52 protein-coding genes and 2 pseudogenes (2 of these 54 cut by a window edge) are annotated in these 57671 nt (G+C 69.9%); 28 read left to right on the top strand and 26 right to left on the bottom strand.

From position 1 onward, the window contains the following. A protein-coding gene (gene lanKC, locus SK571_RS34370) for a class III lanthionine synthetase LanKC (protein ID WP_319988274.1) crosses the window boundary here: on the bottom strand, window positions 1–324 show its beginning. It extends 2235 nt beyond the left edge of the window; only the first 324 of its 2559 coding nucleotides appear in the window; the start codon lies at window positions 322–324; its stop codon lies beyond the left edge, outside the window. A 167-nt stretch (window positions 325–491) separates the two neighbouring features. Between lanKC and SK571_RS34365 the strand changes: the two genes are divergently transcribed. Further along, window positions 492–3272, top strand: a complete 2781-nt coding sequence (locus SK571_RS34365) for an AfsR/SARP family transcriptional regulator (protein WP_319988273.1) — start codon at window positions 492–494, stop codon at window positions 3270–3272. Window positions 3273–3502: 230 nt separating this feature from the next. Here SK571_RS34365 and SK571_RS34360 read toward each other — a convergent pair whose 3' ends face one another. Further along, window positions 3503–5794 (bottom strand): helix-turn-helix transcriptional regulator, encoded by a 2292-nt coding sequence (locus tag SK571_RS34360; protein ID WP_319988272.1) that lies wholly within the window; start codon window positions 5792–5794, stop codon window positions 3503–3505. A gap of 241 nt (window positions 5795–6035) precedes the next feature. On the opposite strand from SK571_RS34360, the gene SK571_RS34355 reads away from it, so the two are divergent. Next, window positions 6036–6797, top strand: a complete 762-nt coding sequence (locus SK571_RS34355; RefSeq protein WP_319988271.1) for an IniB N-terminal domain-containing protein — start codon at window positions 6036–6038, stop codon at window positions 6795–6797. A gap of 56 nt (window positions 6798–6853) precedes the next feature. Here SK571_RS34355 and SK571_RS34350 read toward each other — a convergent pair whose 3' ends face one another. Continuing rightward, window positions 6854–7702, bottom strand: a complete 849-nt coding sequence (locus SK571_RS34350) for a DUF4394 domain-containing protein (RefSeq protein WP_319988270.1) — start codon at window positions 7700–7702, stop codon at window positions 6854–6856. Between the two features lie 136 nt (window positions 7703–7838). Here SK571_RS34350 and SK571_RS34345 point away from each other — a divergent pair, with 136 nt between their 5' ends. The 3 genes from SK571_RS34345 to SK571_RS34335 all read left to right on the top strand — a co-directional run bounded on the left by SK571_RS34345 (window position 7839) and on the right by SK571_RS34335 (window position 9597). Further along, complete coding sequence (locus tag SK571_RS34345) at window positions 7839–8393, top strand: sigma-70 family RNA polymerase sigma factor (RefSeq protein ID WP_319988269.1); 555 nt, start codon at window positions 7839–7841, stop codon at window positions 8391–8393. A gap of 36 nt (window positions 8394–8429) precedes the next feature. Then, window positions 8430–9161 carry an anti-sigma factor gene (locus SK571_RS34340; protein WP_319988268.1) on the top strand — a complete coding sequence of 244 codons (732 nt, stop codon included), beginning with the start codon at window positions 8430–8432 and terminating at the stop codon, window positions 9159–9161. 163 nt (window positions 9162–9324) lie between these two features. Further along, window positions 9325–9597, top strand: a complete 273-nt coding sequence (locus tag SK571_RS34335) for an NAD-binding protein (RefSeq protein ID WP_319988267.1) — start codon at window positions 9325–9327, stop codon at window positions 9595–9597. 63 nt (window positions 9598–9660) lie between these two features. Here the strand turns inward: SK571_RS34335 and SK571_RS34330 are convergent, their stop codons facing one another. Together SK571_RS34330 and SK571_RS34325 are read right to left on the bottom strand one after the other, a co-directional pair. Further along, entirely contained in the window at window positions 9661–10314 is a 654-nt protein-coding gene (locus SK571_RS34330) for a fasciclin domain-containing protein (protein ID WP_319988266.1), read from the bottom strand. Window positions 10315–10556: 242 nt separating this feature from the next. Then, entirely contained in the window at window positions 10557–10817 is a 261-nt protein-coding gene (locus tag SK571_RS34325; RefSeq protein ID WP_319988265.1) for a sigma factor, read from the bottom strand. Window positions 10818–10901: 84 nt separating this feature from the next. On the opposite strand from SK571_RS34325, the gene SK571_RS34320 reads away from it, so the two are divergent. Further along, on the top strand, window positions 10902–11054 hold the full coding sequence (locus tag SK571_RS34320; protein ID WP_319988264.1) for a hypothetical protein: 153 nt from the start codon (window positions 10902–10904) through the stop codon (window positions 11052–11054). A 298-nt stretch (window positions 11055–11352) separates the two neighbouring features. Here the strand turns inward: SK571_RS34320 and SK571_RS34315 are convergent, their stop codons facing one another. Next, window positions 11353–11517, bottom strand: coding sequence for a hypothetical protein (locus SK571_RS34315; RefSeq protein ID WP_266035211.1), 165 nt, complete (start codon window positions 11515–11517; stop codon window positions 11353–11355). Window positions 11518–11536: 19 nt separating this feature from the next. Here SK571_RS34315 and SK571_RS34310 point away from each other — a divergent pair, with 19 nt between their 5' ends. Beyond that, on the top strand, window positions 11537–12148 hold the full coding sequence (locus SK571_RS34310; RefSeq protein ID WP_319988263.1) for a hypothetical protein: 612 nt from the start codon (window positions 11537–11539) through the stop codon (window positions 12146–12148). On the opposite strand, the gene SK571_RS34305 is transcribed toward SK571_RS34310, so the two are convergent. From SK571_RS34305 to SK571_RS34285, 5 genes are all read right to left on the bottom strand, one after another. Then, window positions 12138–13274, bottom strand: coding sequence for a glycerate kinase family protein (locus SK571_RS34305; RefSeq protein ID WP_319988262.1), 1137 nt, complete (start codon window positions 13272–13274; stop codon window positions 12138–12140). The two genes, SK571_RS34310 and SK571_RS34305, sit on opposite strands and share 11 nt — an antisense overlap. Before the next feature lie 8 nt (window positions 13275–13282). Then, complete coding sequence (locus SK571_RS34300) at window positions 13283–14626, bottom strand: SLC13 family permease (protein ID WP_319988261.1); 1344 nt, start codon at window positions 14624–14626, stop codon at window positions 13283–13285. Window positions 14627–14687: 61 nt separating this feature from the next. After that, window positions 14688–15341, bottom strand: coding sequence for a response regulator transcription factor (locus SK571_RS34295; protein WP_319988260.1), 654 nt, complete (start codon window positions 15339–15341; stop codon window positions 14688–14690). Continuing rightward, window positions 15338–16633 (bottom strand): sensor histidine kinase, encoded by a 1296-nt coding sequence (locus SK571_RS34290; protein ID WP_319988259.1) that lies wholly within the window; start codon window positions 16631–16633, stop codon window positions 15338–15340. Before SK571_RS34290 ends, SK571_RS34295 begins: the two co-directional genes overlap by 4 nt. 1 nt (window position 16634) lies before the next feature. Beyond that, on the bottom strand, window positions 16635–16928 hold the full coding sequence (locus tag SK571_RS34285) for a hypothetical protein (RefSeq protein WP_319988258.1): 294 nt from the start codon (window positions 16926–16928) through the stop codon (window positions 16635–16637). Between the two features lie 119 nt (window positions 16929–17047). On the opposite strand from SK571_RS34285, the gene SK571_RS34280 reads away from it, so the two are divergent. The 3 genes from SK571_RS34280 (at window position 17048) to SK571_RS34270 (ending at window position 23247) form a co-directional block, all read left to right on the top strand. Beyond that, window positions 17048–19600, top strand: coding sequence for a glycoside hydrolase family 97 catalytic domain-containing protein (locus SK571_RS34280; RefSeq protein ID WP_319988257.1), 2553 nt, complete (start codon window positions 17048–17050; stop codon window positions 19598–19600). Next, window positions 19594–22461: a discoidin domain-containing protein gene (locus SK571_RS34275; RefSeq protein WP_319988256.1), complete on the top strand. Its 2868-nt coding sequence runs from the start codon at window positions 19594–19596 to the stop codon at window positions 22459–22461. Before SK571_RS34280 ends, SK571_RS34275 begins: the two co-directional genes overlap by 7 nt. Before the next feature lie 72 nt (window positions 22462–22533). Beyond that, a complete protein-coding gene (locus tag SK571_RS34270) occupies window positions 22534–23247 on the top strand; it encodes an alpha/beta hydrolase (RefSeq protein WP_319988255.1) in 714 nt (237 codons plus the stop codon). On the opposite strand, the gene SK571_RS34265 is transcribed toward SK571_RS34270, so the two are convergent. Next, the gene (locus tag SK571_RS34265) at window positions 23237–23731 is read right to left on the bottom strand and encodes a metallophosphoesterase family protein (RefSeq protein WP_319988254.1); all 495 of its coding nucleotides are present in this window, start codon (window positions 23729–23731) and stop codon (window positions 23237–23239) included. The genes SK571_RS34270 and SK571_RS34265 overlap by 11 nt on opposite strands. A gap of 77 nt (window positions 23732–23808) precedes the next feature. On the opposite strand from SK571_RS34265, the pseudogene ku reads away from it, so the two are divergent. Further along, window positions 23809–24594, top strand: a pseudogene (gene ku / locus SK571_RS34260) (non-homologous end joining protein Ku); the annotation flags it as partial. A 10-nt stretch (window positions 24595–24604) separates the two neighbouring features. Here the strand turns inward: ku and SK571_RS34255 are convergent. Both SK571_RS34255 and SK571_RS34250 read right to left on the bottom strand, forming a co-directional pair. Next, window positions 24605–25264 (bottom strand): PP2C family protein-serine/threonine phosphatase, encoded by a 660-nt coding sequence (locus SK571_RS34255; protein WP_319988253.1) that lies wholly within the window; start codon window positions 25262–25264, stop codon window positions 24605–24607. 70 nt (window positions 25265–25334) lie between these two features. Next, complete coding sequence (locus SK571_RS34250) at window positions 25335–26273, bottom strand: helix-turn-helix transcriptional regulator (RefSeq protein WP_319988252.1); 939 nt, start codon at window positions 26271–26273, stop codon at window positions 25335–25337. A 43-nt stretch (window positions 26274–26316) separates the two neighbouring features. Here SK571_RS34250 and SK571_RS34245 point away from each other — a divergent pair, with 43 nt between their 5' ends. Together SK571_RS34245 and SK571_RS34240 are read left to right on the top strand one after the other, a co-directional pair. Further along, window positions 26317–27393 carry an epoxide hydrolase family protein gene (locus tag SK571_RS34245; RefSeq protein ID WP_319988251.1) on the top strand — a complete coding sequence of 359 codons (1077 nt, stop codon included), beginning with the start codon at window positions 26317–26319 and terminating at the stop codon, window positions 27391–27393. Window positions 27394–27451: 58 nt separating this feature from the next. Then, window positions 27452–30031 (top strand): AfsR/SARP family transcriptional regulator, encoded by a 2580-nt coding sequence (locus tag SK571_RS34240; protein ID WP_319988250.1) that lies wholly within the window; start codon window positions 27452–27454, stop codon window positions 30029–30031. Here SK571_RS34240 and SK571_RS34235 read toward each other — a convergent pair. The 3 genes from SK571_RS34235 to SK571_RS34225 all read right to left on the bottom strand — a co-directional run bounded on the left by SK571_RS34235 (window position 30011) and on the right by SK571_RS34225 (window position 32836). Next, entirely contained in the window at window positions 30011–31558 is a 1548-nt protein-coding gene (locus SK571_RS34235; protein WP_319988249.1) for an outer membrane protein assembly factor BamB family protein, read from the bottom strand. The genes SK571_RS34240 and SK571_RS34235 overlap by 21 nt on opposite strands. A 95-nt stretch (window positions 31559–31653) precedes the next feature. Beyond that, on the bottom strand, window positions 31654–32016 hold the full coding sequence (locus SK571_RS34230; protein WP_319988248.1) for a hypothetical protein: 363 nt from the start codon (window positions 32014–32016) through the stop codon (window positions 31654–31656). A 46-nt stretch (window positions 32017–32062) separates the two neighbouring features. After that, window positions 32063–32836, bottom strand: a complete 774-nt coding sequence (locus SK571_RS34225) for a TetR/AcrR family transcriptional regulator (protein ID WP_319988247.1) — start codon at window positions 32834–32836, stop codon at window positions 32063–32065. Window positions 32837–32913: 77 nt separating this feature from the next. Between SK571_RS34225 and SK571_RS34220 the strand changes: the two genes are divergently transcribed. Beyond that, entirely contained in the window at window positions 32914–35172 is a 2259-nt protein-coding gene (locus SK571_RS34220) for an excinuclease ABC subunit UvrA (RefSeq protein ID WP_319988246.1), read from the top strand. Further along, a complete protein-coding gene (locus SK571_RS34215) occupies window positions 35169–35951 on the top strand; it encodes a siderophore-interacting protein (RefSeq protein WP_319988245.1) in 783 nt (260 codons plus the stop codon). Before SK571_RS34220 ends, SK571_RS34215 begins: the two co-directional genes overlap by 4 nt. 294 nt (window positions 35952–36245) lie before the next feature. Here the strand turns inward: SK571_RS34215 and SK571_RS34210 are convergent, their stop codons facing one another. Next, window positions 36246–36866, bottom strand: coding sequence for a methyltransferase family protein (locus SK571_RS34210; protein ID WP_319988244.1), 621 nt, complete (start codon window positions 36864–36866; stop codon window positions 36246–36248). 128 nt (window positions 36867–36994) lie between these two features. Between SK571_RS34210 and SK571_RS34205 the strand changes: the two genes are divergently transcribed. Next, window positions 36995–38206: an FAD-binding protein gene (locus tag SK571_RS34205; protein WP_319988243.1), complete on the top strand. Its 1212-nt coding sequence runs from the start codon at window positions 36995–36997 to the stop codon at window positions 38204–38206. Here SK571_RS34205 and SK571_RS34200 read toward each other — a convergent pair. Both SK571_RS34200 and SK571_RS34195 read right to left on the bottom strand, forming a co-directional pair. Further along, window positions 38170–38748, bottom strand: coding sequence for an SRPBCC family protein (locus tag SK571_RS34200; protein WP_319988242.1), 579 nt, complete (start codon window positions 38746–38748; stop codon window positions 38170–38172). The two genes, SK571_RS34205 and SK571_RS34200, sit on opposite strands and share 37 nt — an antisense overlap. After that, window positions 38741–39247 (bottom strand): winged helix-turn-helix domain-containing protein, encoded by a 507-nt coding sequence (locus SK571_RS34195; RefSeq protein WP_319988241.1) that lies wholly within the window; start codon window positions 39245–39247, stop codon window positions 38741–38743. The genes SK571_RS34200 and SK571_RS34195 overlap by 8 nt, the downstream gene beginning before the upstream one ends. A gap of 96 nt (window positions 39248–39343) precedes the next feature. On the opposite strand from SK571_RS34195, the gene SK571_RS34190 reads away from it, so the two are divergent. Then, window positions 39344–41473, top strand: coding sequence for an RICIN domain-containing protein (locus SK571_RS34190; protein ID WP_406602074.1), 2130 nt, complete (start codon window positions 39344–39346; stop codon window positions 41471–41473). Here SK571_RS34190 and SK571_RS34185 read toward each other — a convergent pair. After that, window positions 41464–41808: a DUF6204 family protein gene (locus tag SK571_RS34185; RefSeq protein WP_319988240.1), complete on the bottom strand. Its 345-nt coding sequence runs from the start codon at window positions 41806–41808 to the stop codon at window positions 41464–41466. The genes SK571_RS34190 and SK571_RS34185 overlap by 10 nt on opposite strands. Before the next feature lie 69 nt (window positions 41809–41877). Here SK571_RS34185 and SK571_RS34180 point away from each other — a divergent pair, with 69 nt between their 5' ends. Then, window positions 41878–42519, top strand: a complete 642-nt coding sequence (locus SK571_RS34180) for a thiaminase II/PqqC family protein (RefSeq protein ID WP_319988239.1) — start codon at window positions 41878–41880, stop codon at window positions 42517–42519. A gap of 32 nt (window positions 42520–42551) precedes the next feature. On the opposite strand, the gene SK571_RS34175 is transcribed toward SK571_RS34180, so the two are convergent. Continuing rightward, window positions 42552–44048 carry a chitinase gene (locus SK571_RS34175; protein WP_319988238.1) on the bottom strand — a complete coding sequence of 499 codons (1497 nt, stop codon included), beginning with the start codon at window positions 44046–44048 and terminating at the stop codon, window positions 42552–42554. 95 nt (window positions 44049–44143) lie between these two features. On the opposite strand from SK571_RS34175, the pseudogene SK571_RS34170 reads away from it, so the two are divergent. Both SK571_RS34170 and SK571_RS34165 read left to right on the top strand, forming a co-directional pair. Next, a pseudogene (locus tag SK571_RS34170) lies at window positions 44144–44443 on the top strand (alpha/beta fold hydrolase); the annotation flags it as partial. A 484-nt stretch (window positions 44444–44927) separates the two neighbouring features. Then, window positions 44928–45974: a hypothetical protein gene (locus SK571_RS34165; protein ID WP_319988237.1), complete on the top strand. Its 1047-nt coding sequence runs from the start codon at window positions 44928–44930 to the stop codon at window positions 45972–45974. Window positions 45975–45977: 3 nt separating this feature from the next. Here SK571_RS34165 and SK571_RS34160 read toward each other — a convergent pair whose 3' ends face one another. The 3 genes from SK571_RS34160 to SK571_RS34150 form a co-directional block, all read right to left on the bottom strand. After that, a complete protein-coding gene (locus SK571_RS34160) occupies window positions 45978–46808 on the bottom strand; it encodes an oxygenase MpaB family protein (protein ID WP_319988236.1) in 831 nt (276 codons plus the stop codon). A gap of 69 nt (window positions 46809–46877) precedes the next feature. Next, the gene (locus SK571_RS34155) at window positions 46878–47693 is read right to left on the bottom strand and encodes a hypothetical protein (protein WP_319988235.1); all 816 of its coding nucleotides are present in this window, start codon (window positions 47691–47693) and stop codon (window positions 46878–46880) included. Window positions 47694–47751: 58 nt separating this feature from the next. Then, a complete protein-coding gene (locus SK571_RS34150; RefSeq protein WP_406602073.1) occupies window positions 47752–50631 on the bottom strand; it encodes an alpha-L-fucosidase in 2880 nt (959 codons plus the stop codon). A gap of 200 nt (window positions 50632–50831) precedes the next feature. Here SK571_RS34150 and SK571_RS34145 point away from each other — a divergent pair, with 200 nt between their 5' ends. Beyond that, on the top strand, window positions 50832–51701 hold the full coding sequence (locus SK571_RS34145) for a DUF4231 domain-containing protein (RefSeq protein ID WP_319988233.1): 870 nt from the start codon (window positions 50832–50834) through the stop codon (window positions 51699–51701). 13 nt (window positions 51702–51714) lie between these two features. Here the strand turns inward: SK571_RS34145 and SK571_RS34140 are convergent, their stop codons facing one another. Then, a complete protein-coding gene (locus SK571_RS34140) occupies window positions 51715–52101 on the bottom strand; it encodes a hypothetical protein (protein ID WP_319988232.1) in 387 nt (128 codons plus the stop codon). A gap of 30 nt (window positions 52102–52131) precedes the next feature. On the opposite strand from SK571_RS34140, the gene SK571_RS34135 reads away from it, so the two are divergent. The 7 genes in view from SK571_RS34135 to SK571_RS34105 are tightly spaced (at most 35 nt apart) and all read left to right on the top strand, a layout consistent with a single transcriptional unit that may run on beyond the window. After that, window positions 52132–52677, top strand: a complete 546-nt coding sequence (locus tag SK571_RS34135; RefSeq protein WP_319988231.1) for a helix-turn-helix domain-containing protein — start codon at window positions 52132–52134, stop codon at window positions 52675–52677. A gap of 27 nt (window positions 52678–52704) precedes the next feature. After that, window positions 52705–53784, top strand: a complete 1080-nt coding sequence (locus SK571_RS34130; protein WP_319988230.1) for an NAD(P)/FAD-dependent oxidoreductase — start codon at window positions 52705–52707, stop codon at window positions 53782–53784. After that, entirely contained in the window at window positions 53781–53963 is a 183-nt protein-coding gene (locus SK571_RS34125; protein WP_319988229.1) for a 2Fe-2S iron-sulfur cluster-binding protein, read from the top strand. The genes SK571_RS34130 and SK571_RS34125 overlap by 4 nt, the downstream gene beginning before the upstream one ends. Continuing rightward, entirely contained in the window at window positions 53960–55192 is a 1233-nt protein-coding gene (locus tag SK571_RS34120) for an FAD/NAD(P)-binding oxidoreductase (protein WP_319988228.1), read from the top strand. The genes SK571_RS34125 and SK571_RS34120 overlap by 4 nt, the downstream gene beginning before the upstream one ends. Next, entirely contained in the window at window positions 55189–56082 is an 894-nt protein-coding gene (locus SK571_RS34115) for a dihydrodipicolinate synthase family protein (RefSeq protein WP_319988227.1), read from the top strand. Before SK571_RS34120 ends, SK571_RS34115 begins: the two co-directional genes overlap by 4 nt. Beyond that, complete coding sequence (locus SK571_RS34110; RefSeq protein ID WP_319988226.1) at window positions 56079–57071, top strand: proline racemase family protein; 993 nt, start codon at window positions 56079–56081, stop codon at window positions 57069–57071. The genes SK571_RS34115 and SK571_RS34110 overlap by 4 nt, the downstream gene beginning before the upstream one ends. A 35-nt stretch (window positions 57072–57106) precedes the next feature. Then, window positions 57107–57671: the 5' portion of a hypothetical protein gene (locus tag SK571_RS34105; protein ID WP_319988225.1), read on the top strand. 302 nt of this gene lie beyond the right edge of the window; the window shows 565 of its 867 coding nt (coding positions 1–565); the start codon lies at window positions 57107–57109; its stop codon lies beyond the right edge, outside the window.

Genomic DNA, 57671 nt, shown 5'->3' with positions numbered 1-57671 from the left:
CTTCGCGTTGGCCAGCAGCACCGCGTTGCGGCTGCGCAGGAACTTGAAGCTCAGGCCGTTCGTCAAGCAGTAGTCCCACACGACATCAAGGCCGCGCTCGGCCTCCGCCGGCGTCAGCGAGACGTGGACCTTCCATCCCTGCGCCGGCAGATCGGCGCGAACCGGGTGCAGCCCGACCCACATGTCCCACTCGTCGCGCCGCCACCCTTCGGGCGCCGCCCGGTTCGCCACGGCGAACCGGTTGCCCTCGTCGGCGATCCGGTCCGGCGTCTCGAAGAAGGAGTCGTCCGCCAGGCAATAGGCCCAATATCCCTGCTCGTCCAATTTCGGTCCTCTCCCGGCCGGTCAGACAGCTCCGTGGCGATTCGGCGGACGCAGTGACCACCTGGATGAGAGGATGCCCGCGGGGATTTCGGTGATTTTGCAACGCGATCACAACGTTCTGCCGAACGCCTGGTCGCTGCGACATTGGGATTTGCGGGGGTTGAGCCGTGACTGTCCGATTCCGATTACTCGGCCCGGTCGAGGCAGATGTCGACGGCGCACAGCTCGAGCTCGGTCACGCCCGGCAGCGATGCGTGCTCACCGCGTTGCTCGTCGACGCCGACCGGACCGTGCCGGTGGACGTCCTGCTCGAACGGGTGTGGGCCGGCCGGTTGCCCGGCAACGCGCGCGTCACGTTGTCCGGCTACGTGTCCCGGCTGCGCCAACTGCTCGCCGTTGCCGGCGTCGGCCTGATCCGCCAGGCAGACGGCTACCGCCTCACCGTCGACCCCATGGCCGTCGATCTGCACCGCTTTCGCGCCCTCGTCACCCAAGCCGCCGCAAGCCGCGACAACGGCCCGGCGTTGCTCACCGAGGCCTTGGAGCTGTGGCGCGGCCCCGCCTTCGCCACCCTGGACACCCCATGGCTCGACGACGTTCGCGACGGCCTGGCCTCCGAACGGCTGGCAGCCGAGCTCGACCGCAACGACCTGGCGCTCACCCTCGACCAGGGCCAGCCGACGACGATGGTCTCCGAGCTGTCGGCCAGTGCCGCTGACAACCCGTGGAACGAACGCCTGGCAGGCCAGCTCATGCTCGCCCTCTACCGTTGCGGCCGCCAAGCCGAAGCCCTGCACCGCTACGAACTGCTGCGCTCCCGGCTGGCCCACGAGTTCGGAGTCGACCCGAGCCCGCCCCTCCAGCACCTGCACCTGCGAATCCTTCGCGCCGACCCCGCTCTCGCCGGGACCATCACCACAGCGCCACGTCAGCTGCCTGCCCCGCCCGCGTCGTTCATCGGCCGAACCCGTGAACTGGCGAACCTGGCGACGATCCGCAGGGCCTCACCATCCACAATGGTCACCGTGGCGGTGACCGGTACCGCCGGTGTGGGCAAAACCGCCCTCGCCCTGCACTGGGCACACCAGATCGCCGACGAGTTCCCGGACGGCCAGCTCTACGCGAACCTGCGTGGTTTCGACCCCGGCAACGCGATCCCACCGGAGACGGCGATCCTCGGCTTCCTGGAAGCGCTGGGCGTGGCACCCCAACGCGTTCCCAGCAGCCTCGACGAGCAGGCGGCCCTCTACCGCAGCATCGTCGCCGGACGCCGGATGCTCGTGGTGCTGGACAACGCTCGCGACGCGGACCAGGTCCAACCGCTCCTGCCCGGCTCCCCCGACTGTCTCGTCCTGGTCACCAGCCGCAGCCAACTGACCAGTCTCATCGCCACCCAGGACGCGCGCCCGGTCACCCTCGACCTCCTCACCACCGAGGAAGCGACAGACCTGCTGGCTCGCCGCATCGGCTCGGAACGAGTGGTCACCGACCCCGTCGCAGTCACAGAGATCCTCACCCGCTGCGCCCGGCTCCCCCTGGCCCTGACCATCGTCGCCGCCCGAGCCGCGGCCCACCCGAACTTCCCGCTTCAAGCCCTGGCGACTGAACTGCACGACACCCACAACACCCTGGACGCTCTGACCGACACGACCCCGCGAACAGACGTACGTGCCGTGTTCTCCTGGTCCTGCAACACTCTCAGCCCGGCCGGCGCCAGCCTCTTCCGCTTGCTGGGCCTGCATCCCGGCCCTGACTTCTCCGCCCCCGCCGCCGCCAGCATCATCGCGACACCGTTACCTCGCGTCAAACCCCTGCTGGCAGAACTGACCCGGGCCCACCTGCTCACCGAACACGTCCCCGGCCGCTACACCTGCCACGACCTGCTCCGCGTCTACGCGACCGAACAGGCCCACCTCCACCAGACCGGCCCCGAACGCCACGGCGCGGCCCACCGGATGCACGAACACTACGTGCACACAGCCCACGCCGCGACCAACATGATCGACCCTTACCAGGACAACCCGCCGACACTGTCCCTTGTGGAGGATGGCGTGGTCGTGAACTCCTTCACCGACAAGGACCACGCCATTGCCTGGTTCACCGCCGAACATGCGGTGCTCCACGCCGCCATCGACCACGCGGCCCGCAACGGTTTCGAGCACCACACCTGGTCACTGGCCTGGGCGTTGAGCGAGTACAGCTTCCGCCAGGCGCACTGGCTGGAGTTGGGCAATGCGTTCGTCACCGCCCTGCGCTGCGCCGAACGGCTGGCGGACCAACGCGGCCAGGCCCACGCCCACTTCGGCCTGGCCATCACCCAGCACATGCAGGACCAGCACGAACACGCCCTCAACAGCCTGCGCCACGCCGCCAAGCTCTACGACGAACTGGGCGACGGCTTCTCCCAGTCAGGCGTGTACCGCACCATGTCGATGGTGGCCGACAAACTCGGCTGGTTCCGAGACGCCCTCGACCACGCACAGCGCGCCCTGGACCTGCAAGGCGCGCAGGGCACCCGGATCTCGAAAGGCAGAGCCCTCAACTGCGTGGGCTGGAGCCACTCGGCGCTCGGAGACCACCACCTCGCGTTGCCCCACCTGGAGCAGTCCCTGGCCCTGCTCCAGAGCACCGACGACTGGCCGGGCCTCGCGGCCGTCTGGGACAGCCTCGGCTACACCCACCAGCACCTGGGCCACTACGCGCGGGCAGTCGAGGCCTACCAGCACGCCCTGCGAGCGGACGCGGAAGTAGGCCACCGCTACTGCCAGGCCGAGACCCTCCACCACCTCGGCGACACCCACCACATCGCCGGCGACCAGAACCAGGCGGCCGTCGCCTGGCAACAGGCCCTGACGATCTACGACGACCTGGGCCACCCGGCGGCAGCCTCCGAAGTCCGCGCCAAACTGGCCTCAAGCCAAACCTCCGCACGCTCGACGCGGACCTGAGGATGAGGCCGCGCGCAGCAGTCAGGACGTGGAAACCGGAGAGGACAGCCCGCCGACACAACAACTGACAGCTCACGTCCCTGTGCATTCGCTTTTCGACGAGTGCACAGGGACCCGCGTGGCGCCGTCCCGAGCCGGCTGAACCGCATCTGGCGGATCCGCGCGCACTACGTCCGCACGCCGGGTCCAGGTCGGATCGGCGCGGTGGCCGAACACACCTGATGGAGTGACTACCTGGTGGTCGTCAGGTCGATGTCTTCCAGCGCGCGTTCCAGTTCACGCCGGTTCTTGGCACCGAGTTTGTTGCGGATGCGGGTGACGTGGTGCTCGACGGTCTTGGCCGAGATGAACAGCGCGTCGCCGACCTCGCGGTAGGTGAGCCCGTTCCGCACCAACGCGGCCACCTCCTGTTCGCGCTCACTCAGGACTTCAGCGCCGCCGTGGCCCTGCCCGCCATTCGTGCCGTGGAACTGCCGGGCGATGTCGAGCAGTTGGGTCATCGCCTTGCGGTCGGTGGTGTGCATGGCCGCGTGCCCGGCGAGCCTTGCCGCGTCCGCACGCATGCCGTGGGCGTGCAGTTCCTGCGCTGCCGACTCGACGCGCGTGTGGTCCACGTCGCCGCGGCCGGCCTGGCTCCAGCAGTGCGCTGCGATCGAGAGCGCGCGTGCGAACGGCAACGCGTCCGCTGCGTCGTCCAGCGCGGTCAGGTGTTCCTTCGTCGCCAGGTCGTCACCGAGGAGGAGCGTGGCGTGAAAGGCGTTCCACCGCGGCAACACCGACCACAGTGGAGGGTTGCCCAGGTTGCCGAGCAACGTCCACGCCTCGTCCAGGTGCGTCTCGACCCGGTGGAACTGGCCGATTCTGGCTGCCCCGACAGCGATCTCGGTCAACGGGATCAGCGTGTAGAGGTCGACGGGGTGCACGACGAGGGCCTGCTGGGCCGGTTCCCACGCGGACCGCAGAGCACGGAGGTCTCCGGCGCGGCGGGTGATGCCCAGTTCCAGTGCCGCGGCGAGCAAAGCCTCTCGCGGTTCTCTGATGAGGTCCGGGCGTGTGAGTTGTTGTGCTGTTCCGGCATCGCCGCCGAGGAGCTCCACGCAGGCGAGCAACAGCTGGTGTCTGTCCGCGTGCAGTCCCTTGCCGTCGTCGCCCTGGACTGCTCTGCCGAGCAACGACTTCGCGGCCGTCAGCTCACCCGCGTGGACGCAGATCAGCGCGGCGAGCGCGGTAGGACTGTCCGGCTGCACCGAGGCCCGGGACCCGGCCTGGTTCACTCCCGCCGTGGCCACGGCGGCGGCGACGGCGGCCATCGGTGGTCCGGTGACCGTCTCGAGCACCACGTCGGCCAGCCGGTGCCCGAGGGTGTCGGTGAGAGACCTGGCGGGCTGCGACCGCGCACCGAGCTGGACGGTGCGGGCTTCTCCCAGGCGACCGGCACCGAGGAGGCCGGTGACGGCGAAGCCCAGCGCGAGACCGTTGTCCGAGCGCTGGAGCAGCTCTCCCCCGCGGCCGACCTGCCCCCGCAAGGTCAGCACGGTCGCGGCGACCAGCAACGCGTCCGCGTCGGCGTGTTCGAGGTCCACAACATCCACCGCGCCGTCGAGGTCACCGCTGAGAGCGCGAGCCCGCGCCAGCAGTGCGGAAGAACCGGTACCAGCTGCCGTGAACAGCCTCGCCGCCAGCGCCGGATCGTCGTCGATCACTTCGTGGCCCGCGGCGGTGAACACGTCCGCAAGACCGGGATCCACCACACCGAGCTCCAGCAGCAGCCGCGCGTAACCGCACACCGGCTGTGCACGTTCGGCCTGGGTGAGAGCGAGCTTGCGCAGCAGATCCGCCCGCTGCTCGGCCGGCGCCAGCACCTCGATCGCGTCGGCTGCGGCGGGAAGCGGCGCTCCGTCGATCTGGAGCAGGCCGGCCGACCTGAGGGCCTCGACGGCGTGCGACACCGGGGGCAGGTCCAGGGCGAGCACCGTCGCGAGCAGTTCCACGTCGAAGGGGGCGCCGAGAGCACGGGCCAGCAGCAGGTCGCTCGCCGCGATGGACAGCCCGTCGAAGTGGCGGGCGAATGCGATGCGCGGCTCCGGTGCCAGTTCGTCCAGCACGAACCCGGGTGTGCCACCGGTTCGCTCGTGCAGGTGCCTGGCGAACTCCTCGCTGACCTCGGCACCCAGCACGTGGGTGGCGAGAGATCGGACGTGGCCGGGCGACAGCGGCCGGAGGTGCACCCGAACCACAGAACCAGGCAGCTCGCTGATCAGTCTGCCCAATGCGCGGTTGTCCGGCCACAGCCGATGAGCGAGGGCGAGCCTGCCTCCCGCACCCACCTCCTCGAGCAGGCGGTCGACCTCCTCATCACCGAGCACCTGCGCGTCGTCGACGACGATCGGCTGCTTCAAAGTGCGCAGCAGCGTCGTCTTACCGCAACCAGCCGGCCCGATCAGCACGACGTGGTCCGCGCCGCGTGCGCGTTCCAGCGTTCGAGCAGTCCCGCTGTCGAGCAACAAGGGCGTGTCCGACATCGGGGACATCAGCGCGTGAACCTCCTGGTGGCCTACCTCGTCATCTGTGCTTCGGTACATCACCCGTTCAGGTTTGGTCACGGTCCGAAGATCGGGACACACCCCTATCCCCCTACGCGCAGTGGCACCAACCCCCGACTCGTCCCCACCCGACACGACCAGGCGTGTCACCCGATGCGGTGATCGCTCTGCTCTCCGTAGCTTTCGTGGCACAAGCACAACGACGCACCTGGAGTTCGACGTGGACCTGCCGCAGACGCTGCACGACTTCACCCTCAACCTGCTCAGCGACCCCGACGCCCGATCGGCTTTCCAGCTCGATCCGCAGGGCTCGCTCGACGCGGCCGGCCTCGGTGACGTGCACCCGTCCGACATCCAGGAGCTGCTGCCGCTGGTGCTCGACTTCGCCCCGGCCACCGGCATCGGCGACTTCGGGTCGACGATCTCCGGCCTGGACCTGGATCAGCAGCTCGACCTGATGAGCACGCTGCAGAACACCATCGGCCAGCCGATCGACGACAACACGGTCCTCGGCTCCGTCTCCGGCCTGACCGCCGCCGTGCACGGCGTCACCAACGGGTTCGACGTGCTCAGCGACCCGTCCAGCGCGCTGGACGTCGTCGGGACGAGCACGGTCACCGACGTCACCAAGACCGTCACCGACCTCGAGGTGACCGACACCGTCGGCAACATCAGCAACGGCACCGACGTGCTCGGCACCACGCACGTCACCGACGTCGTCGGTGATGTCACCGGCTCCGCGCACACCGGCGACCTGGGCGTGAACGACGTGCTCAGCGGCGACGTCACCTCCGCCATCGGCAACGACCTGTCACTGCACGAGGTCGGCAACGCCGGCGACGTCGTGTCCCACGTGGGTGACGTCGGTGACGTGACCGGCGGCGGCGAGATCGGCGACCTCGGCAAGATCGGCGACATCTCCGGCGAGCTCGGCGACGTCAACGTCGGCGGCGTGCTCAACGACCTCGATCTGAGCCTCTGACCTGGATGTTCACGAGGCCGCCCCGACCGCGCTCCGGGGCGGCCTTCCCGCGTGCGTCAGGCGAAGGCGAGTCCCACGACCGTGCCTCCGGCGAAGCCGACGACCGAGGCTCGCCCGCTGTCCAGGTCGACCTTCACCAGGAGCGAGCCCCCGAGCAGTGAGAACTCCGGCTGCACGGCGGCCATCGCGCGGTGCCGGCCGTCGGTGGTGGCGATGTCGAAGCCGTTGGTCCTGCCGACGTCGACGCCCAGCCTGCCGACGGTGAACAGTTGCCCGGTGTTGGGGGACACGACCGGCGTCACGCCGGCGACCGTGCCCTGGGTGACCAGTGTGTCCTTGCGGCTGTCGAGGTCGTAGAGCGTGGTCGACGTCGCCCCGGCGACGCTGTTGGTGTAACCCGCGCCGGACACCTGGGGTGTGCTGCCCGCAGCGCGGTCTCCCGGCGCGTAGGCGAGCGGGGTGTCGACTGCGGCCACGGCTCCGGTGTCAGGAACCAGGCGCAGGTTCTGGCCGCTGGTGGTGACCAGGCGGATGCGGTCGACCACCGGGTTGAAGTCGATGCCGACCGCCGCTCCCGTGATCGCGACCGGCGCACCCACCGCCGTCGCCTTGCCCGTGCGCGGGTCGAGGACGTAGAGCTGGCCCGAGGCGGCGATCGCGTACAGCGCGCCGGTGGCGGGCCGCACGTCCATGCCGATCAGCCGGTCGCGTGCCTTGAGGCCGGTGACTCGGACGCGGTTCTGGGACAGCAGCGGGGACGACCAGCTCCTGGTGCTCAGCACCCCGTCCGAGGTCAGCAGGTGAACTCGTGGCTGGTCAGCCGACGCCACGGCCGGCGTGGCGGCGAGTGCGGTCATGAGCAGTGCCGCCGCACCTACGAGTGCGGTCGTACGAGCGATGCGCATGTTCTCTCCCGGTAGGTGGTCGTGGAACACAGGTGTGTACGACCGCACCGGCCGTCGCGTTGAAATCAGGACAAAACTCGCCCATCCGCTCTTCGGTCGGTCTCGAATCCCGTGCAGGAACGGCGATGGGGAGCTCATGGCGCACATCGGCAGACGACGGCGACCCGACCTGCGTGGCAACGTGGTCTTCCAGGAGATCTACGCCCTGCACGCAGCGGAACTGCATCGCTTCGCACTGCGGCAGCTCGGCGACGACTGTGCCGCGGAAGAGGTCGTGCAGGAGGTGTTCCTGCGGGCGTGGAGGTCCGCGGACGGCTTCAAACCCGAACTGGCCAGCGTGCGCGTCTGGTTGTTCGCGATCGCCCGCAACGTCGTCATCGACGAGGTCCGGTCACGGCTGCGCAACGACAAGCGGATGACGGCCGCACGGGCGGCCGCTGCCGACGCCGGCGAGGTGAGCAAGGACTTCGTCCACACCACGATCGACGGACGACTGGTGCAGATGGGACTGTCGCGGATCAACGCGGACCAACGCGCCGCCGTCGTGGAGACCTACCTGCGCGGCCGGTCGTATCGCGATGTGGCAGCGGAACTGGAGGTGCCCCAGGCGACGTTGCGCAGCCGGGTCCACTTCGGACTCAAGGCGTTGCGATCGGTCATGGCCGACATGGGTGTACGAACTGCGGCTTGAGGCAATCCGCTCACCGCACGGCTTCGAAGTAGCCGTGTGAAACCGGGACTGACGCGTGCGATCAACCCGCACCTGCTGACCGGTGCCCACGCACTCGGCGCGCTGCCCGACGCCGAGCGAGCCGAGTTCGAAGCACACCTGGGCAGATGCCGGGGCTGTGCGGACGAAACGGCCGAACTGGAGGAGACCGCGGCCCGACTCGGCAACGCCGTCGACCACGTACATCCGCACACCCTGCGATCACAGGTGCTGAACGCGGTCCGACACGTGAAGCAGGTGCCACCGGTCTCGGAGAACGTGACGGTCTCTTCACGGCGTCGAGGTTTCCGGCGCGCCGCGGCTCTGATCTCCGCTGCCTGTGTGGCCGCCGCGGCGGTGGCCGGTGTGCACGGCGCACTGACCTCCTCGGCGATCGTCCCCGTGGCCGCCTCTCCACGTACTCACATCGGAGACCTGCTGGCGGCGCCTGATCTGCGACTCGTCACCGCCGGAGGTTCCGCGGGAACCGTCGCGGTGTCGCGCAGCCGCGACGAGATGCTCTTTCTGGCAGTTGGATTGCGCACGTTGCCGCATGACTGGATCTACCAGCTGTGGCTGGTGGACGACCACGGTCCACGATCAGCGGGAACCGTGCGTCCGGCAGGCGAAGTGACGTCGCTGCTCGTGAGCGAGATTCGAGGGGTGGGCGAAGCCATTCTCACCGTCGAGCCCTCGCGGGGATCACCGAGCCCGACCGGGTCTCCGGTCCTCACCATCGAACTTCGCTGAAACGGACGCAATCCAGTTCGAGCGGCACACCGAGTCCAGAACGTGACCGATCACATCCTCGCCATCGGCTACGGCGACACCGGACGCAGCGCCGTGAACTCGGTGCCGGCATCGCAGCCGGATGCACAGCCGACCGTGCTGGACACCGACTACCTCGCCGCCGTTGGCCGAGACCTCGACCAACGGTGCCATCGCGGTGCGCGGGAATGGGCGGGACAGATGCGCGCTGGAAGAAGCGGTCGCTGACATCGCCGACCGTGTCGTCGTCGCGGTTCCAGACGACCTCAACGCCTTCCTGATCACGAGAGCGGTACGGTCCTTGAACCCCGACGCCGTGATCGCGGCCATCATCCGCGAACCGGAGAACCACACGATCTTCGCGTCCGATGGGATCGTGATCATCCACATGCGACAAGCGGACGACCGGCAGACGTGAAAACTCCGGAAACCGCGCACACAGCGCGGTTCCCGGAGTCGCGGTACTGCTTTCCTGGAGATGTCAGGCGGGCAGCAGCACCGAGTCGATGAGGTAGACGGTGGCGTTGGCGGTCTTCACGCCACCGCAGATCACGTTGGCGTCGTTGACCTTGATCGCGTTGCCGGAACCGGTGACCTTCACGGTGCCGGTCTGCACGGTCTTCTGGTCACCGGCGATCTTGTCGGGCGAGATCTGGCCGGGGACGACGTGGTACGTGAGAATCTTGGTCAGCAGCGCGTCATCGGTCTTGAGCTTCTCGATCGTCGCGGCATCGATCTTCGCGAACGCCGAGTCGACCGGCGCGAACACCGTGAACTCAGCGCCGTTCAGCGTCGAGACCAGGTTCACCTTCGGGTTCAGCTTCCCGGACACCGCGCTCACGAGCGTGGTCAGCAACGGGTTGTTGCTCGCGGCGACGGCAACCGGGTCAGCGGCCATGCCGCTGACGGAGCCCGCACCGGACGGAACCTGCTTCGCGTAGTCGGCACAGCCCGGGCCGACGAGGTCCTTGGCCGGGTCGGCCATCGCAGCCGACGACGGCGCGGACGAGGTGGCGGAGGTCGGGGCGGTGCTGGAGCTGCTGGCGGCCATGTCGCCCGAGCCGCACGCTGCGCCGAACAGGGCGAGCGAGGCGGCGCCGATGGCCAGGACAGTGTTGCGGACGGTCTTGTTCATGACGAGACATCTCCAAGGAGTGAACGGGGAAGTTGCTACATGTGATTCGCCACCCCGCGGAAAACGGATGGGTCTGGTTATCGACCTGTTACCAACGCGACCGCGACTCGTGCGCGACCAGGGCGAACGATCCACCTGCAGCCACAGTCCACAGTCGACGATCAACTCGGCTCACTCCCCCACGCGCCTGCACTTCTGCCCCACGAGCAATCCGCGATGCGATCAGCCGCGAACCACAGGCATCACGCACAGCCCTGGCAGTAGGCCGGCAGCACGGACTCGCGCTGCAGATCGGTCAGGCATCGCCGGACCTTGCGCTGTTCCAGGCGTTCGGTGACCTCGTCGAACGGAGTCGTCACGTCCATCAGAGCGACTCGTTCGTCCCGGCTGGCCGCCGCTCGCGCGGACCGCACCCGGTCGACCGCGCGCCTGTGCGTCATGGTCAGGATCCAGGTCGTGGCCTTGCCGCGGGCCGGATCGAACCGGCCGGCGGTCCGCCACACCTCGAGCAGACCTCCTGGAACACCTCTTCGGACTGCGCCTGACCCCGCAGCACTCCGCGTGCGAGTCCGAACACCTTCCAGAACGTGCTGGGTTACTGGCCGCTGGAGGCAAGCGTGCGGGAACTGCCGCTGGGCAACGTGGCGGTGCTCGTCGTCGTGGTGATCGGACCGCTCGTTCGCCTGCTCGGCAGTGGCCGCGCGGTCGCACTGGGGTGTTGGTCAGCGAGGGCGGCCTGACGATCGTCGGCTTCTCGTCGGGTTATCCCGCCATCGCGGTGGTGCTCGGCGCCGGCGTGGGCATGGCGCTCACGCTCACGACGGACGCCGTGGTGGCCGCGGTACCGGCCGACATGGGCTGGCGCGACGTCGGCCGTGTCGGAGACGGCCTGCGAACTGGGCGCGGTGCTGGGCATCGCGGTGCTCGGGACCGTGCTGTCGGCGTGGGCCCGCGCGGGCATCTTCACCGAGGCGATGCAGGGGACGGCGCTCGTGGCGGCCGTGCTGCCGGCCGTGGCGGCCTTTGTGGCCTACCGGCTCATTCCGGACGGGGCGCGGACGCCTCGGCCAGCCGCTGGTGCAGACGCTCCCTGATCTGGTCGGGGGTGTAGGCGGCGCGGCGGCGCTGGTTGCGGGCCACGACCACGCCGCTCGCCGCGACACCCGCGAAAGCGGCCATACCGATCACCTTCCACAGCTTCATGTGCCTAGGCTACTGGGCCATGGCGACAACACTGGACAAAGCCGTCGAGATGACCCGCACCGGTGACGTGTGGGTGTTCCGGGGGCGCAGTGCGGCGGACCGGGCGATCCAGGCCATGACGAACAGTCCCGTCAACCACGTCGGCATGGCGATCGTGATCGACGACATGCCGCCGTTGATGTGGCACGCCGAGCTCGGCAAGTCCCTGAAGGACATGTGGAGCGGCACGCACCAGCGCGGCGCCCAGTTGCACGACCTGCGCGACGCGGTCGTGACGTGGCACGACAAGTACGGGCAGCGGGCCTGGTTGCGGCAGCTCGACCACGAGGTGACGCGCGAGATGGAGGACGCGGCGCTGCGGACGGTGGCGCGGCTGGACGGCACGCCGTTCCCCTCGACCGCGAAGCTCGCCTCGCGGTGGTTGCGCGGGCGGGTTCCGTTGGGGCACAAGGGTGACGCGAGCATCGAGAGCGCGTTCTGCGCGGAGATCGTGGCCGTGACGTACGAGGAGATGGGACTGCTGCCCAAGCGCAGGCCCAACTGGTACGACCCCGGCCGGTTCTGGAGCGGCGACGACCTCGAGCTGCTGGACGGCGCCAAGCTCCGCAAAGAGGTCGAGATCATCGTGTGAGGGCCGCGCCGACGAGGAGCAGTCGCAGGGTGCGCTCCGTGGCGTCGGTGAGGAGCTCCGCCGTGGCGGCCATCGCGGTGTCCAGCGTGACGGGCGCGGCGATGATGCTGGTGTAGGCGTCGATGCCGGCGTCGTGGTTGGCGCGGGCGTTCTCCCCGATCGTGCCGGCGAGCGCGATGACGGGCTTGCCGTGCTTCTTGGCCCGGCGCGCCACCTCCGCGGGAACCTTGCCGTGCGGGGTCTGGCCGTCGATGGCGCCTTCCGCGGTGATCACCAGGTCGGCCTCGGGCAGGCGGGCGTCGAGGTCGGAGTGCTCCAGGACGACGTCGAAGCGCGGCAGCAGGGTGGCGCCCAGTGCGTGCAGGCCGGCGCCCAGCCCCCCGGACGCGCCACCGCCCGGCATGGTGCGGACGCCGGGGCCGAGCAGGTCGGCCCAGTTGTCCAGGGCATCGCTGAGCAGGTCGACCTGGGCCGGGGTCGCGCCCTTCTGCGGGCCGAACACCCTCGCCACGCCCCGATCACCGCACAGGACGTTGTGCTGGTTGCAGGCCACGGTGATCTCGGCCTTGTCCAGCCTCGGGTCCACTTCGGACAGGTCGAGTGCGGCGGCGCCGGCCAGGGCCGCTCCCCCGCGTCCGATCTCGCGGCCGAGCGCGTCGGTGATGCGGGCCCCCAACGCCTGCAGTGCGCCCGCGCCGCCGTCCGACGTGCCGGAGTCGCCGCACCCGACCAGGATGCGGTCGACGCCCAGGTCCAGCGCGGCACGGATGAGCTCGCCGACGCCGTACGTGGTGGTGGTCGCCGGATCGCGGTGGTGCTTCGGGACGAGCCTCAACCCCGCCGCCGCGGCCATCTCGACCACGGCCGTGCGCGGACCGGGGCCGCCGAGCAACGCGAAGTGGGACGGGATCTCCTCGCCGACCGGTCCGGTGACGAGCGCGGGGACAAGGGTGCCGTTCGTGGCCTCGGCGAGTGCTCGGGCCGAGCCTTCGCCGCCGTCCACGAGCGGTGCCTTGTCCACGATCGCGCCGGGCACCACGCGGTAGATGCCGCGTGCGATCGCGTCGGCGACGTCGCACGCGTCCAGAGACTCCTTGAAACCGCTGGGAGCTACCAGGAAACGCATCGGTGACCTCATTTCAGTGGCAGGCCGAGGTGCGGCCAGAGGAGAACGGCGCACGCGAGGACGAGCGCGCCGGTGATCGGCGCCAGGACCGCCGAGAGTTTGAGCAGGTCCCGCGGGCTGTAGGCGCCGGCGAAGAGGGCGACCGGTTTCGCGGAGGCCGTGGTGGTGTGGCAGAAGCCGGCGGCCGCGGTGGAGGCGAACGCCAGCGCGGCGGGGTTCAAGCCGGCGGCCGCGGCGAGCGGGATGACGATCGGGACCAGGACCGAGGAGCGGGCCGAGCGGGACTGGATGACGAGGTGCGCGAGGAGGCTCACCGCGATCACGGTCGGCAGCAGGTGCGACGGGCTGATGAGGGTGGCGAGGGTGTGTGTCGCGCCGGAGCTGACCAGGGCCGAGCCGAGCATCGTGGTGGCGGCCATGAACAGCAGGAGCGACCACGGGATGTCGGCGAACGCGGCTTTGAGCGTCGTGGTGCCGAGGCGTGGCGCGGTGATGGCGACAGCACCGGCGAGGGCGGTGACCTCGGGTGGGACGTGGTGCCAGGACTCGGTGAGCCACCCCGCCGAGACGATGCCGACGATGACCAGTGAGGTGATCTCGGGCCTGGTGAGCGCCGGAAACTGTCGGTGCTGTCTGGGAGAATTAGAACAGGGGTCCCCTGGGAGGGGACCCTCGCTCCGCGCTGCGAGCACGACCGTGGGCTCGTCGCTCGGGTCCAGCGGCTCCGCCTGGCCAGTCAACGGCTCCGCGCGGTCCGCACGGGTCGTGAACAGCCACAACACCACCTCGGCCGTCACGTGCGCGCTGACCACCGCGAGCGGGAGCCCCAGCAGCATCCACTGCCCGAACCCGATCCCCTCCCCCGTCGCCTGTTCCAGCAACGCGCTGGTGATCAGGTGCGCCCCCGCCCCCACCAGTGTCGCCACCGCGGTCAGCAGGATCACCGACGGGAACAGCACGCCGAGCGCCCGCGACACCCGCGCGTTCACCCGCAGAGCGCGGTGCACCGGCAGGGTCAGGGCGGCACGGCCCGAGGTGGACGGCACGAAGAAAGCCGTGAGCAGCAAGGCGAACGCCGTCAGGTGCATCAGCCCGCGCACCGAGCGGGCACGTCCCACCAACGAGGTCGCGAGGCGCGCGGGCAGCCCGGACGCCGAGACCCCGCCGGCCAGCACGAAGGCCGCGATGAGCAGCCACGTCGTCGACCCGCCGAGCACCGCCAGGGCCGAGGCGGGCAGGACGCCGAACAGCAGCAGGGCCACGACGGCGGCCAGGGCGACGAACGTGTCGTCCAGCGGGGTGCACGTCCACAGCACCACCGCCACCGCGAAGACCACCAGCGTCAGGATCACGAGACCGATCGTGCGCGGCCACCCTGACCCACAGGTGAGGCCCGGATGAAGGAGTCTTCATCTAGCTGAGGCGGTACCCCATGCCGCGCACGGTCTCCAGCCGCTCCGCGCCGATCTTGCGCCGCAACGACCGCACGTACACGTCGACCACGTTGGACCCGGGGTCGAAGTCGTAGCCCCACACGTGGGACAGGATCTGCTCGCGCACCAGCACCTGTCCCGGATGCCGCAGGAACAGCTCCAGCAGGGCGAACTCGCGAGCAGTGAGGTCCACCGAACCGGACGGCAGCACGGCCTGGCGGGTGCGCAGGTCGAGCGACAACGAACCGGCGGTGAGCACCGTCGCCTCGGGCACGCCGGGCGGGCGCAGACGGAGCCGGACGCGCGCCAGCAGTTCCTCGAAGCGGAACGGCTTGGTCATGTAGTCGTCGGCGCCGCCGGACAACCCCGCCACGGTGTCGTGCACCGAGTCGCGGGCGGTCAGGATGATCACCGGGGTGGCGACTCCCTGGTCGCGCAGGGCCCGCAGGACCGAGAAGCCGTCGAGGTCGGGGAGTCCTAGGTCCAGCACCACCAGGTCGAACGAGGCGGCCCACGACAGCGCGTCGGCTCCGGACGCCACGACGGACGTGGTGAAGCCGTTGGCCCGCAGGCCTTTCTCCACGAACGAGGCGATGCGCGCCTCGTCCTCGACGATGAGGATCCGGCCGGTCATCGAGGCACCTCCACCACGAACGTCGCGCCCTCGCCCGCCACCGAGCTGACCCGCACCGCGCCTCCGTGGGCTTCGGCGATGGCCTTCACGATCGGCAGGCCGAGGCCGGTCGAGCGGGAGAACAGCATCGACTCGTCGCTCACACCGGGCCCGGAGTCGGCGATCCAGAAGGAGACGACGGAGTCCACAGAGGATCCGAAGCGGATGGTCGCACCTGGGGTGGTGTGGCGGACGGCGTTCGAGGCGAGCTGCAGAACGGCCTGGGTCACGCGTTGCGGGTCCAGCACGGCCTCGCCTTCCGCGATCGAGTCGAGCACCCAGCGGCGGTCGCCGAGGGCGCGGAGGTGGGCGTCGATGTCGCTGGTGAGTTCCGGGAGGCTCACGGTGACGGGGCGGAGGAAGTCCGGGCGTTCCGACTTGACCAGCAGCAGCAGGTCCTCGACCAGGCGGGCCATGCGGTCGAGTTCGTCGGTGCACAGCCGCACCACGTCGGCGCGCTCCTGCGGCGAGTCGCCGAGCAGTTCCAGGTGACCGCGGACGATGGTGATCGGTGTGCGCAGTTCGTGGGAGGCGTCGTCGAGGAACTGGCGCTGCAGGCGGAACGAGCGGTCGAGGCGGTCGAGCATCGAGTTGAACTGCTTCGCCAGTGCCGCCACGTCGTCGTTGCCGGAGACCGGGATCCGGCGCGTGAGGTCGGCCTCGGTGATCTCGGCGGCGGCCTGGCGGACCACGCGGATCGGAGCGAGGACCACCCCCGCCACGAGCCACGCGATCAGGGCGGCGATCAGCAGGCCTGCCAGCGACACCAGCACCAGGACGCGCACCGTCGAGTGCACCGGCGCTCGCACGCCGTCCTCGAAGTAGCCGGTGACGAACCACATCTCCTGCGGCGCGGCCGTGTGCACCTTCGCCCACCGGAACGGTCCGGCCGGGGTGGACGCGACACCCCACGGCGCACCGGAGGACGTGATCGCGCCCAGGACCGCACGGTCTTTCTCCAGCGCATACGTCACCTCGGAGCGCTGCACCAGCACGTGACCGGGCAGCACGGCCAGGTGGATCTCGTGCTCGTCGGGGTACTGCAGGCTCAGGTGGGCCTCGGCGACGGTGCCGGCGTCACCGGCGTGGTTCTCCGCGTAGGCGCCGAACTCGGTGGTCTCCTGCTCCAGGGCGCGGTTGACGCGGTCGTCGACGTCGACGAGCAGCAGGCGCCACACCACGACCACGACGGTCGCGAGGACGAGCGTCATCAGGCCGAGGAGCCAGCACATGATCTTCACGCGTGCGGGCACGTCAGTCGTCCTCGTCGTCGTCATCGACCGGCGGTGGCGGCGGCAGCACCGACCCCGGCGTGGGCACCACTACCGGCCCCGGTGTGGGCACCACCGAGGACGTCGTCGGCGGAGCGGAACGTCCTATCTCCACATCCGGCGTGCGCACGTCAGGTGGCACCGGCCGCACCACGGTCAGCACGAGCAGCACGGCCGCGAGCGCGCACGCCACGCTGAGCACGGCCACGAGGACCGTGCCGGTGCGGGCGGACGGCAGCATGCGACCGAGCCTGCCGTCCCTCGCGAAGTGCCGCATGAGACCAAGATGAAGATCTCTTCATCTGTCCGCAAATCGACTGATAATCATCAGCCCCTTGACCGGGAACGGACGGACCAACACGATGAGAGCGGTCCCACACCCAGGAGCTGACAACGATGTCACGACTGCTCGTACTCGTGCTCGCCCTGCTGTTGCCTGCCGTGCCTGCCACCGCCGCTCCCTCCGGCTGGATGGTCGCCGGACCGGGCCAGATCACGGCGACACTATCTCTGAACAGCGGAAACCTGACGCTGGCTGTGAGCAGGCAGGGCAGAACCGTGCTTCAGCCGGCAGCCGTCGGGCTCACCACGACCACCGCGGATCTCACCAAGGACCTCACGTTCACAGGGCGCAGTGACCGCGTTGTCATCGATCGCTACACCATGCCCCACGGCAAGCGGCTGCAGCGTTCGGCCCGCATGACCGAGGCGCGGTTCGGCTTCCGCAACGCCGCCGGCAGCTTCGACCTGGTCGTGCGCGCCGCGGCGGACGGCGTCGCCTACCGGTACTTGCTGCCGGGTCCGGCCGCGGTGACGTCCGAGGCGTCGAGCTTCCGGGTTCCCGCCGACTCGAAGGCGTGGTTGCTGCCCTACAACGCCTGGTACGAGGCCAACCGCGTGCGCACGACCGCGGGTGAGGCCACCGGCGACTTCGGCTATCCGTCGCTATTCCAGACGGGGCAGGACTTCGCGCTGCTCACCGAGTCCGATGTGGATGGCAGGTACGCGGGCAGCAGGCTGCGCAGGAGCGGCGACGGTTTCCAGGTCGTGCTGGCGGACGAGCAGGTGGCGTCGACCGGCACGACTCCGTGGCGCACGGCGATCGTCGGTGACCTGAACACCGTGAGCACCTCCACTCTCGTGGACGACCTGGCGAGCCCGGCGACGTTCACGGACGTGAGCTGGATCAAGCCGGGCAAGGTCGCGTGGTCGTGGCTGAGCGAGCACTCGAGCCCGAGCGACTTCGCGCGGCAGAAGCAGTACGTGGACTTCGCCGCCCGCCACGGCTGGGAGTACGCGCTGGTCGACGAGGGCTGGAGCGCCGCGTGGGTGCCGGAGCTCATCCGGTACGCCCGCGCGCAGGGCGTGGAGATCCTGCTGTGGCTGCGCTGGAGCGACCTCGACACCCAGCAGGAACGCGACACCGTGCTGCCCAGGATCAAGCAGTGGGGTGCGAAGGGCGTGAAACTCGACTTCATGGAGTCCGACTCGCAGGACCGCTACCGCTGGTACGACGCGGTGTTGCAGAAGACGGCCGACCTCAAGCTGATGGTCAACTTCCACGGTTCCACCATCCCGCACGGCCTCGCGCGCACCTGGCCGCACGTGCTCACGATGGAGGCCGTGCGCGGCGCCGAGAACTACCCGCCCGCCGCCAACAACCCCGTGCAGTTCTTCACCCGCAACGTCGCCGGTTCGATGGACTACACGCCCGTGTCGCTCGAAGTCGGCACGAAGGAGGCGTCGATCGCGCACGAGGTCGCGCTGCCGGTCGTCTACGAGTCGGGCTGGACGCACTTCGCGGACAAACCCGAGGCCTACGAACGGCATCCGCAGGCGTTGCGCTACCTCGACCAGCTTCCGACGGTCTGGGACGAGACCCGGCTGCTCTACGGCGATCCGGACTCGCACGCCGTCGTCGCACGCCGCAACGGCGACAGGTGGTTCGTCGGCGGCATCGCCACCCAGGAACGCACGCTGCGGGCGCCGCTCGGGTTCCTCGGCGGCGGGCAGTGGCTGGTGGAGACCGTCCGCGACCCCGCCGCCAGGGCCGACGTCGTGCGTGACACGCAAGTCCTGCGCAACACCGACACGCTGAGCGTGCCGACCAGGCGCAACGGCGGCTTCGCGGCGGTCGTCTGCCGCTACCGGCCCGGCCTGCGGACGTGCGACCAGCCGATCCGCCAGGTCCCGAAGACCACGCTCACCGTCGAGCCCACCGGCACGGTCGACACCCCGCCTGGTTCGACGATCGAGGTCGCCGGCACGTTCACCAACGGCGACAAGGAGATCCGCGACGTCAAGCTGACCGCGACCGCCCCCGAGGGCTGGTCCGTCACGGGTGCCGCGATCCAGCGCCGCACGCTCGCACCCGGCGAGTCGATCAGCGGGCGCTGGCGGCTCACCGCCGGAACCCGGGTCGGCCCGGTGGACGTGCCGATCGTCGCCACCTTCGGTTCCGGTGTGCACGTCGAGCAGGTGGTCAAGGCGTTCGTGCCACCCCCGACGCCGGCGAACGGCACGCAGGTCAGCGATCTGCCGTTCATGAGCGAGACCAACGGCTGGGGCCCGGTGGAACGGGACAGGTCCAACGGCGAGAACACCGGTGGTGACGGCGCGGCGTTGGCCATCGGCGGCGTCACCTACGCCAAGGGGCTCGGCACGCACGCACCGTCCGAGGTCTCGGTCTACCTGGGCCGCGGCTGCGAGCGCCTCGCGGCGAAGATCGGCCTCGACGACGAGACCGAGCAGCCGGGCTCGGTCGCGTTCCAGGTGTTCGGCGACGACGAACTCCTGTACGACAGCGGAGTCATCCGCGGCAAGGGCGCGGCGGTGCCGATCGACGTCGACGTCAGCGCCGTCCGGATGCTCAGCCTCCGCGTCACCGACGGCGGCGACGGCCGCAACTTCGACCACGCCGACTGGGCGGAGGCAGCCCTGACATGCTGATCAACCGCAGAACGTTCCTCTACGCCACAGGTGTGCTGGCGGTCGCGCCGAAAGTCTCGGTCGCACAACTGAAGGACACCTACTACGAGGTGCTGCTCAGGCACACGAGGTGGGCCGAGACGCAGTACGACGCCACGGCCGGACGCTACCGGCGCACCGACTTCGGGTTCGCGGTCGTGCTCGGCAACGCCGTCCTGCTCACCAGGGGCAGCTACGACGCGGCACTGGCGGGCGTGGAGAAGACCGTCCTGCGCGACCACACGCTCGCCACGATCAAGCACTTCGCGGCGAGCAACGTGCTGGCGGGTGGCACCGAGTGGGGCAAGACCCTGTTCTGGGACACCACCTTCCAGTCCTACTTCGTGCTGGCCGCCCGGCTGCTCTGGCCGGACCTCGACCCGGCCACCCGCGCGCACGTCGAGGCGATCGCGCGCGGCCAGGCCGAGTACACGACGTCGCTCGGCACCGGCAACGACCCGCGCTCCGGCAGCTGGACGCCGAACGGGCTCACCGGCGGCCACCGGGGCGACACGAAGCTGGAGGAGATGGGCGTCTACGCCCAGGCACTCGCGCCCGGACTGGCCTGGCACGGCGACGGACCGGGCTGGCTGGAGGCGTTCGGCCGCTGGAGCCGCAACGAGGCCGGGCTGCCCGCCGCCGATCTCGCCAATCCCTCCGTTGTGGACGGAGTGCCGGTCTCCGCCAACACGGCGACGAACCTGCACGACACGTTCATCGTCGAGAACCACGGCTCGTTCGGCCCGCACTACCAGGAGGAGCTCTGGCGCACCTCGGGCCGCAACGCCGTGCACTTCCTGCTCGCCGGACGGCCGCTGCCCGAGGTGCTGACCAAGCAGCCCAACGGAGAACTGTTGTGGCGCACCATCCTCGCGACGATGAGCGACGCGGGCGAGCCGTTGATGCCCATGGTCAACGACCGCGAGCACCTCTACGGCCGTGACGTCATCCCGCTCGCCTTCCGCTCCACCGTCCTCCGTGATCCGATGGCCGCCCGCGCCGAGGCCGCGCTCGCGTCCCGGCTGCTCGCCTACCAGGCCCATCCGCCGGTCCACCGGCTCGCGAAGTTCTCCGGTGAGGCCAAGTACGAGCCGGAGGCACGCGCGGAGCTCGCGATCAGCTACCTGTTGCACGAACTGCGCCCGCCCGCGAAACCCGTGTCCGAGCAGGAATTCTTCCGCAAAGCCGCCATCACGATCGACCACGGCGTGGACCCGGGGCTGCTGACGCACCAGTCGGCCGCGGCCTGGGCGGGCACGGTGACCAAGCCCGGGTTCACGAAGCTCGCGTGGCAGCCCGCGCACGACGACTGGCTGTTCAAGATCAGCGGCTCGACGCCGATGCTGCTGCCCCCGGCGGCCGTCACCGGGCGCAACATCGCTGTGTACCAGCAGGTTCGTGATGGTTTCGACGCGACGGCGGGCCTGCTGCGGTTCGCGGACGGGTTCGCCGGCACCGCCACCCTGCCGACCGGCACGATCGTGTGCGCGCTCCCCCGTCCCGGCCGGGTCGACGTGCACAACCTCGCGATGGCCGGGATGCCCGGCCTCACCGGCTCGCGCACCTACACGGGATCGGCGGGCCGTGTCACGATCCCGGCGCGCACGGGGTTCCGGGTCGACGACCTGACGTTCCCGGCGACGACCGCACGCCACGTCCGGATGGTCGGCATCACCCCGCATCCCACCTACGGCTACTCGCTGTTCGAGTTCGAGGTGGGTCCGGGGACGGTGACGGCGTCGTCGTTCGATCCCGGCTACGAACCGGCGAAGGCGGCCGACGGCGATCCGGTCACGCGCTGGGCGGTCGCCCGTGCCGAGCGCGGCCGCGCGGACAGCTGGATCGCCGTCGACCTCGGCACCGCCACCACTGTGGACCGCGTGCGCCTGCGTTGGGAGACAGCGGCCGCGGGCGCCTACCGCATCGAGACGTCGACGGACGGCGCCACGTGGACGACGGTGGCCTCGTACCCGCGCCCGGACCTCGGGACATCGGGCTGGCTCGACGTGGACGGCCGGGCGGGGTTCGTCGCGCGGTCGGCCGAGCCGATCACCGTGCACGGCGACACGATCACCGTGCCGGCCGGGATCGTGGAGGGGTACGTCCGGGCGGACCTGCGCGAGGTCGCGGCGGAACCGGCGCCGCAGTGCCCCGCGGGAGTGCGCGCGAGCACCGCGGACGGGTTCCTCAGCCTCTTCAACCTGTCCGGCGCCGACGTCACGGGAACCGTGCGCCTGCGCGGCACCCGGCTGTACCGGGGAACGCAGGTCACGACCCGTGACGGCACCGAGTACGCGCTCAGCCTGCCCGCCGCCACCGCGCGGGTCGAGGCGCCGTGGTTCACCGCCCGCGGCATCCCGCCGGGCATCACCGCCGTCGTGCACGACGCGCAACGGGTCACCTTCCGCGGCGGCCCGGCGATGTTCGTGCTGGTCCACCGCGACGGACGCAGCCTCCCGGTCGCGCTGGGCCGTGCCGAGCGCACGGTCGGCATGCCGGGCGTGCGGCCGTTCCCGATCGACGACCTCGCGCTCGGGCGTGTCACGTTCCCGAACTCCGTGCTGCCGCCCGGCATGAGCGACCCGGCCGCCGCTGTGGACGGCGAGCGGCACACCGCGTGGACGCCGGGCCGCGACGGCCGCATGGTCGTCGACCTCGGTGCCGTGCACGCCATCGGTGACGTCGATCTGCAATGGACGAACGGCGCACCACCGCCGCACACCGTCACGTACAGCGTGGACGGCAAGACCTACGGCTCAGCTACCACTGCGAGGTACGTCGCCGTGTCGACCGGCTGGCGGCCGGGGCACGCCTCGCTGCGCGCTGTCGTGGTGCGGCGATGACGGGTTTAGGCGGCATTCGGTCGGCAACCCACAGTCATGTTCGACGGGTTGCGATCCGCCTCACGTGAGAGCGTGGTGAGGGCGGTGTGGGACGTGCCGAGGCTGCTGCGCCATCCGGTGTGGCGGAGCGTGGAACCGCACCAGGGCAATGGACTCGGCGTCGTGCTCGTGCCGGGTTTCGGCGCGGGTGAGGCCAGTCTGTCCCCTGCGGCGTGGTGGCTGCGTGCCCGCGGTTACCGCCCGACCCGTTCAGGAGTCGGGTTCACCGTCGGCTGCACCACGGAGCTGTTGACAAAACTGGCGCACAGCACCGAGAAGCACGCTGAACTCACCGGCCGTCCGGTGGTGTTGCTCGGCCAGAGCCGCGGCGGCTGGCTCGCACGACTGGTCGCCTCCCGGCGTCCCGACCTCGTGCACGGCCTCGTGATGCTGGGCAGCCCCGTGCTCGACCCGCTGGGCGCGCATCCCGGCGTCCTGCGCGTCGCCCGGCTGCTGGCCCGCCTCGCCGCCGCGGGTGTGCCGGGTCTGCTCGACGACGACTGCCTGAGCGGGCCGTGCTTCGACGAACACATCAAGGCACTCGCGGAACCGTTGCAGGTCCCCGCGATCTCCATCTTCTCGCGTTCGGACGGTGTCGTGCCGTGGGAGCTGTGCCAGGACCCGTGCGCGGAATGCGTCGAGGTGAGCAGCACGCACACCGGCATGGGGTTCGACCCGCACGTCTACGAAGCACTCGGCCCGCGCCTCGCGGCCTGGGCACGGCGGGACGTCGAGGTCACCGCGTGACCGGCACGATCCGGGCGTCGAGCAGGACTCCGTCCTCGATGTCCAGCAGCCCGATCGTGCCGTGCGGCTGACGCCGTTCGTCCGTGGGTGAGCCGGGGTTGAACACGCGGACCCCGTCCTCCTGCTCGTCGCACGGGATGTGCGAATGTCCGAACACGACGAGCCGGGCGGCGGGGAACCGGCGGCGCATCCTCGCCATCCGGCCGGTCTTCTGGCCGCTGTCGTGGATCATCGCGAACGGCAGGCCGTCGATGTCGGACTCGACCGTCTCCGGCGCGCCCCACGCCACCACGTCCGGGCCGTCGTTGTTGCCGCACACGGCGATGACGGGCGCGTACTGCGCCAGCTCGTCCAGCACGGGAGCGACGCAGACGTCCCCGCCGTGCAGGATCAGGTCGGCTGACCGCAGGTGATCGGCCACGGCCGGCGGGCACCGCTTCCAGAACCGCGGTGCGTGGGTGTCGGACAGCACCACGACTCTCACGCCCACGACGGTAGCAAGGTCGGGCTCCCGGAGCTTCTCGACGAGTAACCGCGCCGTCCGGTGGGTACCTGACCTGCATGGCGAGGGCGATCTGGAGCGGTTCTGTCAGTTTTGGACTCGTGAGCATCCCGGTGGAGCTGTACAGCGCCACCGAGGACCACACCGTGCACTTCAACCAGTTCCAGCGCGGCACGTCCGACCGCATCCGGTACAAGCGCGTCAACGAGCGCACCGGCCGTGAGGTGCCCTACGACAAGATCGTGAAGGGGCACGAGGTCGAGAACGGCGAGTACGTGGTCGTGGAGCCCGAGGAGCTGGACGAGATCGCGCCGGGCCGCAGCCGCACGCTCGACATCGAGGCGTTCGTGGACATCGACGAGATCGACCCGGTGCACTTCCAGAAGACGTACTGGCTCGGGCCGGCCAAGCCCGAGTTCTCCCGCCCGTACCTGCTGCTGGCGCAGGCGATGAAGAAGACGAACCGGGCGGGCATCGCCATGTTCGTCATGCGCGGCAAGCAGTACCTGACCGCGCTGACTGAGGACAAGGGCATTCTCGCCGTGCACACGCTGTTCTTCGCCGACGAGATCCGCAAGCCGAAGGACGTGCTGGACGTGGTGCCGGAGGGCAGGGCGCCCCGCGGCAAGGAGCTCGACATGGCGGTGTCGCTGGTCGAGTCCATGGCCGACGAGTGGCGGCCGAAGGACTACCGCGACACCTACACCGAGCGGGTCACCAAGCTGATCAAGGCCAAGCAGAAGGGCAGCAAGGTCAAGGTCGAGGACGAGCCCGCGGAGGCCACCGGCGTCGTGGACCTCATGGAGGCGTTGCAGCGCAGCGTCGAGGCGAGCAAGAAGAAGCGCGGCAAGAAGGTCAGCTGACCACGAGCGCCGTCGCGTTGTCGGTGCCTCGCGCGTACAGGGCAGCACGCACCAAACGCTGCGCTGAGCCGTGCCCGGACATGATCGCCTCGATCCCGTTGTATCCCAACGGCCCGTAGACGCCATCGGACACGAGAGCGAGCCGGGGAGCCCGTGTCGCCGCACGGCCGATGTTCTCCGCCGTCGCGTGGCGGACGGTGTTGGTGACTACGTGTTCCATCCGCGGTTCGGCCTTGATGCCGCGCTCGCGGAAGTACTCGGCGACCGTGTGGTCGGTGGTGAGCTGGACGAGGTCCGAGCCGTCGGAGGCGTACGCGCGGGCGTCGCCTGCCCACGCCACGTCGAAGCCGCCGTCCGGGCGGGCCGTGGCGACGACGATCACGGCGTCGCCCGAGTGCACCTGGAGGGCGTCGCGGGCGGCGAGGATCGCGGCGACCGGGTCGGTCAGCAGGGTCGCGGCGCGTGCGGCGGCCCATGCGGCTTCGGCCGCGGCCGCGGAGTCGCCCACCCCGTCGGTGACCACGAACGTGCGGCGGCCCACGGCGAAGGCATCGGCGTTGTACCTGCGCGGTCCACGATCCGACGCGTGGGTCACCGTGAGCGCGGTGCCCAGCGGAACCGTGTCCAGCGGCCTGGTGTGATCGATCAGCATGGCGGACCTCCCTGACCTCCACTAAGCCCTGCGCGCCTAGGAGTCTGCTGTCAGGACCCTGAGAAGTTCTCTAGAACTTCGCCGCCCGGCGAAACCGGTCCGCTGCCCGGAGCAACGCGGCGGACAGCTCCGGCGGGGAGACGACCTCGAACTCGACGGTGATGCTCGCGAGCATGAACACCACGTCGTCCATCGTCTCGCCTCCGACCCGCACGTGGCACGAGGTTTCGTCCACAGCCGAAACCTCGCCGTAGCTCTGCCACTCCACGGCCTCCGACGCGGGCACGCTCAGTCGCACGACGCCCTGCACCGGCCACCGATCGGCCACGCGCGCCGCCACGAACGCTCCCGCGTCGCCGCCCGGAATCTCACGGGGCGTGAAGCGGGCACCGAACGGGGTCCGCACGCTCATCCGATCGAGTCGAAATGTCCGCCAGTCCTCCCGCAGCACGTCCCAGGCGACCAGGTACCAGCGCCGGCCCCACGTCACGAGCCGGTGCGGCTCGGCCTCGCGCCGCGACTCCTCCCCCGAGTGCCCGACGTAGGAGAACCGGATCCGCTGCCGGTCGCGGCAGGCCGTCCCGACCAGCGTCAGCAACCCGGCGTCGACCGCGGGAGGCGCCGAGGTGTGCGGCACCGTCGCGATCTCCAGTGCCGCGACCCGGTGCCGCAGCGCGGACGGCAGCACCTGCTCGACCTTCAGCAACGCGCGCACGGCCGTCTCACCGATGTTCTCGATGCCGCTCGCGGTCCGCAGCCCCACCGCCACGGCCACGGCTTCGTCGTCGTCCAGCAGCAACGGTGGCAACCGCGCACCCGGTCCGAGCCGGTAACCACCGCCGGACGTGCCCATCGACGCGTGCACCGGGTAGTCCAGCGAACGAAGCCGGTCGACGTCACGCCGGACCGTGCGCGTGGTGACGCCCAACCTGTCCGCGAGCTCCGAACCGGACCACTCACGGCGTGACTGCAGCAGACCGAGCAACTTCAACAATCGAGCAGAGGCCACTGTAGGACCATAACTGTCCTACAGTGCCCATAGCGTCGTCGGCATGAAGCCGTTCGACATCGCCATCCCCCAGTCCGAGATCGACGACCTGCACCGCCGCCTCGACCAGACCCGCTGGCCCAGCGAACCGGCGGGCGCGAGCTGGGCGCAGGGCACACCCCAGGAACGCCTCAAGGAGCTCGTGGCCCGCTGGCGCGACTTCGACTGGCGCGAGCGGGAACGGCGGCTCAACAAGATCCCGCAGTTCGTCACCGAGATCGACGGCACCCCGCTGCACTTCCTGCACGTGCGGAGCCCTCGCGCGAACGCCGAACCGCTGCTGCTCACCCACGGCTGGCCCACGACCTGCTTCGCGTTCGAGCAGATGATCGAACCGCTCAGCCGCGACTTCCACCTCGTGATCCCGTCCGTGCCGGGCTTCGGTTTCCCCGGCCCCACCACGGAGCTCGGCTGGACCATCCCCCGCGTGGCAGGCGTGTTCGCCGAGCTGATGCGACGCCTGGGCTACGACCGCTACCTCGCGCACGGATACGACTTCGGCGCCATGCTCACCCGTCAGCTCGGGATGCGCGACGAGGTGAAGGCCGTCCACGTCAACCAGATCTTCTCGGCCGGTGTCACCCAGGAGACCGCGGACATGAGCGTCGACGCCGAGCGGCGGTCCGTGGAGAAGGCCTTCCAGTACGAGTTCGAGCAGTTCGGGTACGTGTCGATGCAGAGCACGCGGCCGCAGTCGGTCGCCCACGCGCTCACCGACTCGCCGGTCGCGCAGCTCGAGTGGATCGAATGGGCGTTCCACACGTGGAGCGACCCGGAGATCGGGGTACCCCTCGACGCGGTGCTGACGACCGCGTCGATCTTCTGGTTCACCCGGACCGCGGGCTCGTCGGCGCGCTACTACCAGGAGGGGGACGAGACGTGGGGCGAGCTGGAGCCGATGTCCGGGACACCGACTTCGGTCGCGGTGTTCCCGCACGACGTGGGGGTGCCGATCCGGCGGATGGCCGAGCGCAACCACACCATCGTGCGCTGGACGGAGATGGCGCGGGGCGGCCACTTCGCGGCGCTGGAGGTGCCGGAGCTGATGGTCCAGGAGCTGCGGGAGTCGTTCCTCTTGTGAGGACGACGTGACGCTCGGCCGGGGTGCGGGCGGAGCCGGAGCCACTACGGTGATCACCGTGCGGTACACGGTCTTCGGCGCGACCGAGTTCGGTCCGACGCGCCTCGGCGCCCTGCTCGGCGTGCTGCTCGCCGACGCGGGTCAGGTCGTGACCGCCGAAGAGCTGGTCGAACGGGTCCTGGGGGACGCTCCCCCGCCGCGTGCCCGCGCGATGGTGCAGACGTGGCTGACGAGGCTGCGGCAGACGTTGCCGGGCCTGATCGAACGCGACCGCGGCGGCTACGTGCTGCGCGTGGATCCGCTGGAGATCGATCTGCACCTGTTCCGGCACCTGGTGCGCGTCGGAAGGACCGCCGACGCGCTGGCGCTCGCGCAGGCCGAGCCGTTGTCCACACTGGACACACCGTGGGCCCGGCAGCTGCGCGCGGGCTTCGCGGAGGAGCTCCTCGCGGCCCGGCTCGACCACGTCGACGAACGGCTGGCCAGGGGTGAGCGCGCGGAGCTGGTGCCCGAGCTGCACGCCCTGGCCTCCAGCCGACCGCTGGACGAGCGGATCGCCGCCCAGCTGATCGAGGCGTTGCACGGCAGCGGACGCGCCGCGGAAGCGTTGCGGCACTTCGAGGTCGTGCGCGCCCGGCTCGCCGGTGAGCTGGGTGCCGAGCCGTCGCGCCACCTCGCGACCCTGCACCGGCGCCTGCGGGCGGCCTCGGCCCCGCGCCAGCTGCCGGCTGCGCCCAAGCCGTTCACCGGCCGGGCACTGGAGCTCGCGGAGCTCGACGACGCGCCGAACGGCGTCGTGGTGATCACCGGCACCGGCGGGGTCGGCAAGACCTCGCTGGCCGTGCACTGGGCGCACCAGGCCATCGACCGGTTCCCCGACGGTCAGCTCTACGTGAACCTGCACGGCTTCGGCCCGAGCGGCGCGGCGGTGAGTCCCGGTGACGCGCTGCTGCGGTTCCTCTCGGCGCTCGACGTGCCGCGCGCCCAGGTGCCGCACGACCTCGCGGGGCAGTCGGCACTGCTGCGGGACGCGCTCGCGGACAAGCGGGTGCTCGTGCTGCTGGACAACGCGACGGACGCCGAGCAGGTCGAGCCGTTGCTGCCGCGCACGCCGAACGCGCACGTGGTGATCACCAGCCGAACCTCGCTCAAACCGCCGCACGCCAAGGCCTTGCCGCTGGGGCTGCTGCCGCCGGAGGACGCCCGCGAGCTGCTGGCCGCCCGGATCGGGCACGACCGCGCGCGGGCCGAGCCGGACGCCGTCGACACCGTGGTCCGCCGCTGCGCGCGCCTGCCGCTCGCGCTCGCGGTAGCCGGCGCGCGAGCGGCGACGCAGCCGGAGTTCCCGCTGGCGGCGCTCGCGGACGAGCTGGCGGACCTCGACGCGTTCGCCGACGACGATGACGTCACGGCGGACCTGCGTTCGGTGTTCTCCCACTCCTGCAAGGCGTTGAGCCCCGCGGCGCTGCGGCTGTTCCGGCTGCTCGGGCTGATGCCGGGCTCGGACATCAGCCTCGCCGGGGCCGCGTCACTGGCGGCGCTGGACGTGCGGGAGACCGAGGCCCTGCTCGCCGAGCTCGCGACGGCGAACCTGATCGACCAGCCGGAGCCGGGCCGGTTCACCTGCCACGACCTGCTGCGCGACTACGCGGCCGAGCTGGCCCTCGACGACGAACGCGACGAGGCCCTGAACCGGCTGCTCGACCACCTCGCGCTGACGGGCGTCGAGGCCGGTGTCGTGTACACGCCCAGCCGCCACCGCCCGGCCACTCCCCCACCGGCTCCCGGTGTCGTGGTCCTGCGCTTCGGCACGCACGAGGCAGCACTGGCGTGGCTGATGGCCGAGCATCCGACGTTGATGGCGGCGATGCGCCACGGCACACCGGCGCAGACGTGGCTCATGGGCTGGTCGCTCGCCGACGCCCTCGACCGCCAGGCCCGCTACCGCGATCTCCTGACGTCGCAACAACTCGCGGTCGCCGCCGTGGAACAGCTCGACGACGCCGACGGCCTGGGCCGCACGCTGATCAACCTCGGCCGCAGCCTGAGCCGCATGCGCCGCCCCGACGAGGCCACAGCCGCGCTGCACCGGGCGTTCGACGTCTACGAGGGCAATCCGGCGGGCCAGGCCGGGGTGCTGCTGAACATCGCGATGCTGTGCCCGGACGACCGGATCGGCGAGGCGATGGAGCACACGCGGCGCGGGCTCGCGTTGTTCGAGGAGTGCGGCGACTCCTACGGCCAGGCCAACGCGCTGACCGGGCTCGCGTGGGGCCACGGCAAGCTCGGCGAGTACGCAGAAGCAGTCGACCACGCCGAGCGCGCCATGCGGATGTGGCGGGAGATGGACCACCTGATCGGCCAGGCCGAGGCGTGGGACAACCTGGGCACCGGCCACCTCGGGCTGGGTGATCACGCGAAGGCCGCCGAGGCGTTCACCCGCTCGTCGGAGATGTTCCGGCTCGGCGGCGACCTCCCGCTCGAAGCCGGTGCGTACGAACAGCTCGGCGACACCCACGCTGCCGCGGGTGCCGCCGAACTGGCCCGGGAGGCCTGGCAGAAAGCGGTCGAGCTGCGCACTCAGGCAGGCCTGCCCACCGACGAGGTGCGCGCGAAGCTACAGGCCGAAGGCCAGTAGCACGTGGCCGTGCGGATTCACGTAGCCGGAGGAGTAACCCGACTGCACGTAGACCATGCCGTCCGACACCACCGCACCGGCACCGGGCCCGGCCAGCGTGCCGCCGCGCCCGGTCAGCCCGTTGACACCGCGGACGTCCTGGATGGTGTCGTGGGACCAGATGACCTGGCCGGTCCTGGCGTTGTACGCGCGGAACTTGCCGTCGAGCGCGCCCAGCCACACCACGCCGGGTGAGCTGGACACCGGTACACCGTGCGCCCGGTAGCAACCGGGCTGACCGGCCGCACCGCCCGTGGAGCAGCCGTCGGCGGGTGCCGGGGTCTCCCACAGAACGGTGCCGGTGGCGGGATCCACCGCGAACAGCTTGCCGGGCTCGGCGTAGTAGGTCGCGATGTAGAGCCGCTTGCCGTCGTAGCTGGAGCCCCACTGGATGCCCGAGATGCCACCGCTGGGCAGCGGCACGCCGAGCTGACGACGCCACACGACCTGCCCCGTCGAGGCGTCGAACACGTGGTACACACCGGACTTCTGGCCGACGCCCACGAGCCGGCGGCCGTTGACGGTGAAGAGGTTCGGCGTGGCACCGATGTCGTAGTCGAGGTTGGTGCCGTCCTTGAGCCCGGGGCAGTAGCCCTCGGCGTCGGGCTGGTTGCACGCGTCGCGCCACGTGTCGGCGTCGGTGACCTGGTTGGTCCACCTCACCGCGCCGGTGCGGGCGTCGAGCGCCAGCAGCGAGTCGAACTCGCCGCCCTTGCCCGTGTAGTTCTGGCCCGTGCCGACGTAGAGCGTGCCGGTCCGGCGGTCGATCACCGGTGAGCTCCACACGCCGACACCGGACGGCTCGAACCGCTTGGCGCCGTTGGGCCAGGTGCCGACCTCGACCGGTTCCGGCACCGTGTAGTGGCGCCAGACCAGAGCGCCGGTGTCGATGTCGTAGGCGTCGATGTGACCCCGGAACGTGCAGCAGGCGTGCGTGTTCGGCAGCATGTTCTCGCTGCTGGAGGTGCCGACGTACACCAGTCCGTTGTGGACGATCGGCGAGCTGGTGGTCATCGACGCGATGCCGGTGTCGAGCTGCACCTGCCACGTCAGGCGGCCGGTGCGCTGGTCGAGCGCGAAGAACCTGCTCGCGCTGTCACCGAAGAACACCTTGCCGTCGGCCACCGTCGGGCCGTCGGAGTTGAACGCGTACCGGTCGGCCTGCGGGAGCGTGAACTCCCAGCGGGACCGGCCGGTGCGCGCGTCACGGGCGTAGAACTTCCCGTCGGGGCCACCGAAGTAGATCGTGTCCCCCACGACGGCGGGCTGGCTGCGGACGCCGTTGTAGTCGCCCTTGGGATAGGCGAACGCCCACTTCAGCTCGAGCTTTCCGGCGTTGCCCGCGTTGAGACGCCATTCCGCGGCCTGGTGCCGCGTGCCGTCGAGGTCCTTCGCCCACCCGGTCCAGTCGCCGCCTGCGTGCGCGGTGGCGGGTGACGCGGTCAGCACCACCAGCGCCGCGGTGAGCAGCGCAGTTGTTCTGAGCATGGAATTTTCCCCCTTCCGCCACCCAGCCTGGCAGTGGCGGAAGGGGGACACGTCCCCCCAAAGTCTCGTCGAGGCCTAACCGATCGGTTGATGCGTCACGGTTCTGCCACGGAGAAGTGGCCGGCGAACCCGCCGAACCGCTCCGCCAGCGGCCCGGTGCCCGCACTCAGCTCACGCCACAGCTCGCGGTGCCGGGGCAGCGACGACGGATCGGTCACCAGCACCACCACGGCGCCTCGTCGCACCAGCACCTGCGCGGAGACGTCGTGGGTGAGCACCAGCGGCCGCACACCGACGAGGGTGCGTGGCGCGTGCACCACGGCGACGAGACCTCCGGCCTGGTACTTCATCGTCATGGTCGCGGGGCGGTGGTCGTCCGGTGAGAGCGCGGCCGCCGTGCTCGGCGCCGTCAGCACCAGGGCGCACGCGACGGCCACAAGGACTCTGACGATTGCCATGGCGACGATCTCATCGAGCCCGTGTGCTGTGCACGTCCGGACTTCGTCACGGTTTCGCTACAGCGGCCTCGACGCCGTCGAGGAGGACCTTCAACCCGCTGCGGAAGTTCTCCACGGCGTCGTTCTCCAGATAGGGCAGCTCAGGATCGACGGGTTCCCTGTCGCTCTCCAGCACGTGCAGCATCGGGAACTTCTTCTCCAGGTCGGGCTCGATCTCCAGCAGCACGGCCGACCGCGCGTACCACCACTCCTCGTCGCCCTCACCGGTCGCGCCGCCCGCGGCACGGGCCTCGGCGACGGTCTGCGCCGCGCCGCGCACGAAGTAGTTGACGGCGCCGACGATGCCGCGCAGCTCACGACCGGGCAGGCCGGTGGACACCAGGATCGCGGCCAGCGCCTCGATCACCGCGAACTCGTGCGGGCCGAGCACCGGACGTGCCTGCGACACCTGCAGCATCCACGGGTGACGGCTGTAGAACTCCCACATGTCGTGCGCCCAGCGCGTGACCGCGGGCCGCCAGCCGTCGTCGAGCGGGTAGGACGCCGGCAGTTCGGCCATCGCGCGGTCGTACATGAGGTCGACCAGCTCGTTCTTGCCCGGCACGTACGTGTAGAGCGCCATGGCCGTGCGTCCGAGCCGCTCCCCCACCGCGCGCATCGAGAACGCCATGCCCTGCTCGTCGGCGACCTCGATGGCCGCGTCGACGATCGCGTCCACGCTCAGTCCGGGCTTCGGGCCGGGACGGTTCTCCGCGACCGACGCCCGCCAGAGCAGTTCGATGGACCGGCGCGGGTCGCCCTGACCTGCGTAGACGACCACGGTTGCGACTCCTTATGCCGTAAAGTACTCTCGTCGGTCGATACTTTACGGCATAAAGAATCATTGGGGGAAGCAGCGTGAACGCTGTCGCAGACAGCCATGACGTGATCCAGGTCCGCGGAGCCAGGGAGAACAACCTCGCGGACGTGTCGCTCGACGTCCCCAAGCGCCGGCTGACCGTCTTCACCGGCGTGTCCGGCTCCGGCAAGTCCTCGCTGGTCTTCGGCACGATCGCGGCCGAGTCACAGCGCATGATCAACGAGACCTACACCGCGTTCCTGCAGTCCTTCATGCCGTCGATCGGCCGCCCCGACGTGGACGCGCTGCACAACCTGAGCGCGGCGATCATCGTCGACCAGGAACGCATGGGCGCGAACTCCCGCTCCACCGTCGGCACCGCCACCGACGCGCACACGATGCTCCGGATCGTGTTCAGCCGCCTGGGCGAGCCGCACGTCGGCACGTCCGGCGCGTTCAGCTTCAACCTGCCCGAAGGCATGTGCCCGGCCTGCGAGGGCCTGGGCAAGGTCACCACCATCGACGTGGACGCCATCGTCGACCGCACCAAGTCGCTCAACGACGGCGCGATCGACGCCCCGAACTACGGCGTGGGCACCTGGTACTGGCAGGTCCTCGCGAACTCCGGCCTCTACCCCGCCGACCAGCCGATCTCGGCGTTCACCGAGCAGCAGCTCGACGACTTCCTCTACAAGCCGACCACGAAGCTCAACATCGGCGGCACCAACGTCACCTACGATGGCCTGATCCCGAAGCTGCAGCGCACGATCCTGTCCAAGGACCGCGAGTCCATGCAGCCGCACATCCGCGCGTTCGTGGACAAGGCCGTCACGTTCGCGACCTGCCAGAGCTGCGACGGCGCCCGTCTCAACGAGGCCGCGCTGAACTCGAAGATCCGCGGTGTGAACATCGCGGACTGCTGCGCGATGCAGATCAGCGACCTCGCCAAGTTCGTGCACGCCATCGACGACCCGTCCGTCGCGCCGCTGCTCGCCACCCTGCGGGGCACGCTCGACTCGCTGGTCGAGATCGGTCTCGGCTACCTCTCGCTCGACCGCGAGTCCGGCACGCTGTCCGGCGGCGAGTCGCAGCGCGTGAAGATGGTGCGGCACCTGGGTTCCTCGCTCACCGACATCACCTACGTGTTCGACGAGCCGACCGTCGGCCTGCACCCGCACGACATCCAGCGGATGAACAACCTCCTGCTCCTGCTGCGCGACAAGGGGAACACCGTCCTCGTCGTCGAGCACAAGCCGGAGACCATCCAGATCGCCGACCACGTCGTCGACCTCGGTCCCGGAGCGGGCGTCAACGGCGGTCACGTCTGCTACACCGGCGACGTGGCCGGGCTGCGCGCGTCCGGCACGCTGACCGGCCGCCACCTCGACCACCGGGCCAAGCTGCGGCCGGAGTTCCGCTCCCCCAAGGGCTTCCTGACCATCAGCGGCGCCCGCACCAACAACCTCAAGGATGTCTCGGTCGACCTGCCGCTCGGCGTGCTGACCGTCGTCACCGGCGTCGCGGGTTCCGGCAAGTCGTCGCTGATCCACGGATCGCTGCGCAAGGGACCGGACGTCGTGACGGTCGACCAGTCGCCGATCCGCGGCTCGCGCCGGTCCAACCCCGCCACCTACACCGGGCTGCTCGACTCGATCAGGACCGCGTTCGCCAAGGCCAACGGCGTGAAGGCCGCGTTGTTCAGCGCGAACTCCGCGGGCGCCTGCGAGAACTGCAAGGGCATCGGGCTCGTCTACACCGACCTCGCGATGATGGCCGGCGTCGCCACGGTCTGCGAGAAGTGCGAGGGCAAGAGGTTCACACCCGAGGTGCTGCGCTACACGTTGCGGGGCAAGAACATCAGCGAGGTGCTCGGCATGTCCGTCGCCGACGCGCGCGAGTTCTTCCCCTCCGGCCAGGCCCACGCCGTGCTCAGCCGCCTGCACGACGTCGGCCTGTCGTACCTCTCGCTCGGCCAGCCGCTCACGACGTTGTCCGGCGGTGAGCGGCAACGGCTGAAACTCGCCATCCACATGGCGGAGAAGGCGTCGACCTACGTGCTGGACGAGCCGACGTCCGGCCTGCACCTCGCGGACGTGGACCAGCTGCTCGGCCTGCTCGACCAGCTGATCGACGCCGGCAACACGGTGATCGTGATCGAGCACCACCTCGCCGTGATGGCGCACGCCGACTGGATCGTCGACATGGGGCCCGGCGCGGGCCACGACGGCGGCCAGGTCGTCTTCTCCGGCACGCCCGGTGAGCTCGTGTCCACTTCGGACACCCTGACCGCCCGGCACCTGAAGGAGTACCTGTCGTGAGCCTGCTGACGGTGACCTCCGTCATACCGCTGACCCCGCGCATGACCCGCGTGACGTTCGGCGGCCCCGGTCTCGACGAGCTCGGCACCTGGCCGGACCAGCAGCTCAAGCTGCTCTTCCCCCGGCCCGGCGGGTCCGCGCACGTGTCCGACTCCGCCGACGTCGGCACCTGGTACCAGGCGTACCTGGCCATACCGGAGCCCGAACGGCCGTGGATGCGCAGCTTCACCGTCCGGTCGCTGGCCGACGGCGTGCTGACCGTCGACTTCGTGCTGCACGGCGACAGCGGACCCGCGTCACGCTGGGCCGCCACCGCTCAGGCCGGTGACGTCATCGGGCGGTTCGGGCCGTCCGAGGACTACGCCCGCCCGCTCGGCACCGCGGACCTGCTGGTGTTCGCGGGCGACGAGACGGCGCTGCCCGCTATCGCCTCACTGCTGGAACTGCTTCCTGCTTCACAGCGGCGACTGGTGTTCGTCGAGGTCGCGGATCCGCTGGAGGAACAGGACGTCCCCGGCGTGCGATGGGTGCACCGCAGCGCCGGGGAGGACCTGGTCTCGGTGGTGACGGCGGCCGAGGTGCCGTCGTCGGTGTGGGTGTGGCTCGGCGGCGAGGCCTCCGCGGTGCGTGAGCTGCGCAGGCACTTCGTCGGCCTGGGCGTGTCCAAGAAGGACATCGAGTTCGCCGGCTACTGGAGGCGGACGCTCACCCAGGACGACGCCCCGACGGCGGACGACCTCGCCGAGGCCCGGGAAAGGATCGCCACGCTCAGCGAGTGAACTCCAGCAGGCTGCGCCCGTCGGTCACCTGAGTCACGGACTCCAGTTCCAGTCCGTGACTCAGGTGACCGCCGCACGAAGTCGTACAGCTTTCGGTCGCGCGCCGGCCGAAGTGCACGAGCTTGACCTCTCTCCCAGCTGAAGCAGGGAGATTCTTCCCTCGCGGGTCGAGTTTCTGCTTCACAGCCCATTGCCGCCTGGATTACCAGCAAGGGACGGTGTACCGCCCACGGTCCTACACAAGCTCCACAGACCTGACATCCCACCAGCCCGGCGGTAGACCCGCCGACTTGGCTACCGCCGAACGGGCGCAACAACCGTACCAGCCGCTCCGCCAACCGCAGGTCGAGGGTTCGCGGTGAGGATCGCGGCGAGCAGGCTGCCGTGCCCGCCACCGACGTCGACGAGCGTGCCGAACCGCGACCAGTCGTAGTTCCTGACGACCTGCGGTAGCCAGTTCCGCATGCGGTCGGTCATCTGCCGGTCGAACGCGTCACGCAGGTGCCGTTGCCCGGCCAGGTCGGTCCAGAAGTCCTGGCCGTAGCGCACCGGGTAGGCCGGTTCGCCGGTGCGGACGCTGTGGATCAGGTCGATGAACGCCAGATCGGCGCGCCCGGCGGCGGAGTCGTGGTGCAGCAGGTTGTTCAGGCCGTTGTCCGTGTTCGCGCCGAGCAGTGCGCCGAAGTCCGTCGTGCGGTAGCCCGATGCTGTTCGTTCGGCCACACCGATAGTAGTCAGGTGGGCCAGGAGCAGGTCGAGTGCGAGCGGGTCGACCTTGAGTTCGGGTGCGAGTTCGTGGGCGGTGGCGGGGTTGTCGCGCAGGCGATCGGGCACTCCCAGGGTCACGGCGACCCGGAGCGCCATCGGCGTGATCAGCCCGGACATCTGTCGAAGCCGTTGTACGTCGGTGTCCACGTCGATCCACCCTGCCACCACGTGCAAGTTGATTTCTGTCAACACTGAAGCAATAGTGAGAAAATGCTTGTGCCGCCGCGCCACACAGTCCACACACGATCGACCGCATCGGCGCCTACCGTGTCGGTATGAGGACCAACTGGGCGGGCAACGTCACCTTCACCGCGGCCGAGGCCGTAGCCCCAGCCTCGGCCGAAGACCTGCGTGCGCTCGTGCGCGGTTCATCGGCCGTGCACGTCGTCGGCTCGGGACACTCGTTCAGCACGATCGCCGACACGACCGGCACGCTGGTGTCGCTGGCGGCCATGCCCGAGGTCTTCGAGGTGTCCGGCCACGCGGTGCGGGTGAGCGCGGGCATGACGCTCGCCTCGCTGGCCGTCCGGCTGGAGGCGGCGGGTCTCGCCCTGCACACGCTGCCGTCGTTGCCGCACATCACCGTGGCCGGTGCGATCGCCACCGCCACGCACGGCTCCGGGTCCCGGTCGCTGGCCGGTGCCGTGCGGTCCGTCGAGGTCATGCGCGGTGACGGCTCGGTCGTCGAGCTCGTCTCCGCGGGCGCGCCCGTGTCGATGGGCGGTCTCGGCGTCGTCACCACCGTGACCCTGGACGTGGTGCCGTCGTTCCAGGTCGCGCAGACGGTCTACGAGGACGTCGCCTGGACGACGCTGCTCGTCCGGCTGGAGCAGATCTTCGACGGCGCGTACAGCGTGAGCGCGTTCGTCGACTGGCAGGGCGGTGCGACGCTGTGGGCGAAGCACCGCGTGGGCGACGAGGAGTTCGCCTTCCCGGGGCGGCCGGCGACCGAACCGGCGCACCCGGTGCCCGGTCAGCCCGCCTCCCGCTGCACGCTGCAGGGCGGCGTGCCCGGCCCGTGGCACGAGCGGCTGCCCCACTTCCGCGCCGAGTTCACCCCGTCCGTCGGCGAGGAGCTGCAGACCGAGTACTTCGTGCCGCGGACCCGCGCGGTGACGGCGTTGCGGGCGCTGGCCGAGATGTCGACGGTGATCTCGCCGCTGGTGCAGGCCTGCGAGATCCGCACGATCGACGCCGAACCGCAGTGGCTCAGCCCCGCCTTCGACCGCGACAGCATCGCGATCCACTTCACCTGGGTGCCGGACACCCCGGCCGTGCTCAGGCTGCTTCCGCGCCTGGAGGAGGCGATCGCGCCACGGCCGCACTGGGGCAAGCTCTTCACCGTGCCGCCGGCCCTGCTGGCGGCACGCTACCCGCAGTGGGACGCCTTCCGGGCGTTGCTGCGCGAGCACGACCCGAAAGGCGTCTTCCGCAACGAGTTCCTGACCCGCTACTTCGGGTCGGCCACGTCGGCGGGCCCCTTCTGACGCAGCGCCTCCAGCTCGTCGTCGGAGAACCCGTAGGTCGTCACGATGGTCATCTTCGAACTGGTGATCACCAGACCCGGACCGAACTCCTCGACCACCACACCGCGCTGGTTCGCCGACTCGAAGAAAGGCTTGCCGCTCACGCCGAGATCGACCTCGGAGGACCAGAACACCGTCCGGCGCTTCTCTCCTGGGTGGTACTCGTGCGCGAACTTCAGCTGGTGCAGGAACGAGATCCAGCCTTCGGTGATGTCCTCGTAGTAGTCGTCCCACTCGGGTGAGGTGCCCTTGGGCGCACGGGTCAGCACGACACGGGTGCCTTCCGGGACGGCGCTCAGCGCGAACGTGTCGTGGCCGTGGACGATCAGCGTGGTGCCGTCCTCCTCGGCGTTCGTGAAGTAGATGTGGTCGATCTCCTCGTCGAGCTCCGGGAGGTCCCAGCCGTGCCAGTGGCGCAGCTTCTCCTTGTCGCGGAACGACTGCCACACCTCCTCGACCGGCGCGGCCACGGTGATCTCGATCTGGACGCCTTCGTCACTCATCTGCTGCTCCGGGATGGCCCATGGCGACCACCCGGTACGGGCGGCCTGTGTCGGTGTCGTACTTCAACGCGATCTGCCGCACCGCTTCGGCCAGGTCGCTGGTGAACTCGTGGACGTCGCCGGGCGCGCCGAAGCGGACCGTCGTCTCCACGGTGAAGGTGAGCAAGCGCTTTCCCGCCGCGGCCGCGGCGCCGGACATCCGCTCGACCTCACGCGCGGTGTCCCCGGCGACCGAGACCAGATGCGTTGCGGCGAACTGGTCCTGGACGTCGGCGGCGATCTCGCGACCGGGCTTCGCACGCAGGACGCGTTCGACGCAGCCACGCCGCTGGCGTTCCTCCACCAGTTCGACGAGTCCCGCCTGCTCCAGCGCTCGGACGTGGTAGTTGACCCGCTGCCTTGGCAGGTCGAGAGCCGCCGCGAGCTGGGTCGCCGAGGCGGGCGACTTCAGCAGCTCCAGCAGCGACAGGCGCAACGGCGACAGCTCCACGCCTAGCACGGTCCCATTTGACAAAATGATTTGTCAATACCGGAACGCGACCGGAAACAGGTAAGTTCGTTGACGGTTGCAACAAATCGCCCCACCCTGTGACCCGTGAGAACCCCCCTGCTGGTGGCAGCGTTGGCAGCAGCGGCGATCGTTCCTGTGTGGACGGTCGCGGCCCAGGCCGACGTGGTGCCCGGAACCGCTTATCAAGTGACGAACGTCGGCAGCGGAAAGTGCGTGGAGTCGCTGGGAACGGCCAACGGCGCACAGCTCCGCCAACAAGGATGCTCGGGTCAGACCTGGACCTTCACGCCCACGAGCGACGGGTACTTCACCGTCGGCCAGGGGCAGGTCTGGGACGTCTCGAACGTCTCGGTCGCGGACAACGCGGCTGTCCACATGTGGCAGTCGTTCAACGCGAACAACCAGCAATGGCGCCCCGAACAGGTCGGCACGGACACCTACCGGTTCGTGAACCGCCACAGCGCCAAGTGCCTCGACGTGCCCGGTGCGTCCACCGGCGACGTCCAGCTGGTCCAGTACACCTGCAACGGGACCGGCGCACAGCTCTTCCGCCTCACCGGCGGCACGCAGCAGCCGGGCCAGCCCGACTTCGGCCCGAACGTGCTCGTCTTCGACCCGTCGATGTCCTCCGCGACGATCCAGGCGCGGCTCGACGACGTCTTCCGCCAGCAGGAAGAGGGTCAGTACGACGCGCGCCGGTACGCCGTCATGTTCAAGCCCGGCAACTACAACGTCGACGTCAACATCGGCTTCTTCACCCAGGTCCTCGGCCTGGGCATGTTGCCGGACGGCGTGACGATCAACGGCCAGGTGCACGTCGAGGCCGACTGGTTCCAGGGCAACGCGACGCACAACTTCTGGCGTGGCGCGGAGAACCTCGCGATCCGGCCGCCCTCGGGCACCAACACCTGGGCCGTGTCGCAGGCGTCCGCGATGCGCCGCACCAAGACCTACGGCAACATGCAGCTCGACGACAACGGCTGGTCCAGCGGCGGTTTCCTCGCCGACTCCGTGGTCACCGGCCAGGTCCGCTCCGGTTCGCAGCAGCAGTGGCTGTCGCGCAACACCGAGTGGGGCTCGTGGACCGGCGAGAACTGGAACATGGTGTTCGTCGGCGCGCGCAACGCGCCGCAGACCTCGTTCCCCGAACCGCCGTACACGAACGTCGCGCAGACCCCCGTCGTGCGTGAGAAGCCGTTCCTGAACGTCGACGGCGGCGGCAACTACAACGTGTTCGTCCCCGCACTGCGCTCGAACACCAGCGGCACCACCTGGGCCTCGGGCACCCAGCAGGGCACGAACATCCCGCTGTCGCAGTTCTACATCGCGAAGCCGGGCACCTCGGCGGCGACGATCAACGCGCAGCTCGCGGCCGGCAAGCACCTGCTGCTCACGCCGGGCATCCACCAGGTGAGCGAACCGATCCGCGTCACCCGCCCCGACACCGTCGTGCTGGGCCTCGGTCTCGCGACCGTCATGCCCACCAACGGCACCATGGCACTCGACGTGGCCGATGTGGACGGTGTGAAGATCGCCGGCATCCTCATCGACGCGGCCCCGACCAACTCGCCGCTGCTGATGCAGGTCGGCGCGCCGGGCAGCAACGCCGACCACTCCGCCAACCCGACGTCGCTGCACGACGTCTACGCGCGCATCGGCGGTTCGGCCGTCGGGCGGGCCACGACCTCGTTGGTGGTCAACAGCCACAACGTGATCGGTGACCACCTGTGGCTGTGGCGTGGTGACCACTCCATCGGTGTCGGCTGGGACCTCAACACGGCCGACACGGGCCTGATCGTCAACGGCAACAACGTGACGATGTACGGCCTGTTCGTCGAGCACTACCAGAAGTACCAGACCATCTGGAACGGCCAGGGCGGCCGGACGTACTTCTACCAGAACGAGATGCCGTACGAGGTGCCCAACCAGGCAGCGTGGATGAACGGCTCGACGCGCGGCTACGCGGCGTACAAGGTCTCCAACAACGTCACGACGCACGAGGCGTGGGGCCTGGGCAGCTACGCCTTCATGAACGCGAACCCGTCGGTGGTCGCCGATCGGGCGTTCGAGGTGCCGAACACCCCCGGCGTGAAGTTCCACAGCATGGTGACCGTGTCGTTGGGCGGCAAGGGAACCATCCAGCGGATCATCAACAACTCGGGCGGTACGGCGACCGCCGGATCCACCGAGGCGTACCTGGCGAACTACCCGTGATGACGCACTGAACCGAGCCTCTTCGGCCGGTTCACCTTCATCTCGTCCATGTCGGTGACCTTGGCCTTCAACCCCTGGAAGTCGACGCCGAGCGAGTCGAGGGCTGTGGCCGCGCGCCGCAGCCCCGCCTCGTCCGGCTTCTCGGCGGCACTCAGGATCACGCGGTAGCTGAAGAAGTCGAGCTTCTCGTCGTAGGTCAGCGCACCCTCTTCGCTGAACCCGGCGTCACGCAGGAAGTCGAAGCCTTTCAGACGGTCCCGCAGCGTCACGCGCTGGTCGTCGGTGAGGTCGGCGAAGCGTCCGCGGACGAGTACTCGGTAGGTGTGTTCAGCCACGAGCGAAGATGGTCCCTGATCCCGTGCCGGTCTGGCGAACGATTTCCCGCGTGCGGAAGAATCCGGACCATGAACGCAAAAGAGCTGGTCGCGCGCATCCGGACGGAGCTGCACCCCGGTGACCACGACAACCTCGTGGTGAAGCTGATCGAGACCGGGCAGGCACCGCGCGCCGTGATCCAGACGTTCGCCGCTGAAGAGAACCACATCGTGTCGTCCGACTGGCGAACATTCCTGGCGCTGGCGTCGAAGGCGGAGGAGCCGAACGCGCGGGCGTTCTTCACACTGCTCGCGGGGGGTGAGGAGCTCGTGCTGCCGATGTTGCCACCGCTGGCAGAGGCCGCGGGCATGTCGGCCAAGGACTTCCAGAACTACGAACCGTTCCCCGGCTGCCAGGCCTACCCCGCGTACCAGGCGTGGATGGCGCTCAACGGCGAGCCGACGGACGTGATCCTCGCGATCCTGGCGAACTTCACCGCGTGGGGCGGGTACTGCGCGCGGATGGCGAAGGGGCTGCGCGAGCACTACGGGTTCAGCGACGAGGCGTGCGCGTTCGTGGACTTCTTCGCCACTCCCGCGCCGCAGCTGGAGGACCGCGCGATCGCCGCGATCCAGGCCTCCCTCGACGCGGGCTGGCAGCCGAAGCACGCGTGGCGCTACGGCCGCCTGCTGCAGGCCTACGAACTGCAGTTCTGGTCCACCCTGGCGTAAGGGATGGGGGCGGCGGTGCCGCCCCCACACCGTCATCGGGGCAGATAGGCCCGGTGGGCCTTGGAGAACTCGTAGTTGTTGTACTTGTCCCAGTTGATCGACCACGTCATGAGGCCGCGCAGGTTCGGGTACACACCCTTCGGCTTGTAGGTGCCGCACCGCGTGCCCTTGGTGAGGCAGTCCAGCGCGGTCTGGACGTCCGCGACGGACGTGAACCCGTTGCCCGCGTACATCGCGGCGGGCAGGCCGATCGCGACCTGTTCCTGGCGCAACGGCGCGAAGACCTTCGACGTGTCACCGCGCACCGGGAACCCGGCGAGCAGCATGTCGGTCATCGCCACGTGGAAGTCCGCGCCACCCATGTTGTGGTACTGGTTGTCCAGCCCCATCACGGGTCCGGAGTTGTAGTCCTGGACGTGCAGCAACGTCAGGTCGTTGCGCATGGCCTCGATCACCGGCAGGTACGCGCCCGTGCGCGCGTCACCGGTGCCCGTGCCGCCGTAGAACTGGTAGCCGACCTGCACGAAGAACGTCTCCGGCGCCATGGTGAGCACGAAGTTGGCTCCGTAACGGGCCTTCAGCGTCCGCAGCGCCGAGATCAGGTTCACGACGACGGGCGTGGTCGGGCTCCTGAAGTCGAGGTCGCCGGGGTTGAGCGACAGCGAGTGGCCCTCGAAGTCGACGTCGAGCCCGTTCAGGCCGTACTTGTCGATGATCGCGCCGACCGAGCGCACGAACGCGTCGCGCGCCGCCGCGGTCTCCAGCCGGACCTGGCCGTTCTGGCCGCCGATGGAGATGTTGACCTTCTTGCCCTTCTGCTGCTGGGCGCGGATGCCGGCGATGAACTCGGCCTCGGACTCGACGTTCGGGCACTCCGCGACCGGGCACTGGCTGAACCGCAGGTCACCGCTCGTCGCGCTGGTGGGTTCGGCGAACGAGAGGTTGATGACGTCCCACTCGTCCGGCACGTCCTTCATGCGGATGTAGCCGGAGCCGTTGGCGAAGCTCGCGTGCAGGTAGCCGACGAGCACCTTGCGCGGCAACTGCCCTGTAGGCGGCTGACCGGTCGTGGTCGTCGTCGTAGTAGTTGTGGTCGTGGTGGTGGTCGTCGTGCTCGTGGTGGAACTGGTCGTCGGGCCGGTGCCACCGGTGCACGCGGCACCGTTGATCGTGCAGTTCGACGGGTCGGCGGTGCCGGCGGCGTTGAAGCCGAACGTCACGCTGGCGCCGGGCGCGACGGAGCCGTTGTACTCCCGGTTGACGAAGGTGTGGTGGTTACCGCTCTTGGTGAGCAGCGAGTCCCAGTAGGCGCCGACGGTGGTCGAGGCCGGGTAGTCGAACTCGACCTTCCAGGAACTGATGGCCGCACTGGTCTCGTTCTTGATCGTCACCGTCGCGGTGTAGCCGGTGGCCCAGCCGTTCTTGGCGAACGTCGCCGTGACTCCGGCGGCGCTGGCGGGGGCGAGGCTCACGATCACGGTGCCGAGCACCAGTGCGGCCACCGCGGATATTCGAGCGAACAACAGCATGGGTTCCATCCCTCACGCGTTGGCGGCCGGCAGGGGGTCACCCCGAATTGGACTAGACCATCAATCTCAAAGTCAAGGTTCTAGACTTGGCGGTCGTGCCCCGCGCTCGTGCCACCGACGGAACCAGGCTCTTCTACTCGGTCGAGGGCTCCGGGCCTCCCCTGCTGCTCATCGCGGGCCAGTCGAACTCGTCGCGCTGGTGGTCACAGGTCCGCGAGGACTTCTCGGCGCGGTTCACGACGATCGTCACCGACCACCGCGGCACCGGTTCCAGCGACAAGCCCGACGTCCCGTACAGCACGCGGATGTTCGCATCCGACTGCGTCGCGATCCTGGCCGACGCGGGAATCGGCAAGGCGCACGTCTACGGCACCTCCATGGGCGGGCGGATCGCGCAGTGGATCGCGGCCGAGCACGGTGAGCACGTCGACCGGCTGGTGCTGGGCTGCACCTCCCCCGGCGGCGCGCACGGCGTCGAACGCAGCGCCGAAGTGCGCAAGTCGCTGGCGCAGGTCGATCCGATGAAAGCGCGCAGGGCGTTGGAGGAGCTGATGTACACGCCGGCCTACCGCGGGCCGTACAACACGCTCGGCGACCCGCAGATGCCGCCGTACGCGCGCAAGCGGCACCTCTTCGCGAGCGCCGAGCACGACGCGTGGGCCGTGCTGCCGTCGATCACCGCGCCGACCCTGGTGGTGCCACGGTACCGAGGACGTCTTCAACCCGACGGCCAACGCTCCCCTGATCGCATCACGCATCCCGGGCGCCCGGATGCACCTGATCGAGGGCGCGCGACACGGTTACTTCGAGGAGTTCGCGAGCGAGGCGACGCCACTCGTGGTGAACTACCTGGAGGGCTAGCTCATCTCTGGGGGATGCATGCGCAAGGCACCTGTCGTACTGCTCGTCCTGTCCCTGTTCACGTTTCTGCCCGCCCCGGCGTCGGCCGCCGGTCTGCCCGGTGGCAAGGCGAACTTCGTCGTCGCGCTCGGCTCGTTCAAGGCCGGGACCGCGAGGGACAACTGGGTCCGGCTCGGGAACTACCAGTTCACGTCCGACGGCGGCGTGCGGGCGCGGACCTACCTCTGGTGGCAACGCCAGCCGGTCGCTCGTCAGGGCACTGGAACGACACCCGACCCGACGTGTACGACCAAGTCGAACGCGGTCGGTCAGACCCTGGTGCGCGCGTGCGAGGTGCTGACCGCAGGGGGCTTCACGGGCTCTCCTCCCGAGACGAGGACGGGCAGGTACTCGGCCGACGGAGACAAGCTGCAGATCACCTGGACCGACGCTGGCCAGGCGTGGTCGGAGCAGTGGAACATCGCGACCAGCCCGGACGGCAAGCTCGTCCGCCTCGACCAGGCGTTCAACACCCTGGCCACGGTCGGCTACGCCTACGGCAGCAACGCCTCGCTGAGCACCAGCCGTTCCGCGTCGACCGTGCGGGCCTTCCCCGGCACGCTCCTGCAGGACTACCAGGGCTGGACGCACGACGCGCTCAACCACGGCGAGGGCGGCGCGTTCAAGATCGGGTCGTTCCAAGCCTGCGCCACCACGACCTGGTGCCTGACCTACCTGCAGCCGTCCTCGGAGAAGGCCTGTCAGGAACAGCCCAGCTGTCCCGGCACCGGCGGCGGCAGTGCGATCAACGACAGCTCGCTGCAGAACTACATCCAGCGCATCTCCAGCAGCGACCGCAGGGACACCCACTGGCACTGGTGCACTTGCCTAACGAGGAGGTCGAACGGCACCGACATCGAATCCTGCTACACGGGCAACTCGCACGTGAAGCCGATGATGCAGATCATCGACGACGACGGCGCCTTCCGCGGTTGGGTGGGCGTCGAGGCGTCCTTCTACCCGCACACCAACAACCCGCGCTTCCAGGACATGCTGTCGACCTTCCGGGTCAGCGACTTCCGCTGACCCTCAGCTCGTGACCCACCGCAGGCCGCGCATCAACGCGTGGCCCGCGACCCGCACGCCGGTGGCCTCCGAGATCGGCAGGTAGGGCAACCGGAGCGGAATCCGCGCCCACACCGGCAACGTGGCGACCGCCGTGGCGCTCAGGATCGCGTACGGCCCCCGCGCCAGCATCGGCAACGGCGCCTTGAGCAGCAGGAACCTGGCCGCTTCCCTGGCCTCGGGCGTGCCCTTCAGCTCGGCCCGGTACGAGTCGAGCTTCGCTTCGAGCGCGGCGGTCGTGCGCGGCGGGTCGGGGATGCCCATGGCGTCGGCGATGACCGCCATGTCGGCGACGTAGCCGTCGTAGTCGTCGAGCGGCTTCTCGCCGTAACGCTGGTGGCAGCGCAGGAAGCTGTCCACCTCGGCCACGTGCACCCACCCCAGCAGGTGCGGATCGTCGGCGCGGTACGAACGGCCGTCCGGCGCGGTGCCGTGGATGTGCCGATGCACGCGCCCGAGCCGTTCGACGGCCTTGAGCGCGTCCTCGGCGGTGCCGTAGGTGGTGACGCCGACGAACAGGCTCGTGCGCTGCAACCGGCCCCACGGATCGGTCAGGTAGTCGGAGTGCTGCGCCACCGCCGCCATCGCCAGCGGGTGCAACGACTGCAGCAGCAACGCCCGCAGCCCGCCGATGAACATGGCGTGATCCGCGTGCACGTGCCGGATCGGCCGGTCGTCCGCGAACAGCTGCGGCCCGGACGCGCCGTGGATCCTGCGCGCGTGCTCCTGCCGCTCCGGCCCCGCGACCTTCTCGAAGAGCCGTTCGCTCACCTGCCGCCGCAATGACTCCAGCATCACCCCATGATGCGCGCCGGTTCCTGAGAAAGGCACCCCGCCGAGGCAGGGTGCCTTTCAGCGGACCGGTCAGAAGTCCCAGTCGTCCCGTTCGGGAAGGCGCAGCCACAGATCCGGTGCGGTGAACGCGCGGAAGTCCGCCGGCCGCAGGCCCGCGAACGCGAGGCAGAACGCCACCGGCTCGTCCAGGTAGAGGTGCGCCAGCAACACGTCCGCCGCGGTCTCCTCCTCCGCCACACCGCCGCCGGGATGCAGATCCCACTCCGCGGTCTCGCCGTCGCGGTGGACGCTGCCCTGGTTGCCGCTCTTGGGATTGGCGTACATGCCGTACGCGACGGTGCCCGCCGACAGCCGGTCGAGCACGCCCGGCATCGCGGCCGCGTAGCCGTCCGGCTGCACGAGCACGCACCCGCCGGGCACGGTCGTCACGCCGAGCACGTCCTCCTCGGCCTCGTCGCCGGGCGCCTCGACGAGTTCCGCCTCCAGCAGGCGCACCGCGGTCCCGGCGTCCACCCCCGCGACGCACGCCAGGCTGAAGCCGTCGCCGCCGGGCACGCCGCCGAGTGCCGCGACGAGCCGGTCGCGTTCCTCGACGGCGGCACGTTCCTCACGGGTGAGGACCTCCGCGGTCGGCAACGGGTGGTCCGTGGTGAGGCTGAGCCGGGCCGGCGACCACCCGGACATCATGGGCAGCGCCGGATCAGCACCGGCCGCGAGCAGCAACCGGACGTTCTCGGGTTTCCGCGCGTGCACGGCACGCCACAACGCCGTGCGTTCCTCGTCCGCCGCGTCGACGTCGTCCGCCTGCGCGATCGCGGCCGCAACCTCCTGTGCCGACTCGAACTCCGCAGCCCAGTGCAACTTCGAAAGCCAGTCTTCCCCCATGGGGCCGAGCCTAGGCCCTGTCCTGCAGGTCTCGTCCGCGACAGCCGCGGCCGAGGGCCTAGGCCAGCGCGATCTGGTCCAGATCGGGAGCACCCGCGGTGTCGTTGCCGAACCTGATGGTGTTGGCACCGGCGTTCAACGTCACCGGGATCTCGGCCACGTAAGGGGTGTTGTTGCCGACCCCGTCGAGCTTGACCTCGACCGTCGCACCCCCGTTGACCGTCACGAAGTACGACCGCGGCCCGTTCACCGTGAACTGGACGAACAGCCGGTAGGTACGCGCCTCCGGGACCGTCACCTGGGGGAAGGTCACCGAAGCGTCCGGGCTGCCGCCGATGTTGCGCACCTTCTCCGCGCCGGAGCACGCGCCGCAGTTCGTCAGGCCGGTGCTGCCGAACTGGTTCGCCGAGTCCTCGGCCTCGCGCACGAACACGCGGCCGGCGGGCCTGGTGCGCACCGGCACCGCGCCCGAGACCTTGCGATCGCTGCTCAGCAACCGGAACGAGGCGGTGACGGGAATGCTCACCGAGCCCACGTCCTGCCCGGCGGGCGAGGTCGCGGTCCAGGTGCCTTCGAGCAGACCGGCCAGGCGCATCGACGGGCGCACAGCGGGTGCGCCGGTCAGCGTCCAGCCGGCGGGCAGCGACGGTGCCAGCGAGACGTCGTCGATCTGGTCGTCGGCGTCGAGCCGGAGGCGTGCGGTGATCTTCACGGACTGCTGACCTGGTCCGGTCCATTGCACGCCATGGGGTTGCACGGTCAGGGTCGTCTTCGGCGTGTAGCTCGACGGCGGCAGCCCGCCGACCGAGACGCGGTCCAGGCCGAGCCGGCCGGTGCTGAAGACCTTCACGGTGTTGCGGCCCGCGTTCAACGGCACCGCGATCGACGCCGGGTCCGGCACGTCGGCGCGGTCCTTGGGCACCACGACGGACACCGGTGCCGCGCCGTTCACCGAGACGGACACGGTGGACGCCTCGGCCGTCGTCACGTCCAGCTGCAACGCGTAGTTCCCGGCTGTGGCAACGGAAACATCGCGGTAGGTCACCGCGTTGCGCTCACCGCCGCCGAGGCCGGTCACCTGCCTCGTGCCGGAGCAGGCCGCGCAGGACTCGGCGCGCACCGAACCCGACCGCAACGCGTCCTCGGCCTCCAGCGCGCCGTCCCGGGACCCGCGCGGATAGCTGTGGCCGACCCGGATCTCGTCGATCTTCAGCTGCTTGGAGTACACGGGCGCCTGCGGTCCGCCCCACGTGCCGAGCACGGTCAGCTTCAGGAACCGGGCCTCCTGCGCGCCGATGTCGATGAACTGGGTGCCACGGGCCGAAGGCAGCGCGCCGCTGCGGACGTGCCGCCAGGTGCGGCCGTCGTCGGACGCCGTCACCTGGTAGTCCTTGACGCGGCTCGAGTCCTCCGGCCTGCCGAACGACACGCGGGCGTGCGTCGGCGACGACTCGCGCTGGTTGATCGCGAGGAACGCGGCCTTCTTGCGGCGGCCCAGGTCGAGCGAGATCGACACGGGCTGGGCACCGGCGGCGTCCCAGTACGTCTCGTAGCTGCCGTCGGTGAGGTTCGAGGCGGGGAAACCGTTCGCGGACGAGGTCGCCGAGGCCTTCACGCCAGTGTGGAAGCCCTGCTGGCCAAGGGTTTCCACGGCGAACACCGTGTCGTACTCGTCCCACCTCGTGATGCCCTGGATCGTCAGGTGCCCGGCCGACTGCGCGAACCGCAGCTGCTCGCCGGTCCGCAGATCACGGACGCCGGTGACCTGATACCCGTTGTCCCGCAGGCGGACGAAGTCGGCGCGCGGCCGGGTGACGACGTGGACGTACTGCTTGCCGGTCCTGGGGTTGATGGTGATCACGCCGTGCGCACCGTCGTTCCAGAACCCCGGCTGCATGCCGCCGTACATGTACCCGGCGCCCTCGACGCCCTGGATCGACTCGCGGATCGGTGGCACCCACTGCGCCATGAAGTTGTTGTAGGCCTCCTGCTGCGCGGGCATCCTGCCGTTCACCATCGGCGTCTCGGCCATCAGCGACTTGATCGACGAGCCCGCGTTGGTGACGTAGCGGCCGGTGTTCAGGCGGGTGTCGACGGCGTGGTTGCCGCCGTCGTACCACCAGTCGCCGGTGTTGGGCAGCTTGTAGCAGGCCTCGGACAGGCGCGGCATCGGCGTGAACGTCGCCGCCGGGTAGTCGTAGGACGGGAACATGCCGGTCTTCTGCTCGTTCGAGACCGTGTCCATGATCGGCGTGTCCTCGTTGTTGTTGCTCAGCAACCACGTCGGCCGCAACTGCCGGACCTGCTCGTAGAGCTTGTTGCGCTCCCAGTACTCGTTGTCGTTGTCGATCCAGAACCCCGCGAGGTCGTCGTAGTTCTTCATCACCTCGAAGAAGAGGTCGTAGCTGTACCTGCCGAAGCCTTCACGCGTGGTGAGGTCGACCTGTTCGCCCTTGTGGGCCGAGTAGGCGGCCGAGTCGAGCATCTGGACGCCCTGCTCGCTGTGCCACTGCGGGTCGTCGGTCATGTAGAGGACGACCTTGACGCCCTTGGCCTTGCCCGCCCGGACGAGCTCACCGAGCAGATCGCGTTCGGTGGCGCAGCTCCCGGGGATCTTCGACGGCCACGGCCGCGCGTAGCCGAGCCTGCTGTGGAACGTCGCCAGCACGACGTAGGAGGCGCCGAGCTTGCGCGCCTCGTCGATCCAGTAGTCGGGGGTCCAGCCGCCACCGGTGACGTCGCGCTCCCACTCGGCGCAGTTCAGGTGCTTCGGGGCGGTGAACATGCCCCAGTGCAGGAACAACCCCGCGGTGGACTGACGCAGCCAGTCCTGTCGCGGATGGCGCACCTCGGCCTGCGCGGCCCCCTGTGCCACCACCGTGAGCAAGCTTGCGAGCAACACGGCCACCACGGCCGCACACACACGACGTAAACCCATGCGCCACGCTCTTCTCGTCCGGGGCGGCGGCGAGAAGATCCGATGATTGCAACCGGAACCAGGTCGGTCAAGTCCTCAGCTCGGCGAAAATACGCATACTCATCGGAGCAATTCAAGATCACCCACGCGGTCGGGTGTCGCCGTGATAATCAAGCCCTGGGCTGACCACGATCAACTTCGGCGCACAAGACAGGACAGGGATGAACGACGAGCACCTGCCCGGCTTCTACCACGACGCCGAGGCGGTCTCCCGGCTCGGCCAGCGGCTCACGCTGCTGTTCAGCCGGGTGCGGCTGATCGGCGCGGTGGTCGCGGCGGTGGGCGGTGCGTTCAAGTGGCAGATCGGTGGCACCGGTGTCGACGTCTGGGCGTGGGTGGCGCTGGGCGGGTTCCTCATCGCCCTGTTCGGCGAACTGCTGCTGTGGGTCATGCACCCGGAGCGGAAGTGGAACGCGGGCCGGACCGTCGCCGAACGGGTGAAGTCGCTGGCGTGGCGCTACGCCGTGGCGGGCGCCCCGTTCCACGGCGGCGCCCAGAGCCCCCGCAGGGACCTGGAGCTCGCCATCGCCGACGCGGTCAAGGACCACCGCAGGGAGGTCATGCTCACCAGCGCGAACGAGAAGGGCGAGCAGGTCATGACCGAGCTGCGCACCAAGCCGTTCGACGAGCGCAGGACCACCTACCGCGAAGCCCGCGTACAACCGCAGCTGCAGTGGTACCGCGACAGGTCCGCGATGAACGAGACCCGCGCGACCGTGTTCCGCGTCCTGATGATCGTCGGCGAGCTCGTCGCGATCGTCTTCGCGATCCTGCGCATCAACGGCGTCTGGGACGTCGACCTGTCCGGCGTGATGGCCGCGGCCGTCGCGGGCGGTGCGGCGTGGATCGGGCTGCGGCAGTACGAGAACCTCAGCGTCAGCTACGCGGCCGCGGCCGGTGAGCTCGCGGACATCTACCAGCGGCTCCCCTACGCCGCGGAGAGCGACTGGGCCTCGACGGTCGCCGAGGCCGAGGCCGTGATCGGCAAGGAGCACTCCGCCTGGCTCGCGACGCGGCCCAGCGCGACCTGACCGGCGCGTCCCGTCAGCCCAGCGCCTCGACGACCTTGGTCACCATCGCGCGTTCCGCCGCCGCCACCTCGCCGTCCGCACCGGCCACCGAGCGGCACATCTCCGACACGGCGGCGCGGAAGATCGCCACGTCACGCGGCTCGTGGGCGTTGATGATCGCCACGGAGTCGCGCAGCGCGGCCAGGACCCCGGACTCCACTTCGGACGTCGAACCCTTCGGCAACGAGGGCGGTGCGGCGGCGATGATGGCGCGCAGGTCGTCCGGGAGCAGGGTGATCGCCCTGACGCCGGCCTGGCTCTCCTCGTCGACCGAGCCGGGGTCCGCAGTGGACACCAGCACCATGGCACCGAAAACGGCCGTGCGGAGGGTCTGCCCCTCCGCCTCCGTGTACGCAGTCATGGGCGCAAGCCTATGCAACGATCAGCGACCATGAGTGCGGGTCAGGTGCTTGGCGCCAACATCAGGGCGTTCCGCGAGCAACGCGGGCTGTCGCTGTCGGAGCTCGCGCGGCGGTCGTCCATCGCCAAGGGCACGCTGTCCCAGCTGGAGAGCGGCGCGGGCAACCCGACGATCGAAACAGTGTTCAGTTTGTCGAACGCTTTGGACGTGCCGGTGTCGGAGCTCGTGACCGAGCGGACGACGCCGGACGTCGTGCTGGTGCGCGCCCGTGACGTCGAGGTGCTCAGCAGCAACGCCGTCGACCTGCGGCTGATGCGGCGGATGGACGTCGGGGACACCGTGCTGGAGATCTACGACCAGCGGGTCCGGCCCGGCGCCACGCAGACCAGCGAAGGTCACCCCGGCAAGGAACACGTGCTGGTCACGAGCGGCCGGCTGCTCGTGGGACCGGTGGACGCGCCGTACGAACTGGGGCCGGGCGACTACGTGTGCTTCCCCGGCTCGACGCCGCACTCGTACGAGACCGTCGGCGGTGAGGTCAGCTCGGTACTGGTGCTGGAGTATCCGAAGCACTAACGTTCATTCTATTGAACGGAGGTGGCGATGCAGCCGGACGTCGTGGTGATGGGCGCGGGCATCATCGGGGCCGCGTGCGCCCAGGCCCTGCGGGCGCGCGGCCTCGCTGTTCTCGTCGTCGACCGCCACGGACCCGCGTCGGGCACCAGCGCGGCCGGCGAGGGCAACGTGCTGGTCAGCGACAAGGAGCCCGGCCCGGAACTCGGTCTCGCCCTGGCGAGTCGCGACCTGTGGCCGGAACTCGCGGACGACGCCGAGTGGGAGGAGAAGGGCGGCCTGGTCGTCGCCACGACCCCCGAGGCGGTCGTCCCGCTGCAGGCCTTCGCCGCCGCGCAGCGCACGGCGGGCGTCGACGCCTGCGAGATCAGCGCCGCGGACGCGCTGGCCCGCGAGCCGCACCTCAACCCGGAGATCACCGCCGCCGTCCACTACCTCCAGGACGCGCAGCTCAACCCGGTCAAGGCCACCCGGACCCTGCTGCGCGGCATCGAGGTCCGGCGCACCGAGGTGTCCACGACGGACGGCCGGAGCGTGACGACGTCCGAGGGCGTGATCAGCTGCGGCGCGGTCGTCAACGCCACCGGCCCGTGGGCGCGGCACTTCGGTGTCAACGTGCTGCCCCGGCGCGGCGTGGTGCTGGTGACCACGCCGATTCCCGGCAAGATCCGGCACAAGGTCTACGACGCGGACTACGTCGGCGCGGTCGCGAGCGGAGACGCGGACCTCCAGACGTCCGGCGTGGTCGAGTCGACCCAGGCCGGCACGGTGCTGATCGGGTCGAGCCGCCAGCGCAAGGGCTTCGACGACACGATCGAGAGCAAGGTGCTGAAAGCGCTGGCGCGCAAGGCGATCGCGATGTTCCCGATGCTGACGGACGTCCCGGTCATGCGCGCGTACGGCGGCTTCCGCCCGTACGCGCCGGACCACCTGCCGATCATCGGCGAGGACCCCCGCACGCCCGGCCTGTGGCACGCCACCGGCCACGAGGGCGCGGGCGTCGGTCTCGCCCCGGCGACCGGGCGCCTGCTCGCCCAGCTGCTCACCGGCGAGGACCCCCTGGTGGATCCCCGCCCGTTCCGCGTCGACCGGCCGGAGGTGATGGTGTGAAGGTGACGTTCAACGGCCTCCCGCGCGAGGTCGCGCACGTCGCGGAGTTGTTGCCGGGAAGGTACTTCTGCGGCATCGGCGTGTGCTTCGGCTGCGTCGCGGAGATCAACGGCGCGCCCGAGGTGCGCGCGTGCCGCCACCCGTTGCGCGACGGCGACGTGATCAGGACGACGTCATGAGGATCGTGGTCGTGGGGGCGGGCCCCGCTGGAATGGCCGCCGCCCGGACGGCCGCCGACGCGGGTGCCGAGGTCACGATGGTCGACTCGGAACCGGAGGCCGGCGGCCAGTACCTGCGTGGCCGGGCCAAGTTCAGCCACGCCGGGGTCACGCACCTCAAGAACACCGAGGCCTGGCTGGTGGAGGGGAACACGCTCCACGTGAGGCGGGCCGACCTTCCGCGAGACGAGACGTCTCGTCTCGCACCGGGTCCGCGCCTGCTGAGGTTCGACGCGCTGGTCATCGCCACCGGGGCCTACGACCGGCCCCTGCCCTTCCCCGGCTGGGACGGTCCCGGCGTGATCACCGCGGGCGCCGCCCAGGCCCTCGCCAAGCAGGGCGTCACGCTGGCCGAACGCGTGATCGTCACGGGCACCGGCCCGTTCCTGCTGCCCGTCGCCACCGCACTCCAGGACCTCGGCGCCACTCTCGTCGGCGTCTACGAGGCCTCCTCCCCCGCCCGGTGGCTGCGCGAGTCCAGGGCCGTGCTCGCCAACCGGCACAAGATCGGCGAGCTCGCGGGCTACCGGAAGGTGCTGCCCCGCCTGGAGACCCGCACCGCCGTCATCGCCAAGCACGGTGACCGCGTGACGGTCGCGAAGCTCGACAGCCGGTGGCGGCCCGTCAGCCACCGCACCGAGCACGCCGATCTCGTCTGCGTCGGCCACGGCTTCCTCCCCCGCACCGACCTCCTGCCGAACGCCCTGCGCACCAACGACTTCTACGACGTCGACGAACGCCAGCGGACGTCGGTCGAGAACGTCTACGCGGCCGGTGAGGTCACCGGCATCGGCGGTGCCGACCTCGCCGAGGCCGAGGGAGTCGTCGCCGGAGCCGCCGCGGCGGGACAGGAGCCACCGCGGAAGGCCGTGGAGGCCGTCAGCAGGGGGCGTCTGTTCGCCGGAGCCCTGGCCAGGGCGCACGAGGTCCAGCCAGGCTGGCGGACGTGGCTGAAGCCGGACACCACCGTGTGCCGCTGCGAGAAGGTCCGTCTCGAAGATCTGACCGACGCCGCGAGCATGCGCGAACTCAAGCTCACCAGCCGTGTCGCGATGGGCCGCTGCCAGGGCCGCATCTGCGCCCGCAACGCCGCCGACCTGACCGGCGTCCCGTTCGACGGCCAGCGCCGCGTGATCGCGGTCCCGATCCCCCTCGGCGAACTCGCAGAACTCCCGGAGGACAAGTCATGACCGAACGCCTCGACGGCGTCATCGTCGCCACCGCGCTCCCCTACGCGGAAGACCCGAACGCCCCCGCCGGGCTTCGTCCCGACCTGGACAGGTTCGCCGAGCACTGCCGGTGGGTCGTCGACAGCGGCTGCCGCGGCGTCGGCCCGAACGGCTCGCTCGGCGAGTACTCGTCGCTGACCGACGCGGAACGCCGTGAGGTCGCCCAGACCGCCATCGCGGCGGTCAAGGGGCGTGGCATCGCGGTCATCGGCGTGCACGGCGTGGGTGCGCACCAGGCGCGGCACTGGGCCGAGCTCGCGGCCGAGGACGGCGCGGACGGCGTGCTGTGCCTGCCGCCGACGATGTACCGGGCCAACCGCGGCGAGGTCGTGCACCACTTCCGCGAGGTCGCGAAGGCCGGGCTGCCGATCATGGTCTACAACAACCCGATCGACACCAAGGTCGACCTGACCCCGGACCTGCTCGCCGAGCTCGGCCAGATCGAGAACGTCGTGGCGGTCAAGGAGTTCTCCGGTGACGTCCGGCGCGTGCTGGAGATCCGCGCGGCCGCCCCGCACCTCACCGTCGTGGCGGGTGCGGACGACGTCGTGCTGGAGAGCCTGCTGATGGGCGCGACGGGCTGGTTCGCGGGCTACCCCAACGTGTTCCCGGCCGAGAGCAAGCAGCTGTTCGACCTGGCGCTGGAGGGCAGGCTCGACGAGGCGCGGGCGCTGTACGAGAAGCTCGTGCCGGCGTTCCGCTGGGACTCGCGCACCGAGTTCGTGCAGGCCATCAAGCGTTCGATGGACTACGTCGGCCGCTACGGCGGTCCGTGCCGTCCCCCGCGCGGCCCGCTGAGCCCCGAGCAGCTCGCCCAGGTCGACGCGGACATGAAGCTGGCGACCTCATGAGGTTCGCCAAGTACTTCAGCGCCGTCGACTCGCACACCGAGGGCATGCCGACGAGGGTGATCACGGGCGGGGTCGGTGTGATCCCCGGCGAGACCATGGCCGAGAAGCGGCTCGGCTTCATCAAGAACCACGACCACATCCGCCGGCTGCTGGTCAACGAGCCGCGCGGTCACGCGGCGATGAGCGGCGCGATCCTGCAGCCGCCGACCCGCCAGGACGCGGACTGGGGCGTGCTGTTCATCGAGGTCTCCGGCCTGCTGCCGATGTGCGGGCACGGCACGATCGGCGTCGCCACGGTGCTGGTCGAGACCGGCATGGTCGAAATGACAGAACCTGTCACGACCGTGCGCCTGGACACCCCGGCCGGCCTGGTGCTCGCCGACTACGACACCCGCACGAAGCTCGTGACGATCCGCAACGTCCCGTCCTACGCGCACGAGCTGGACGCCGTGGTGACCGTGCCCGGGCTCGGCGAGATCCGGTACGACATGGCGTACGGCGGCAACTTCTACGCGATCGTGCCGCTCGCGGACCTGGGCATCCCGTTCGATCGCGTGGAAAAGGAACGAATTCTGGCCGCCGGTCTGTCCATCATGGACGAGATCAACGCGGTGAACCGGCCGGTGCACCCCGTGGACGCGGCGATCAGCGGGTGCAAGCACGTCCAGTTCGTCGCGCCCGGCCACGACGGCGCCCACTCGCGCAACGCGATGGCGATCCACCCCGGCTGGTTCGACCGATCTCCCTGCGGCACAGGCACTTGCGCCCGGATGGCGCAGCTGCACGCCCGCGGTGAGCTCGGCATCGGCGAGGACTTCGTGAACGAGTCGTTCATCGGCACGAGGTTCGTCGGCCGCCTGCTGGAGGAGGTCCCGCTCGGCGACCGCACGGCCGTCGTGCCCACGGTGGCGGGACGCGCGTGGATCACCGGCATGGGCCAGTACCTCCTCGACGAGACCGATCCGTTCCCCGAGGGGTTCGCGCTCTAGGCAGGCCGCCGACCCTTGTCACTAGAGTCAAGTCCGTGACAACGACGCCCAGTCTGGAAGCGCTGCTGCGCATCGGACCGTTCCACTCGGCGCTGCGCGCGGCCATCCGCCGGCGCGGCCTGACGCTGGAACGGCTCCGGCTACGCCTGCGGCAGCAGGACGTGGCCGTCGCGCTGTCGACGCTGAGCGACTGGCAGCAGGGCAGGGTGCGGCCGGTCTCCCCGAAGTCGCTGCGGGCCGTGGCGGTGCTCGAAGAGCTTCTGGAGGTACCGCCGCGCTCGCTGCTGGCCCTGCTGGAGCACACCGGCCCGAGCGGCTGGCCGGACGTCGTGCCCGGCATGGTGCCCGGCTTCAACGCCAACGACCTGGAGATCCTCTCCCGGCACGACAGGGTGTTCGTGGACGGGGAACGGCACGCGTCCCGCGTCCACGCGCAGATGGTCGTCCGTGCGCGCCACGACGGCGTCGACAGGTTTTACGCGCACTACTTCTGCGACGACTCGGCGGAGACCGCGGAGCTGCGGCAGGAGCCCGTCCGCAACTGCCGGCTCGGCCGGTCCACCCGTCACGAGGCCGAGCGCGTGGTCGTCCACGAACTGC

It is taken from the genome of Lentzea kristufekii (assembly GCF_033949925.1).
Lineage (GTDB): Bacteria > Actinomycetota > Actinomycetes > Mycobacteriales > Pseudonocardiaceae > Lentzea > Lentzea kristufekii.
Note: the sequence above shows the minus strand (reverse complement) of the source record. Positions and strands in the feature narration are given on the sequence as shown.

Excerpts from the sequence above, each read along its gene's own strand:
- SK571_RS34160 (WP_319988236.1), bottom strand. The coding sequence starts at position 46,808 with ATGCTGGAGTCATTGCGGCGGCAGGTGAGCGAACGGCTCTTCGAGAAG.
- SK571_RS34165 (WP_319988237.1), top strand. The coding sequence starts at position 44,928 with ATGCGCAAGGCACCTGTCGTACTGCTCGTCCTGTCCCTGTTCACGTTT.
- SK571_RS34245 (WP_319988251.1), top strand. The coding sequence starts at position 26,317 with ATGAAGCCGTTCGACATCGCCATCCCCCAGTCCGAGATCGACGACCTG.
- SK571_RS34275 (WP_319988256.1), top strand. The coding sequence starts at position 19,594 with ATGCTGATCAACCGCAGAACGTTCCTCTACGCCACAGGTGTGCTGGCG.
- SK571_RS34205 (WP_319988243.1), top strand. The coding sequence starts at position 36,995 with ATGAGGACCAACTGGGCGGGCAACGTCACCTTCACCGCGGCCGAGGCC.
- SK571_RS34175 (WP_319988238.1), bottom strand. The coding sequence starts at position 44,048 with ATGCTGTTGTTCGCTCGAATATCCGCGGTGGCCGCACTGGTGCTCGGC.
- SK571_RS34310 (WP_319988263.1), top strand. The coding sequence starts at position 11,537 with ATGGCGACAACACTGGACAAAGCCGTCGAGATGACCCGCACCGGTGAC.
- SK571_RS34140 (WP_319988232.1), bottom strand. The coding sequence starts at position 52,101 with ATGACTGCGTACACGGAGGCGGAGGGGCAGACCCTCCGCACGGCCGTT.
- SK571_RS34180 (WP_319988239.1), top strand. The coding sequence starts at position 41,878 with ATGAACGCAAAAGAGCTGGTCGCGCGCATCCGGACGGAGCTGCACCCC.
- SK571_RS34230 (WP_319988248.1), bottom strand. The coding sequence starts at position 32,016 with ATGGCAATCGTCAGAGTCCTTGTGGCCGTCGCGTGCGCCCTGGTGCTG.
- SK571_RS34155 (WP_319988235.1), bottom strand. The coding sequence starts at position 47,693 with ATGGGGGAAGACTGGCTTTCGAAGTTGCACTGGGCTGCGGAGTTCGAG.
- SK571_RS34135 (WP_319988231.1), top strand. The coding sequence starts at position 52,132 with ATGAGTGCGGGTCAGGTGCTTGGCGCCAACATCAGGGCGTTCCGCGAG.
- SK571_RS34110 (WP_319988226.1), top strand. The coding sequence starts at position 56,079 with ATGAGGTTCGCCAAGTACTTCAGCGCCGTCGACTCGCACACCGAGGGC.
- SK571_RS34130 (WP_319988230.1), top strand. The coding sequence starts at position 52,705 with ATGCAGCCGGACGTCGTGGTGATGGGCGCGGGCATCATCGGGGCCGCG.
- SK571_RS34360 (WP_319988272.1), bottom strand. The coding sequence starts at position 5,794 with ATGTCGGACACGCCCTTGTTGCTCGACAGCGGGACTGCTCGAACGCTG.
- SK571_RS34150 (WP_406602073.1), bottom strand. The coding sequence starts at position 50,631 with ATGGGTTTACGTCGTGTGTGTGCGGCCGTGGTGGCCGTGTTGCTCGCA.
- SK571_RS34285 (WP_319988258.1), bottom strand. The coding sequence starts at position 16,928 with ATGCGGCACTTCGCGAGGGACGGCAGGCTCGGTCGCATGCTGCCGTCC.
- SK571_RS34295 (WP_319988260.1), bottom strand. The coding sequence starts at position 15,341 with ATGACCGGCCGGATCCTCATCGTCGAGGACGAGGCGCGCATCGCCTCG.
- SK571_RS34315 (WP_266035211.1), bottom strand. The coding sequence starts at position 11,517 with ATGAAGCTGTGGAAGGTGATCGGTATGGCCGCTTTCGCGGGTGTCGCG.
- SK571_RS34345 (WP_319988269.1), top strand. The coding sequence starts at position 7,839 with ATGGCGCACATCGGCAGACGACGGCGACCCGACCTGCGTGGCAACGTG.
- SK571_RS34115 (WP_319988227.1), top strand. The coding sequence starts at position 55,189 with ATGACCGAACGCCTCGACGGCGTCATCGTCGCCACCGCGCTCCCCTAC.
- SK571_RS34305 (WP_319988262.1), bottom strand. The coding sequence starts at position 13,274 with ATGCGTTTCCTGGTAGCTCCCAGCGGTTTCAAGGAGTCTCTGGACGCG.
- SK571_RS34280 (WP_319988257.1), top strand. The coding sequence starts at position 17,048 with ATGTCACGACTGCTCGTACTCGTGCTCGCCCTGCTGTTGCCTGCCGTG.
- SK571_RS34145 (WP_319988233.1), top strand. The coding sequence starts at position 50,832 with ATGAACGACGAGCACCTGCCCGGCTTCTACCACGACGCCGAGGCGGTC.
- SK571_RS34120 (WP_319988228.1), top strand. The coding sequence starts at position 53,960 with ATGAGGATCGTGGTCGTGGGGGCGGGCCCCGCTGGAATGGCCGCCGCC.
- SK571_RS34235 (WP_319988249.1), bottom strand. The coding sequence starts at position 31,558 with ATGCTCAGAACAACTGCGCTGCTCACCGCGGCGCTGGTGGTGCTGACC.
- SK571_RS34350 (WP_319988270.1), bottom strand. The coding sequence starts at position 7,702 with ATGCGCATCGCTCGTACGACCGCACTCGTAGGTGCGGCGGCACTGCTC.
- SK571_RS34255 (WP_319988253.1), bottom strand. The coding sequence starts at position 25,264 with ATGCTGATCGATCACACCAGGCCGCTGGACACGGTTCCGCTGGGCACC.
- SK571_RS34200 (WP_319988242.1), bottom strand. The coding sequence starts at position 38,748 with ATGAGTGACGAAGGCGTCCAGATCGAGATCACCGTGGCCGCGCCGGTC.
- SK571_RS34330 (WP_319988266.1), bottom strand. The coding sequence starts at position 10,314 with ATGAACAAGACCGTCCGCAACACTGTCCTGGCCATCGGCGCCGCCTCG.